Raw genomic sequence first — 56501 nt, 5'->3', positions numbered from 1 at the left:
GCGAGCGCGACGAGGCGGAGGTTCGCGCCCTCCAGTTCCGCAAGCACCGCCTGCGGGTCGAGATACAGCGTCATCAGGGCGAGGGCGACGACGGTGAGGAGCGCGCCCGCGCCGACGCTCACCCGGCGGGTGATCCGGGGGCTGACCGACAGCTGCCACCACAGCCGGAGGATCTGACTCCCCATCCCGAACACGTCCCGCACGAGGTCGACTTTCGTGTCGCCTTTGGGCTCCCACTGGACGGGGAACTCCGCCACCTCGAAGCCGGCGCGCTGGGCGCGGACGAGGAGTTCGGTGTCCCAGAACCAGTGTTCGTCCGCCACGTCCGCGTGCAGGCGCTCGAACGCCTCGCGGCTCAAGGCCTTGAACCCACACTGGTGATCGCGGAGCGGCGAGCGCAGGAACAGGCGGACGAGGCCGTTGTAGACGCGGGAGGGGACGCCGCGCTTGGCCGGGCGGTCCGCGACGTTGCCGGGCAGCCAGCGCGATCCGGTCGCCACGTCGGCCTCGCCGGAGCGCACCCGCTCGACCAGTTCCTCCAGATGCCCCATGTCCGTCGCGAGGTCGGTGTCGAAGTAGACGAGCGTATCGCCGTCGGCGGCGGCGAAGGCGCGTTCGAGCGCGCCGCCGCGACCGAGACGCTCGTCGCTGTGGACGTGGCGGACGCGCTCGTCCGCGGCGGCCATCCGGTCCGCAATCTCGGGCGTCGGGTCGTCGCAGCCGTCCTCCGCGACGAGCACCTCGAAGGAGCCGGGCGGGAGGAAGGACGCGAGCGTCGAGAGCGTCGTTTGCACCGTCCCCTCGATGGTGTCCGCCTCGTTGTACGCGGGGAGGACGACGCTCACTTCCACGCCGGAGTCCATTTGCCGAGGATGGTCGGGCCGCGTTCAAGAACTTTCTGTCTCCGGCCCCGCCGTTTTTTCTCCCTCTCGACACGACGACACCCATGACCGCGTTCGACTCGACGGCCGTGAGCGTCGTCGTGCTGATCGGCCTGCTGGCGGCGAGTGCCTTCTTCTCCAGTACGGAAATCGCCGTCTTCTCGCTCTCTCGGGAGTGGCTCGACGAACGCGTCGCCGCACAGGACCGACGGGCGGCGGTGCTGGCCGAACTCCGCGACGATCCGCATCGCCTGCTCGTGACGCTGCTCGTCGGCAACAACCTCGTCAACGTCGCCATCTCCAGCATCCTCGCGGTCCTCCTCGCGGAGCGGTTCTCGGGCGGGATGGCCGTCGCGCTGACGACCGTCGTCGCGGGGAGTGTCGTCCTCGTCTTCGGCGAGATACTGCCGAAGGCGTACGGACTGGGTCACGCCGAGTCGTGGGGGCTGACTGCGGCACGGCCCGTCCGGATCGTCGAGCGCCTCCTCCTCCCCATCGTGGTCGTCTTCGACTTCGTGACGCGACGGACGGGAACGATGATGGGTGGCGATCCGGACATCGAGGAGCCGTACACCGACACCGATCCGAAGCACGCGGGGGGCGAAGGAGCGAAGTGAGCGGCCCGCCAACGGCCGGCCGTGAAAGAGTTCGAGCGCAAGCAGCTCCTCGAACGCGTCAACCGTGAGGGGGCGACGGTAGGCGCGGACATCCCCGAGCGCATCACGGTGCAGGGCGAGGAGGTGGACCTCCAGCAGTTCGTCTTCGAGATCAAGCGACGCGATACGGTGCCCGCGGGGGAGCGCGAACGGGTCGACCGAGCCAAAAAGAACCTCCGGCGCGAACGCCTCCAGCGCCTCCAGCGCATCGAGGACGGCGAGGTGAATTACGAGGAAGGCGAGCGACTGGTCGAGAGCATCATCGGCATCGACCGCGCGCTCAACGCCCTCGAACAGCTCGGCCCCGCGAACCTCGAGAGTGAGGCGCAAGCACAGGAGGCGGCGGACCGCAAGCGCTGGATGACCTTCCTGAAGAAGGCGCTCGGCCACAAGGACACCAGCCACAACACGCGGGGCCGGCTGTGAGCCGGAACGCCGAGGTCGCCGCCCGGTTCGAGGAGATGGCGGACCTCCTCGAAGCGCAGGGCGTGGAGTTCAAACCCCGGAGCTACCGCCGCGCCGCCGAGAACGTCCGCGATTGTCCCGTGGCCATCGAGGAACTGGTCGACGAGGGGAAGGACGCAGTGATGGAGATCGACGGTGTGGGCGACGCCCTCGCGGACAAGATAATCGAGTACGTCGAGACGGGCGACATCGAGGAACTGGCGACGCTCCGCGAGCAACTGCCGGTCGATATGGTGGCGCTCACGAGCGTCGAAGGGGTGGGACCGAAGACGGTCGGGGCCCTCTACGAGGCGCTCGGGATCACGACGCTCGACGAACTCGAAGCCGCCGCCAGCGACGGCGAGATTCGAGAAGTGTCGGGCTTCGGCGAGAAGACGGAGGCGAACATCCTGGAGAACATCCCCTTCGCCCGACAGGCACAGGAACGGGAACTGCTGGGCGACGCCCGCCCCGTCGCGGAGGGGATCCTCGACTACCTCCGGGGCGCCGAGCCGATCGAGCGCGCCGACGTCGCCGGATCGCTCCGGCGGTGGCGCGAGACCATCGGCGACGTGGACGTCCTCGCCGCGAGCGCGGACGGCGAGGCAGCAGTCGAGGCCTTCCTCGACTGGAACGCCGACGCCGACGTGATCGAGGCCGGGACGACGAAAGCGAGCGTCCGCGCCCGCGGCATGCGGATCGACTTCCGGGTCGTCGTCCCCGCGGAGTTCGGGTCGGCGCTCCAGTATTTCACCGGGAGCAAGGACCACAACGTCCACCTGCGCAACCTCGCCATCGACCGCGACCTGAAGATGAACGAGTATGGCATCTTCGACGTGAGCAGCGAGGCGCCGGAGACGCCTCGGGAAGCCGGCGACGACCAGCGTGCCGGCCGCCGGGTCGGCGGCGAGACCGAGGCGGAGATGTACGACGCGCTCGACCTGCCCGTGATCCCGCCGGAACTGCGGGAGGACCGGGGCGAAATCGAGGCCGCGGCGGCCGGCGAGCTGCCCGACCTGGTGGCGGAAGACGAAGTCCGCGGCGACCTCCACACCCACACCGACTGGTCGGACGGCGGCGAGTCGATAGAGACGATGCTCGGGGCGGCCGAAGAGCGCGGCGACGACTACCTCTGCATCTCCGATCACGCCACCGGCCCGGGGATGGTCGGGGGCGTCGGCCTCGACGACGACGAGTTGCGCGAGCAGAGCGGGTCCGTCGCCGCAGCCGCCGAGGACGCCAGGATCGAGGTCCTCCACGGCGTCGAAGCCAACGTCGACGCCGACGGCGACCTCTCGGTCGGCGACGACGTCCTCGCCGACCTCGACATCGTGATCGCCTCGCCCCACAGCGGCCTCGGCATGGAGCGGGCGGCGGCGACCGACCGCCTCGTCCGGGCGGTCGAGCACCCCGAGACGGACGTGCTCGGCCACCCGACCGGCCGCCTCATCAACGACCGCCCCGGCCTCACGCTCGACGTGGACCGCCTCGCGGCGGCCGCGGCCGACGCCGGGACGGCGCTGGAGGTAAACGCCAATCCCCACCGCCTCGACCTGAACGACGAGGCGGTCCGGGCCGCCGTCGAGGCCGGGGCGACCGTCGTAATCAACACCGACGCCCACGGAATCGGCGAACTCGACTACCGTCGCTACGGCGTGCACACGGCCCGGCGAGGGTGGGCGGAGACGGCCGACGTGCTCAACACCCGGACGGTCGCGGACCTGCGATCGTGGCTGGGGTGACGGTCGGCGGATGACGCGCTTTCTCTGTGACGCGATGCTCGGTAAACTGGCGCGGTACCTGCGGATGTGTGGCTACGATACGGCGTACGCACTCGACCGGGGCGTGGAGACGGACGCCGCGGTCGGCGACCTGGCGCGGCACGAAAGCCGAACGCTCGTCACCCGGGACGCCGACCTCGCGGCGCGGACGGCGGGCGCCATCCTCCTCACGGAGCGGGACATCGAGGCACAGCTACGCGAACTCCGGGCGGCCGGCGTGTCGCTCTCGCTCCCCGAGACGCCGCGGCGCTGTGGACGGTGTAACGGGGCGCTCGAACGAGTCGGAACGGATGCTGAGAGGCCCGCCGGCGCACCGGACCCGGCGGAGACCTCCGTCTGGCGGTGTGAGGAGTGTGGGGGACACTTCTGGAAGGGAAGCCACTGGGACGACGTGCGAAGCCGACTGCCCTAACCTAACGCCCGCTCCAGTCCTCGCAGGCGTCCATGTCGGCCATGACGCCGTCGTGGAAGCCACAGTAGGGCTGGATGCCGCGCTCGGTGCGGACGTACTCGAAGTGTTCGCAGTTGCCGCAGTAGCGGTCGGCGGCGTCGGTGCTGGTACTGGTCGCGGCCGAGGACTGCCACATCTCGCCGCCACCGCCGGACGCCGTGGCCGTGCCGCCGCCGCCGGTCGACCCGCTGCCGCCGGCCGTGGGCGAAGAGGACGAAACCGACGCCACCTCGCGGATGTCGTCGTCGTCGCTCCCGCCGTCGCTCACTTCCGCGCCGACGGTGGCCGTCGGGGTGGAACTGCTGCCGCCGAGGCCGACGCTGCCGTGCGAAGTCCCGCGGTCGACTTCGATCACCTTCGTCTCGCCCTGCCGCGTCACTTCCATGGTGACGGTGCCGCCGGGGTCGTTGCGCGTTTTGAAGTTGGCGATGCCGACGAACAGACACCAGAAGGTGGTGAGCGCGCCGAGGAAGTAGACGCCGACGGTGGGGAGAGTCAGGTCGACCATGCCGGGCGCGCAGTTGGCGCCGGACCACCGGCAGGGGTAGGCGTGCGCGAAGAGCGCGACGCCGAGGACGGCGACGCTGGCGCCGATGCCCGCGGCGGCGCGGGTCGATCGCTCGGCGGGCAGGACGGCCGAGATGCCGAGGAAGACGGCGGGGACGCCGAGGCCGGCGAGGATGCCGCCGTACTCCCGCACGTCGAACAGGGTGGTGCCACCGCCCATCAGTACGTCGGTCGTGGCGACGACGATGCCCGCGACGACGAGGACGATGCCGACGACGAACAGGCTCGCCCCCGCGTAAATCTGCCGGAGGCTCGGCCCGCTGCGGTCGTCCCCGTGGTAGACCTCCCCGAGACTGGTCATACGCTGGCTACAGTCGCCTCCCACAAAACCCTACGTCAGACGGGCGTGTGACGGCGAAGCGGGCGACGAGGCGCCGTGTCGCCGGCACGCCGACGGGGCCACCGTCCGGACGGTCCGAAGGCGTTAACTCGGGGGGCGCAGTATCGGCGGCTATGAGCGACGATACGGACGAGGAGGAGGCGCCGGCGGTCGAACTCGGCGATGGCGAACCGGTCGAGGGCGCGCCACTCGCACGGATCGCCTCGCGGCTCACCTGGCCCCAAGAGGCGAGCAGGGTTCGCGAGAAGGAAGGCGACGCGACGATTCGAACGCCCGACGGACCCCGGAGCCTCGAGTCGATCCTCGACGCCGTCGACGAGACGTACTTCGACACCCGACAGACGTTCCTCTCCGCCGTTCGGTCCGAAATCGGGACCGGCCCGATCCCCACCGCCGAGGAGTGATCTACCCTCGCCAGCGGCGAGGAACTATCCCGCTCCACGACGAAACGTAGGCGATGCGCCTCCCCCGACTCTCCTGGGTGCAGACGTCCCTGCTCGCCGGCCTCGTTCTCGCCGTTCTGTGGTCGCTCTGGAGCGTCCCGCCGACCAGTCTCGACGCCCGTCTCGTCCGCGACGTGACCGTGTTCGTCGGCCTGCCCGGGGCGCTCGCGCTCGCACGGGGGCGTGACCTCGGCTGGCGCGTCGACCGCCGCGCCCTCCGCAACACCCTCCTGCTCGCCGCCTTCGTCACGCCGTTTTACGTCGTCGGCGCGTCGCTGCCGACGATCCGGGCGTACTACCCCATGTGGGAGACGAACACCGCCCTCGCCACGTTCGTCCCCCACGCCCTCGCGCAGTTCGTCGTCGCCGCGGCTGCCGAGACGTACTACCGCGGGCTGCTCTGTGTCGGCGTCCGCGAAATCGGGTTCAAGAGCGTCTTCATCAGCCCCGTGGTCTACGCCATCCACCACGTCCACAAGCCGCCGATCGAACTCCTGCTCTCCGCGCCGACGGACGTGCTCTTCGGCGCCGTCGACTACGAGAGCGAGTCCATCCTCCCCTCCGTGGTCGCTCACGGGTTCGGCCTGGCGCTTCTGGACTGGCTGGTGCTCCACCCGCCGGTCGTCCCGACTGCGACCGTCGTCCGGGTGCTCTCGTGGCTTCCCGTCCCGCTGTAATCCCGGTGTGGGTTTATGCCGACGCCGCCCGTCCCCCCACACATGGCACCGTTCGAACACGTGATCGTCCCGACGGACGGGAGCAAGGCGTCGAAACGCGCGGCCGAACACGCCATCGACCTCGTCTCGAATTCCGGCGGGCGGATCACGGCCCTCTACGTCATCGACATGGGCGACGCGGACTACGTGGCCGTCCCGAGCGACATCGCGGAGACGAAAGAGCGCATCCGGAAGAAGGGACAGAACCTCGTCGACGACGTCCGCGAGATGGCCATCGACGCCGGTATCGAGTGTGAGACGGCGGTCGTCACGGGTATCGCCGACGAGGAAATCGTCGCCTACGCCGAAGCGAACGGTGCCGACCTGATCGCCCTCGGAAAACACGGCAAGCGCGACCCGGACAAACCCCTGATCGGCAACACGGCCCGACGGGTCGTCCAGGAGTCGTCGGTGCCGGTCCACACGGTGTAATTTATACCCTTCCCAAGACTATCCACGGCTATGACGTTCCCGATCGATCCGACCGTCGTCGACCCGGAAGACATCGGCGAGAAGCGCGCGACCCTGGAGATGAGCCACGAGGAGGCGGTCGAACACGTCCGCGAGACGTTCGAGGCCGCCGGCTTCGGCGTGCCCGTGGAGTTCTCCGTCTCGGGGATGCTCAACGAGAAAATCGACGCCGGACGCGACCCGTACTACGTCCTCGGCGCGTGCAATCCCGCGATGGCCGACCGCGTCCTCGACGCCAGCGAGGGACGCGTGGGCGCGCTCATGCCGTGTAACGTCGTCGTCTGGGAGGAGAAGCCGGGCGTCCAGACCGTCTATCACGTCAGCATCATGCGGATCGGCCGACTGCTCGGCATGGCGCCGGACGACGAGGAGATGGCCGACATCGTCGCCGAGACGGGTGAGATGGTCGAGGCGGCGTACGCGGCGCTCTAGAAGTCGGACAGCGTCGTCTGTAGCCCCGCGACCATCGCCGACTTCCGTCTGAGCGCCGCGAGCGTGGTGGGGAGGTAGTCGACGACGCCCCGCACCGCGTCCGCGAGCGTCTCCGCCGTCGCGTGCTCGCCCTCGAAGGCGTGGCGAACGCCCTCACGGACCTGCCAGACGCCCGCCGGTCCCCAGTAGTCGTCGGAGACGTGCCGGAGGACGAGACATTTCGCCTGTCGGTTCCGGTCGTCGAGGTGTTCGAGGGCGGCCAGCCGGGCGGCGTGGTACGCCCCGGCCGTCTCCTCGACGTAGCCGGTGCGGCCCTCGTACCCCTCGCGGTCGGCGGCGATCCACATCCCGGCCTCGGGGTCGGGGTTCCAGACGCTCCCCGGCGCCTTCAGCTCGACGAGTTCGTACTCCCACTGTCCCGGCGCGAGGAGCACCCAGTAGGCGTTGCCGAGGAACTCGTTGCGATGGATCTCCACCTCGCCGATGCTCCGGGCGTCCCGGAGCGACCCCCGCAGGAACTGGCCCACAGTGTCGTCGACGGCGGTGATCGACCACCGCGTGGGGACGAGGCGGCGGTTCTCGCTCCGACCGAGTGCCCCCGCCGAGAGGATGGTGTTCACCTCGTACACGTCGAAGCCGCGGCGGTAGAGGTAGTTGATCGCTCCCTCGGCGCGCCAGTCGTCGTCCTCCAGCGTCTTCTTCACCGGCCGGGGGACGTGCGGGTTCTCACCCAACTGTGCGGAGCGGGCGCGGGCGCTCGGGCCGGTCGGCGTCGAGACGCCGTCGGCGTCGAAGTCGACGGTCGGGTCGCCGTCCAGTCCGATCTCCACGTCGACCGGGCGGTCCGCGATGGCGACTTCGCGGCCGACGCCGACGAAGCCGTCCCAGGCGTCGTGGGCGTCGACGGGCGTCGACCGGCGGGAGTTGAGGAGCCCCGTCCGACGGCGAAACACCTCGTCCAAGTCGACGCCCTCCTCGTACCACGCGCCGCTGGTGACGTAGCTGTCCGCTCGCCCCTCGTCGCCGACGGGCGAGAGGATGCCGGTGGAGACGTTCGGGTAGTTCGACCCCCCGACGAAGATGGAAGGCGAGACGCTGCCGACGATGGCGTCGCCGGAGACGGACTGCTGGACGCGGTCGGCGACGCCTTCGACGTAGTCGAGAATCTCGTAGGACTTCTCCTTCGCGAGGCGCCGTCGCTCGGCGCGTTCGTTCGCCTCGAGGTCGACGAACTCGTCGAGGCGCATAGGGATCGTTGCGCCGGCCGGGATTTGAACCTGTCGCGCTAGCTGTGGATACCCATCGCCTCGATCTGTTCCTGATACCGGTTCCGGATGGTGACTTCGGTCACCTGGGCCACGTCGGCCACCTCCCGCTGGGTCTTCTTCTCGTTACAGAGCAGGGACGCGGCGTAGATGGCGGCGGCGGCGTAGCCGGTGGGCGATTTCCCCGAGAGCAGTCCCTTCTCGGCGGTCTCTTCGATGATCTCGTTGGCCTTCACCTGCACTTCCTCGCTGAGGTCGAGTTCCGAGCAGAAGCGGGGGACGTACTTCTTCGGGTCGACGGGTTTCATCTCCAAGCCGAGTTCCTGGGAGATGTAGCGGTAGGTGCGACCGATCTCCTTGCGCTCGACCCGCGACACCTCCGAAATCTCCTCCAGCGAGCGGGGGATGCCCTCCTTTCGACAGGCGGCGTAGAGCGCGGCGGTGGCGACGCCCTCGATGGAGCGCCCCCGAATCAGATCCTCGTTGAGCGCGCGTCGGTAGATGACGGAGGCCACCTCACGCACGGATCGAGGAACGCCGAGCGCGGAGGCCATCCGGTCGACCTCCGAGAGCGCGAACTGGAGGTTGCGCTCGCCCGCGTCCTTCGTCCGAATCCGCTCTTGCCACTTCCGCAGGCGGTGCATCTGCGAGCGCTTTCGTGAGGAGATAGAGCGTCCGTAGGCGTCCTTGTCTTTCCAGTCGATGGTCGTCGTCAGCCCCTTGTCGTGCATCGTCTGGGTGGTCGGGGCGCCCACCCGCGATTTCTCCTGTCGTTCCTGGTGGTTGAACGCCCGCCACTCCGGGCCGGGATCGATCTGTTCCTCCTCGACGATGAGCCCGGTCTCTTCGTGAATCAGTTCGCCATCGGCCGTCCTGACGAGGTCCTCGGGGTCGAGGTCGTCGACGTCGACGTCCTCGTCGGCTTCGTCCTCCTCCTCCTCGCCCTGCCATCGCGTCCGGTCGTCCCGCTGGCGGGTGGGCCGTGTCATCGCGTTTATATAGTCGTAGCTGGCGTTTACTTAAACCCTTGGACGGTTTCGGCCGGGGAGCCGACGCGGGCGGCGCACGCGAGTCCCGACGGACGGCGGGGGAAGGACTTATTTTACGAACCGTGTTGCTGTACGGTAATGTGTCGAGAGATGAAGCGGGAACCCGCCTGGGTGGCGGCCATCCGGCTGGCGCTGCTGGAAGGGCGGGTCGACGTGCCGAGCGTGGTCGAGGAGGCGAACCTGATCCCCGGCCGCGAACGGACCGTCCGCGACGTGCTCTCGACGATGGCCGACCGGGGGCTCCTCGAACCCGTCGACGACGGCGTGTACGTCCCGGGGTCGGTCCTCCTGGACTCCGACCGGTTCGACCTCGATTTCGACCGGGCCTCCGACGGCGGTGCCCACCGGTGGAAGTCGTCCGTGTGACCGGCGCGGACCGACATAGCGTAAACTATGTATTTACTAGGGTCGTACGCCGGATCGATGGGTAAGCTCACCGATACGAAGATTTCGGAGAAGAACCTGACGACCGTCCCGAAGCCGGTGCGGAACTTCCTGGATATCGGCGCCGGAGACCGGGTGGAGTGGCACGTCGAGGACGGGCGGATCGTCGTCCGGGTCGACGACGGGGAGGGCTGATACTGTCGACTGTAACTGTTTCAAGATATTCGCCACCCCGGGGTGGCGAATATCCCAACTGACGTACAGCCGTCAGTATGAGATCACAGGTCCGACGGCTCGTCCACGTCGCGCCGGACGCCGGGGTCGCCGGTGTCGACGAGGACGCCGTGATCGAGGAGGATCGACCGTCCGCCCACGTCACCGGTCACGTCGGTGAGAGCGTCGAAGAACCGACGGTCGAAACAGACGGGGTTACCCCGGTGGCCGTCGTGGGCGGCCGCCAGCGCGTCCCCGGCGCCCGCGGCGTAGGCGTCGACGAGTCGCCCCACCGTCGCCGGCGCGACGAAGGGCATGTCGCCGAGGGCGACGACGGCGGCGTCGGCCCGATCCGGAACCGCGCGCATCCCCTCGCGGACCGAGGACGCCTGCCCGGTGGCGTAGGCGTCGTTCTGAACGAGTTCGACGTCGAGTCCATTCAGCGCGGCGGCGACGCGGTCGGCCTCGTGGCCGACGACGACGATTACGGGGTCGACCGGCGCCGCGAGGAGCGTCCGCGCGGCGCCCCGAACGAGGGGGTCGCCGTCGTGGGTCTCGAGGAGTTTGTTGCGCTCGCCGTACCGATCGCTGGTGCCGGCGGCGAGGAGGACGCCGGCGACGGACGGGGACTCGTCGGGCGCGTCGAACGGTGGGGAGACGACGGGCAGACTCATCGCTCCACGACGGGGTAGGGGACCACCTCGACCGCCGTGCCGCGGTCGAGCGCCGACTCAGTGAGGACGAACCCGTTCGCCCGCGTCGCGCGCGTACTCGACGAGAGGACGCTGGGATCGAAGGCGTCGTCGTAGATCGGCAGGGGGGAGTCGGCGTGGCCGAGGGGCATCGCCGTCCCGTCGTCGAGGGTGACGGGGATAGCGTAGGCGAAGCCGGGGGCCGCGATATCGACGGCCCGAGCCATCGACGCGTCGACCGTCGGGAGCGACGCGTCGCCGGTGAAGAAGGGGCGGGCGACGAGCGTCGTCACGGCGTGGGCGCCGACGGGTTTGCCGGGGATGGCGACGGCGACGGCGTCGTGATCGGGGAGTTCGGCGACGGCGATGGGCTTGCCGGGGCGGAGGGCCACCCGGTGGAAGCGCAGGTCGCCGAGGGCAGCGAGCGCCCGCACCACGAAGTCCTTGTCGCCGACGCTGGTGCCGCCGGTGGTCATCACCACGTCGTGTTCGCGCGCGAGTTCGTCGATCCGCGACTCGACGCGGTCGTAGTCGTCGGGGACGCTCCCCTCGTGGGTCGCCTCGTGGCCCCACGACCGGACGAGACCCGCGAGCATCGCGGAGTCAAGGTCGCGCTGGCGCCCCTCGTGAATCTCGGTACCGGTGGCCAGCAGGCCGACCGAGAACCGGTCGCGGACGGTCACCGAATCGATCCCGAGGTCCGCGAGGAGGAGGGCGTCCTTCGGACCGAGGCGCTCCCCGGCCGCGAACAGTTGCTCCCCCTCGGCGACGTTGCTTCCGCGCTCGTAGACGTAGGTGCCGGGGGAGAGGTCGGTCCCCGTCAGACGGCCGGCGTCGAAGCTCGCTTCCTCTCGTTTCAACACCGCGTTCGCCCCCTCGGGGAGGGGCGCGCCGGTGGCGATGCGGGCCGCCTCGCCGGGGCCGAGGGACGGCGGGTCGTCCTCCGGAAACACCTCGACATCCACGAGTTCGAGCGGATACGGGTCCGTCGCGTCGAACGCGAAGCCGTCCATGGTCGCGTGGCTGTGCGCAGGCACGTCCGTGGGCGCGCGGATCGGCTCCGCGACGGCACGGCCGGCGAGGCGGTCGAGCGGCACCGTCTCGGTGCCGAGTCGCGGCAGCCACGCCTCACGGAGGGCTCGAACCCGTTCGGCGCCGTCGTCCCACTCGATCAGGTCGTCGTGTGTGTCTCCAGTCATAATATGGACTTAGGATCTGAATATACGTCACCAACTTTTATTGCTGTGATGGCCCATACCACGACCCGTGCTAATAGTATGCACATAGTGGAGGGTTATAAAAGATGACGATGTGGCACGACGGACGGGTCGGAGGGATCGACCGATGAATTTCGAAGGCGAGTTCGAGCTCGACGGGGTACCGCCCGAGAAGGCGTGGATCGTTCTCTCGGACCCCATCGCGGTCCGGGACGCGCTGAAGGGGTGCCGGTATATCGCCCCGATGGACGACGACTTCAACTTCGACGAGTACGAGCCCGAGGAGGGCCTGGAGACGCTGCCCGACGCGGACGCCGACGACGTGGCCGACCGGGCGTTCGTCGCCGGGGAGAAGTACGCGGCGCTGATGCAGGTGGGCGTCGGCAGCGTGAAACCGCAGTTCGAGACGACGGTCACCATCAACGAGCGCGACGGCGACGACTTCGAGATGTTGGCGAGCGGCGGCGGCGACGCCAGCGGCAGTAGCTTCAGCATGAACTCGGGGATGCGCATCCACGAGCTGGAGGACGGCGGGGGGTCGCGCATCGAGTGGTGGACCGAGGCCGACATCTCGGGGCGCATCGCCCAGCTCGGCTCCCGGGTTATCAAGCCCGTCTCCGACAAGATCGTGAACAACTTCTTCAGCAACATCGAGCAGCAGATGACCGACGTCGACGAGGAGACCAGCTCCGGCGTCACCGACCGACTCCGCAACATGCTATGAAAGCTGCACCGTTCGAACACCACGAACCCACGACGGTCGACGAGGCGGTGAGCCTCTTGGAGAGCCTGCACGAGCCGACGATCCTCGCGGGGGGACAGAGCCTCGTGCCCATGCTCCGATTCCGGCTGGCTCGCCCGGACACCGTCGTCGACATCAACGGCATCGACTCGCTCGATTACTTCCACGAGGACGACGGCTACCTGAAGATCGGTGCGCTGGCCCGCCACGCCGACGTGGAGGACAACGAGCTGATCGAGGATCGGTACGGGAGTTTCGCCGACGCCGCGCCGCTGATCGCGGACCCGCAGATCCGCAACCGTGGCACCATCGTCGGATCGATGGCACAGGCCGATCCCAAGGGCGACTGGGGGAGCGTCCTCATCGCCCACGACGGCGAGGTGGTCGCGAAGGGACCCGACGGGGAGCGAACCATCCCCGCGGACGAACTGTTCCTCCTGCCGTACGACACGTCGCTGATGGAGGACGAACTCATCACGGAGGCGCGCGTCCCGACGCCGGCTCCGGGCGAGGGAAGCGCGTACCACAAGCTGAAACGCAAGACGGGCGACTACGCGATGGCGGGGGTCGCGGCCCGACTCGTCCTCGACGACGACGGACGGATCGAGGACGCGGGCATCGGCATGACCGCCGTCGACATCACGAACGCCCGGGCGGCGGACGCCGAAGCGCACCTCGAAGGCGAACGGCCGAGCGCCGACCTGTTCGAGACGGCGGGCGAACTCGCGGCCGAGGCGTCGAACCCCGAATCCGACGAACACGGCGACGCGGCCTACAAGGAGCGGATGGTCGACGTGCTGACCCAGCGGGCGCTGGGTGACGCGGCCGAGCGAGCCGGCGCCGTCAAACGGAGGGTCACACAGTGACTGACGAACGCGAAATCACGCTGACGGTCAACGGCACCGAACACACGATCGAAGTCGAACCGCGAAAGCTGCTCGTCCACGCCATCCGCGAGGATCTGGACCTGACGGGCACCCACATCGGCTGTGACACGGGTAACTGCGGCGCGTGTACCGTCCTCAAGGACGGCGAGCCGATCAAGTCCTGTCTGACCTTCGCGGTCCAGGCCGATGGGAGCGAGATCATGACCGTCGAGGGGATGGAGGACCTGCCCGAGGCCGAGGGGGAACTCCACCCGCTCCAGGAGGGGTTCCGCGAGGAACACGGCCTCCAGTGTGGCTACTGTACGCCCGGGATGATCATGTCGGGGAAGGCGCTGTTGGACGAGAACCCCGACCCAGAGGAGGGGGAGATCCGCGAAGCGATCAGCGGCAACCTCTGTCGGTGTACCGGCTACCAGAACATCGTCAAGTCCATCGAGTACGCCGCCGACGAGCTGAAGGCGGAGCCCGCGACTGCGGACGGCGGGAGCGTCACCGCCGCGGAACGGTTCGACGGCGAGACCGACTTCGACTGCGGCGTCGAGGACTGCTGTGGCGGCCCGTCGGCGGACGGTCCGATCGAGGGCGCCGATCCCCAGTTCGACGACGTTGGAGGTGAGGACACGTGAGTAGTGAATCCGACGACACGGCCGAGCCGAGGGAGTATCAACACGACGACGACGGCGGCCCCCAGCCCGAGAAACACTGCGGCCACGGCCGCGGTGGCATGGGCGAGGAGGTCACGCGCAAGGAGGACAAGCGGTTCATCACCGGCCGCGGCAACTACGTCGACGACATCAAGAAGCCGCGGATGCTCCACTGCGAAATCGTCCGGAGCCCGCACGCCCACGCCCGAATCGAGGACATCGACGGGTCGCGCGCGATGGCCCTCGACGGCGTCGTCGCCGTCCTGACGGCTGACGACTTGCTCGAACACGACCTGGCGACCATGCCGACGCTCATGGACGACACCCAGGACGTGCTCGTCAACGACAAGGTGAAGTTCCAGTCCCAGGAGGTGGCGGCGGTCATCGCCACCGACCGCTACGTCGCGAAGGACGGCGCCGAGAAAGTCGAGGTGGAGTACGAGGTGCTCGACCCGGTCGTCGACGCGGAGGAGGCGCTGGAGGAGGACGCACCGCTCATCCGCGAGGAACTCGACGATCAGGAGGACAACCACATCTTCGACTGGGAGACGGGGGACAAAGAGGAGACCCAGGAAATCTTCGACGCGGCGGACGTGACGGTAGAGGAGGAGATGGAGTACCAGCGGCTCCACCCCGCACCCATCGAGACCTGTGGCTGCGTGGCCGACTGGGACCCCGGCGACGACAAGATGACGGTCCACATGACCTCGCAGGCGCCCCACGCCCACCGCACCCTGTTCTCGCAGGTGTCGGGCATCCCGGAGCACAAGGTTCGGATCGTCAGCCCGGACGTGGGCGGCGGCTTCGGCAACAAGGTGCCCATCTACCCCGGCTACGTCGTCGCCGCGGCGGCGTCGTACGTGCTGGAGCGGCCGGTGAAGTGGATCGAGGAGCGCTCGGAGAACATCCAGACGACCGGCTTCGCCCGCGACTACGACATGACGGGCGAACTCGCGGCCACCGAGGACGGCGAGATTCAGGGCGTCAAAGTCGACGTGCTGGCGAATCACGGCGCGTACAACGCCGCCGCCCAGCCGTCGAAGTTCCCGGCCGGCTTCTTCAACATCTTCACCGGGTCGTACGACATCGAGGCGGCGTACGGCTCGCTGACGGGGGTGTACACCAACACCGCGCCCGGCGGGGTCGCCTACCGGTGTTCGTTCCGCGTTACCGAAGCGGTGTACCTCATCGAGCGGATGGTGAAGGTGCTCGCCGACGAACTCGACGTGGACCCCGCGGAGATCCGACGGAAGAACTTCATTCCCTCCGATGCCTTCCCGTACGAGTCGGCGACGGGGTGGAACTACGACTCCGGCGACTACGAGAAGGCACTCGACAAAGCGCTGGAGATGGCCGACTACGACCACTACCGCGAGGAGCAACAGCGCCGGATCGAGCAGGATGCGGACAAGCTCATCGGCATCGGCATCTCGTCGTTCACCGAAGTCGTGGGCGCCGGCCCCGGCAAGCAGTGTGACATCGCGGGCATCGAGATGTTCGACTCCGCGGACCTGCGCGTGAACCCGACGGGCAACGCGGTGTTGCGCGTCGGCGTCCAGACCCAGGGACAGGGCCACGAGACGACCTTCGCCCAGATCGTCGCCGAGGAACTCGGGATGGACGTCGACGACATCGTCGTCGAACACGGCGACACCGACACCGAGCCGTACGGCCTCGGCACGTACGGGTCGCGCTCGACGCCGGTGGCGGGCGCCGCGACGGCCGTCGCCGCGCGGAAGGTGCGCGACAAGGCCAAATCCATCGCCGCGAACGAACTCGAAGCCGCGGAGGAGGACATCGAGTGGGACCGCGAGTCCGGCGAGTTCCACGTCGCCGGCGCGCCGGATCGCTCGATCACCATCACCGAAATCGCCGCGGGCGCCTACATGAACCACCCCGGGAGCGAGGAGCCCGGGCTGGAGGCGACGAACTACTACGACCCGCCGGAGATGACCTACCCCTTCGGGTCGTACATCGTGATCGTCGAGGTGGACCGCGAGACCGGCGAGGTCGACTTCGAGAAGTTCGTCGCCGTCGACGACTGTGGCAACCGCATCAACCCGATGATCATCGAGGGGCAGATCCACGGCGGGCTGGCCCAGGGCATCGGGACGGCGATGATGGAACACGTCACCTACGACGACAACGGCAACGTCACCGGCGGTGACTTCATGAACTACCTCCTGCCGACGGCGAAGGAGATTCCCAACTTCGAGACCGGACACACGGTCACGCCGTCGCCACACCACCCCATCGGGGCCAAGGGCGTCGGGGAGTCGCCGACGGTCGGGTCGCCGCCGGCCATCGTCAACGCCGTCGTCGACGCGATGAGCCACGCGGGCGTCTCGCACGTCGAGATGCCGATGACCCCCGACGTGGTCTGGGAGTCGCTGGACGAGGCCGGTCTCGCCATCGAACCCAGCGCGAACGTCGCCTTCGAGTTCGACGACGCGGGCGAGGAGCCGGCCGACGACTGATCGGGGCGAGCCGCCGCCCCACCTTCGAGAACACGGGACCACGACAGATGACACGGGACGAGACGCGACCGGAGGAATCGAGCGACGACGGGGCCGCCCTAGAGCGGGCGCTCGCGGAGCGCGGCGAGGCGTACGCGCGGGTGACGGTCGTCCGGCGCGAGCCGCCGGTCTCCGCGAACGTCGGCGACCGGGCGGTCGTGACGCGTTCGGGGGAGATTCACGGCTGGATCGGCGGCATGTCGTGTGCGCAGTCGGTCGTCAGCGAGGAGGCGACGACCGCCATCGATGACGGCGAGCCGCGCCTGCTCGGCATCGCCCCCGACCCCGATACGGTCGACCGACCGGGCGTGTCGGCGTTTCCCATGCAGTGTCACAGCGAGGGCGTCCTCGAACTGTTCGTCGAGCCGGTGACGCCGGCGCCGGAACTGCTCGTCGTCGGCGGGTCGCCCATCGCGCGGTCACTCGCGCGGCTGGCCGCCGAACTCCCCGTCGACGTGACGCTGGTCGACCCGGACGGCGACGCCGACGACTTGCCGCCGGGGACGGCGGCCACGACGGTCACCGATCCGGACGAAATCGCCGCGGCGGTGGGGACGGCGCCGCTGGTCGTCGTCGCCTCGATGGGCGGCTACGACGCCCGCGGGGTGGCCGCCGGCGTCCGCGCGGACGCGGGCTACATCGGTCTCGTCGCCAGCGACGCCCGGTGTGCGGAGGTGATCGAGCGGGCGGCCGACCTGCTGGACCGCGACCCGGACGCGGTGCGGGCGGCGGTGACGAACCCCGCCGGCGTCGACATCGCGGCCCACACCCCGCCCGAAATCGCCGCGAGCATCCTCGCGGAGGTGGTCGACGTGCGGGCCCGTGCCGTCGGCGGCACCGAGGCCGCGGGGACGGACGAGACCGACGCCGACGCGATCGACCCGGTGTGTGGCATGACGGTGACGCCCGGCGAGGCGGCCGCGAGCGTCGATCACGACGGCGAGACGTACCACTTCTGCTGTCGGGGCTGTGCGGACTCGTTCCGCGCCGACCCCGCGGCGTATCTGGAGGAGGACTCGACCGCCCCAGCATGACTCGGAACACGTCGTTCGAGTCGGTGACCGAATCGGACCTCGAAGCGCGCTTCGAGCGGGCGGACTACGTGGCCGACGACCGGACGGTGACGACGGTCAGCCTCGCGCTCCAGTTGGGGCGGCCGTTGCTGGTCGAGGGACCGCCGGGAAGCGGCAAGACGGAGCTCGGCAAGGTGCTCGCGGCGTCGTTCGACACCGATCTGATCCGCCTGCAGTGTTACGAGGGGCTGACCGCGGAGAACGCCCTCTACGAGTGGAACTACACCAAACAGCTGCTCGCGGTGCAGGCCGACGAGGGGAGCGTCGCGGACGACGAGCGGTCGGTGTTCGACGAGGAGTACCTGCTGGAGCGGCCGCTCCTCCGTGCGCTCACCGCGGGCGACGAAACGCCGCCGGTCCTGTTGATCGACGAAATCGACCGCGCGGACGAGGAGTTCGAAGCGTTCCTGCTCGAACTGCTCTCGGACTTTCAGGTGTCGATTCCGGAGCTCGGCACCGTCAGCGCCGAGCGGCCGCCGGTGGTCGTCCTCACGTCGAACCGGACCCGCGGACTCTCGGACGCGCTCAAGCGCCGGTGTCTCTACCTCCACGTCGACCCGCCGGACTTCCAGGACGAGTACGAAATCGTCCGCCGGAAGGTGCCGGAACTCGACGCGGCGGTGGCGGCCGAGGTGTGTGCCGTCGTCGCCCGCCTCCGCGAGGAGGCCTTCCTCAAGCGGCCGGGCGTGGCCGAGACGCTGGACTGGGCGCGCGCAGTCGCGAGACTCCGGACCGACGACGAACCGCTCTCGGCCGACGAAATCGAGCGGACCATCGGCTGTCTGCTGAAGGAAGTCGAGGACGTGGAACGGGTGGACACCGAGTTGCTCGAACGGCTGCAGGCGGCCGCCGCGGCCGCCGAGGACCGACTCGAAGCGTAATGGCCCCGACAGACGACTCGGACGCCGGCCTCGACGCCCCGACGACGAGTGACGACGACGTGCCCGACTTTGGAGCCGCACGGCGTCACGTGCTGATCGAGACGATACGGCTCGCCGGGATGCTCCGACGCGAGGGCGTCCCCGTCCCCACCAGCGGGTCGCTGGCGGCGGCGCGCGCGCTCGCGACCGTCGGGCTGGGCGACCGGGACGCCGCCGAGGCGGCGCTGCGCGCGACGCTCGTCTCCGAGGCGTCGGACCTCGACGCCTTCGACGAGGCATTCCCCGAGTTCTGGCACCGGCTTCGGTCGGGGCTGGACGCCATCGCGACGGATCACGAGGGGCCGACGCCCGACGGGGAGGACGGCGACGACGCCGTGGCCGACGCCGAGTCGACGACCGACGATCCCGGACTGCTCGCGGACGCGGAGGCGCCGGAGATGGACGGCGAGGGCGGCCCGGGCGAGGTGGCGGTGCGCATCCCGACGGAGCGCCGGCACGTGACGGGCGACCGGGCGGTCGAGACGGGAGAGGGGGACGCCCGGCGGTACAGCGCCGTCGGCGAAGGCGGTCGAGTCGACGTCGACGCGGCGGAGTTGACCGCGGCGGAGTCGGCGGCGGTCGATCGGTTCGTGGACGCGCTCGCGACCCTCCCCGGACGGCGCCGGCGGGCGTCACGGACGGGCGAGCGGGTGGACGCACGGCGGGCGCTCCGGGCGAGCCTGGAGACGGGCGGCGCGGCCATCGACCTGCCGCGTCGGGAGCCGACGCCCAGCGAACTCCGGTGTTGCCTGCTCGTCGACGTGAGCGGGTCGGTCCTCGACACCGTGGACCGGAGCGTCCTACTCGCGTTCGCTGAGCGCCTGCACGCGAGCGCTCGGGACGCGCGAATCTTCCTCTTCGACACCGACCTGCGGGAGGTGACGGCGCAGTTCGACCGGGCGGGCGGCGACCCGGCGGGCGCGCTCCGGGACGCCGCGGTGGAGTGGGGCGGGGGCACCGAAATCGGGGGGGCGTTCACGACCCTCCGCCGGGACCACCCCCACGCGGTCGACCGGCGGACGGCCGTCGTCGTCGTCAGCGACGGCCTCGACGTGGGCGACGAAGACGTACTGAAAGACGGCGTGACGTGGCTGGCGGACCGCGCGGGGGCGCTGCTCTGGCTCAATCCGCTCGCCGTGTCGCCGCAGTTCGCACCCCGGTCCCGCGGGATGGCGACGAGCGAGCCGTACGTCGACGCGCTCTTCGGCTTCGCGGAACCGGCGGATCTCGGGGAAGCGGCCCGACAGCTCGAACGCCGGGGACTCGCCGGCCCGGTCGGGTACGAGTACGACCGCCGCCGGCGGGCGGGAGGTGACGGGTCGTGACGGACTCGGTGGTCGCGCGGGTCGCCGACCGCCTCCGGGACCGTGGGACGACGGCGGACGCGAGCGTCGACCGGATCACCGTCGGGGACGCCGCCGTGCTGGTGGAGTTGTCCAGCGGAGTCGGCCTCGCCCACCGGCCGCCGGGCACGGCCCCGGCGACGGACGGCGTCGACCTACCGCGGCTGCTGGGGTGGGCGACGGGGGACGAGGACGGGGCGGGGGCGGGGGGCACCGACCCCATCCGGCGGGCGCTCGGCCTCGCGACGCTGAACGCGCTGTCGGCCCCGCACGTCGCGTGGCGGACGGGCGATCCGATGGCGTTGCTGGACCCCGGGGTGGATCGGGTGACGACCGTCGGCCTCTTTCGCCCCGCCCTGCGGAAGTTCGCGGACGTGACCGTCCGCGTGATCGAACGGAAGCCGGTGGGGGAGGTGTCGGCGCCGGCGGGCGTCCGGGTGGAGACGTTCACGCCGGCGGAGACGGCGGCGGCGATGGACGGGGCCGAGGTGGTCTTTTGCACCGGGTCGGCGTTCGTCTACGGCGGCGCGGCGGCGTATCTCGACGCCGCCCCCCCGTCGGCGACGCTCGTCGTCGTCGGGGCGACGGCCTCCTTCCTGCCGGCGCCGCTGTTCGCGGCGGGCGCGGACGCCGTCGCGGGCGCGGCCGTCGACGACCCCGACCGGGTTCGCGACGCCGTTCGGGCGGGAGCCTGTGGAACCGACCTGCACGACGCCGGCGTGCGCAAGGTGTACGCGGTGGCCGACCGGGCACCCGGCGTGCGATTCGATACGACCGAGAAGAACCATGACAGGACGTAACTGGAGCGTGCCGGAGACGGAAGTCGTACAGCGCATCCGCGACCGACTCGACGCAGCGGGGACGGACGTCCTCGCGACGGTCGTCGACATCGAGGGCAACGCCTACCGGCGGCCGGGGGCGAAGATGCTCCTCGACGCCGACGGCGACGGGGTCGGCAGCATCACTGCTGGCTGTCTGGAGGACGAACTCGTCCGCGTCGCCGACGAGGTCAGGGCGGCGGGCGAGCCACGCCTCGTCACCTACGACCTGATGGAGGGCGAGGACGAGGAGGTGTGGGGCCTCGGCGTCGGCTGCAACGGCGTCATCGAGGTCCTGCTCGAACCGCTGACGGAGACGTACCGGCCAGCGGTCGAGGCCTTCGGGGACGGCCGCGACGTAGCCGTCGTGACGGTGCTCGACGGCGGGTCGGGGTCGCTCGAACGCGGCGACCGCGCCTACTACGATCCGGCCGGTGGAACGCTGTCGGCGCCGGACGGTGACGCCGCCGCGTGGCCGACGGATGCGCTCGCCGCCCCCGCGGCGGAGCTGGCCGAGCGCGGCCGCGCCGACACCGTGACCGTCGACGGGGCGACGCTGTTCGTGGACGGCCTGTCGGCGCCGCCGGAACTCGTCGTCTTCGGCACCGGCCACGACGTGGGGCCGGTGACGGAGCTGGCCGCGAAAAACGACTTCCGCGTGACCGTCGTCGGGTTCCGGGGTGCGGTCGACCTCGCGGAGCGGTTCCCCGCCGCGGATCGGACGCTGACCACCTCGCCCGGATCGCTGACCGAGGTGGTCGACCTCGACGATAACACGTACGCCGTCGTGATGACGCACAACTTCGTCGACGACCGGCTGACCGTCGAGGCGTTGCTCGACGCCGCGGTCCCGTACGTCGGCCTGATGGGGCCGCGGGAGCGATTCGACCAGATGCGCGACGCCTTCGCGGAGGAGGGGCGAACGTTCGCCGACTCGGAGCTATCGACGCTTTACACGCCGGTCGGACTCGACCTGGGCGGCGGCTCGCCGTATCAGATCGCACACAGCATCGTCGCGGAGGTACTGGCCGTCGTCAACGACCGGACGCCGCGGCACCTGAAGACGCGTGAGGGGCCGATCCACGACCGGGTGGACGTGGACGCGGACGCCGGCGTCCCGCCGCGATAACGCGGTCGTCGGGCGTCGGAGTGTCCCGCGCGCTCAGTCGGCGTGCTGGGCGACGACCGGCGCACGGCTCCGGAGGAGCGCAGTCAGGTGGTCCGCGTCCTCGACGGCGGTCAGCCGGGCGTCGGGAAGCCGGTCACGGAGGGCACGGGCGCCGGCTATCGGGACGTTCGCGTCGCGAGTGCCGTGCCGGAGGCGGACCGGACGGTCGACGGACGCGAGCGGCAGGTCCCACGACGCCGCGAGCAGTCGGAGTTCGGTGATCGCGCCACGGCGGGAGGCCGCCACCGCGTCGACGAAGTCGCGAGCGACGAGCGACGCCACCTCGTCGGGGACGCGTTCCGTCTCGGCGTACTGGGAGACGACGACGGCCGGAGCGACGCCGGCGAGCCACGCCTGCACGCGGAGCAGCCCCGATAAGAGACGAGGTGTCGTCGACGCTAGCCGGCCGAGGAGGCGTTGGACGCGCGGCGTCGGCGGGCAGTCTGGCGGCGTCGCACCGGCCACGACGTCGACCGACGTGACGCGGTCGGCGTGCGTGGCGGCGAGCGCGAGTGCGTGCGGGCCGCCGCCGGAGAAGCCGACGACGCCGGCGCGGTCGACGCCGGCGTCGTCGAGGACCGGGGCGACGAACGCGCCGGTGTCGGTCAGGTCGCGGGTCGGCCACGGTGACGACGCGCCGTAGCCGGGGCGGTCGGGGGCGACGATCCGGACGCCCTCGCGCCGTGCGGGGGCGTCGAACAGTTGGCCGAGCCGGCGTGATCCCGGCGTGCCGTGGAGGAACAGGACGGGGCGGCCCGTGGGGTCGCCGTACTCGGCGTAGGCGACGTGGCGGTCGGCGGCGACGGAGACGCGGTCGGCGGGTGGAGGGCTGGCGGCATCCATCGTCGGCGGTTCGCGAGCGGGGCGGAAAAGCCCCCGTGACGTCGCCGGCGGAACGAACGGCCTTTGATACGGATTATTGTAACTGTGTACCGGTGGTCCGTCGAGATGACCGGCGGACCACCGGGAACGACTTATAATAAACTGTATGAGTCGGTCCCGCCAAGCGTCGACGATGCCGACCATCGACTGCGATCCCGAGACCGTTCGCCGACGGCTAGCCGACGCCGGCGTCGACATCGAGCCGGGGAACACGGACCACGAGCGCTGGCGCGCCAAGCGGGGCGACGCGGTCGCGGTCGCCTACGACGACTCGGTGGTCGTCCAGGGCGCGCGACCGACCGACCTGACCGCCCTCCTCTCGGAGTCGGGAGGACGCGCCCACGTCTACTTCGACGGTGCGAGCCGCGGCAACCCCGGGCCGGGTGCGATCGGATGGGTGCTCGTCAGCGGCGACGGCATCGTCGACGAGGGAAGCGAAACCATCGGGAAGACGACGAACAACCGCGCGGAGTACGAGGCGTTGATCCGGGCACTGGAGATGGCCCGGGACCACGGCTTCGACGAGGTGGACGTGCGGGGCGACTCGGAATTGATCGTCAAGCAGGTGAAGGGGGCGTGGAACACGAACGATCCCGACCTGCGCGAGCGGCGGGTGCGGGCGCGCGAACTGCTCGACGGGTTCGACCGCTGGTCGCTCGAACACGTACCGCGGGAGATAAACGACCGTGCCGACCAACTGGCGAACGAGGCGCTCGACGATGACTGAGCTACCACGGGAGGTCGTGGACGCGGCGGAGCGGCTGACCCGACTCGCCCGCCGGGCGGTCGACGACGCCGAGGCGGCGGCCTACGAACGCGACCGGGACGAACGGCTCGCCGAATACGGATTCACCGCGCGGGTCCGCGAGAGCGACGACACGCTCGTCTGCCACCCAGCCGAGTGGCTGGAGGGCGATACGGTCCGGATGGATCGGATCGAGGACACGGACCGGGCGGTCGAAGTGTCGCTCTCGGGGAGCGGCGACCCCGAGTCGTGGGACGCGGTCGAGACCCACAACGCCGAGGTGGTGGAGGCGGTGGCCGAGCGGGCGGGGGCGGTCCACGCCGCGAACGCCCGCGCGTTCGCCGACTTCATGGGCAACCACTACGCCCGGCGGGTGGAGACGGCGACGGCGGCGGAGCTACGCGAGTTCCTGACGGAGTACTACCCGCGGAACGCGTGGCCGAGCGACGAGCAACGGGACGCCGTGGAGCGGTCGCTCGAACACGTCTTCGCGGTGACCGAGACGGACGGTCGTGATCGGTTACGGACTGTCACCGACCACGACGGCCGGAACTGACGGACGAACCGCCGGTGCCCGAGTTCAGGACTGCGCGTCGACGAGATCGCGGACGGACTCGGCCCGGTCGTCGCCGGTGACGAACTTCGAGAGAACCCAGTTCATCCGGTTGAGGACCGCTTCGTGGCCGTCCTCGGTGAGTTCGTACTGATTCGTCCGTTTGTCGAGTTCGCTCTTCTCGACCAGTCCCATCTCGACGAGGTCGTCGAGGTTGGGGTACAGGCGTCCGTGGTTGACCTCGGTGCCGTAGTACTCCTCGAGTTGGCGCTTGATCGCCAGGCCGTACATGGGTTCCTCGGAGAGGATCACGAGGATGTTGTGCTGGAACGCGGTGAGATCGCGAACGATGCCGGGCTCGCTGCTGACTGTTTGTGCCTCTGACATGCTTATGGAAATGTCACGGGGATATTTAACCCTTCTCAACTCGGCTGTCTACGGGCGTTCTCTCGCCCGTATCGGGAAAATGCGATCTCACCGAAGATGGACAGGTCTCTGATCGAACCAGTGTAGACGGATTCGTCGTGACGACAACTGCCCGGTCGTCGCCATCTGGCTCGTCGCGTGCCCGGTGCGGGACGGTCGACCGGTGGTCGGCCGACCGTTCGTGGCAGTCACGCAACATCCGGACCGGCCGTTCATGTACTTTTTCATTCGTGTTTCCGTCCCGTCCCGAAAGGCATATTTGACGCTTCGGTAGTCGTATCAACATGGTGAACCTCTGGACAGACCTCGATGCCGGTCCGAATCCGCCCGAGACCATCCACGCGGTCGTCGAGTGTCTCAAAGGCGAACGCAACAAGTACGAGTACGACAAGGACGTCCCCGGCGTCGTCCTCGACCGCGTCCTCCACAGCAACGTCCACTACCCGAGCGACTACGGGTTCATCCCGCAGTCGTACTACGACGACGAGGACCCCTTCGACGTCCTCGTCCTCGTCGAGGACCAGACCTTCCCGGGCTGCATCGTCGAAGCCCGTCCCATCGCGCTGATGAAGATGGACGACGACGGCGAACAGGACGACAAGGTCATCGCCGTGCCGACCGAGGACCCCCGCTTCGACCACCTGCAGGACCTCGACGACATCCCCCAGCAGACCGTCGACGAGATAGACGAGTTCTTCACGACCTACAAGAACTTGGAGGAGGGCAAGGAAGTCGAGACGCTGGGCTGGGAGGACAAGGCCGCCGCGAAAGACGCCATCGAACACGCACTCGATCTCTACCAGGAGAAGTTCGCGTAGGCGCGCGATACCCCTCGGTAATTCCTCCGGCACCCGCGATGTGTTATGCGCATGGGTAATCTTTTGAGTGAGACCGCCGTAATCGGAGGTATGAGCGACACCGAATCGGCGCGTCTCGGCCTTCGTCACCCGACGGTCGTTCCGTCGAACTACGAGCGACGCGACGACGACGGGGCGGCCGAGGGCGGAGTCGGTCGATAGCGAGGCGTCGACGAACGCACCCCTTTTTGTCGGCGCCACCGTTAGTGGTCGCCAATGGCTCAGTGCGACGAGTGCGGCAGTCACGAGAACCTGCCGTACCAGTGTCGGCGCTGTGGCGGGACGTTCTGTGCCGAACACCGGTTGCCCGAGAACCACGACTGTCCCGGGCTGAACGAGTGGAACGACCCCGACGGCGTCTTCGACAGCGGCTTCGACGACAGCGTCCGCGACGAGGGCGGGAGCCGAGGGCTGGCGGACCGACTCCCAAGCCTCGGCTCGCTGACCGGGACCGGTGGCGTCCTCGGGTACTTCCGTGGCAACGTCGCGTACCTGTTTCTCGCGCTCATGTGGATCACCTTCGCCCTCCAGTTCCTGGTCGGCGGCCTGTTCGGACGCGGCGCGATGGAGACGCTGTTCGTTCTGCAGTCGGACCGCCTCCTCTACGTCTGGACGTGGCTCACCTCCATCTTCGCCCACGGCGGCCTGTATCACATCGCCGGTAACAGCATCGTGCTGTACTTTTTCGGCCCGCTCGTCGAGCGGTACACCGGATCGAAACGCTTCGCCGCGCTCTTTCTCGCCAGCGGCGTCCTCGCGGGTCTCGGGTTCGTCGTCGCCAGCATCGTCCTCGGTGCGGGCGCCGTCTCCGTCGTCGGCGCCAGCGGTGCCATCTTCGCCGTTCTGGGCGTGCTGACCGTCCTCAACCCCAGCCTGCGCATCTACCTCTACTTCATCATCCCCATCCCGCTGTGGCTGTTCACCGCCGCGTTCGCCGTCATCTCGGTGCTCTTTTTCCTCCAGCCACAGTCGGCCGCGTCGGTTGGGCAGGGCAACGTCGCCCACCTCGCCCACCTGATCGGCCTCGTCGTCGGCCTGGCGTACGGGAAGCGGATCAAGCGGCCACGGAAGGTCCCCGACCAGTTGACGTTCGGTGGGGGACGAGGGCCGGGCGGCCCCGGCGGTCCGGGTGGTCCCGGCGGCCCGGGCCGGCGGTGAGCCTCGCGTGACGCCCGCCCACCCCGAGTTCGTCCCCGACCCCGCCCAGTCCCGAGCGGAGATGGAGGCGCTCCAGCGGCGGGTAGCCGGCGCCGCCCGGTTCGAGGACGACTTCGACTTCGACTCGGCGGCCGTCGCCGTCTCCGGTGACGCGTCGCTCACCGGGGACCGACCGCTCGTCGCGGGCGTCGATCAGGCCTTCCTCGACGACGACCGGGCGGTCAGCGCCGTCGTCTGCCTGCGCGGCGGCGAGGTGGTCGAACGCGCCCACGCCGTCACCGATCTCTCCGTCCCCTACGTACCCGGTCTCCTCTCCTTTCGGGAGGGTGGCCCGATCCTCGCGGCGTTCGAGGCGCTCGACTCGACGCCGGACCTCGTCGTCTTCGACGGGAGCGGCCGCATCCACTTCCGACAGGCCGGCCTCGCTACCCACCTCGGCGTCGTCCTCGACGTACCGAGCATCGGCGTCGCCAAGAACCTCCTCTGTGGCCGGGTCGAGGGCGACGTCGACGGCCGCCCCGAGGGGTGGCGGGCGCCCGTCGTCGCGGACGACGGGGTGGACGCCCCCGCGGGGACCGTCATCGGCTACGCCTACCAGTCGCGCCAGTACGAGTCGAACGCCGTCATCAACCCGCTGTACGTCAGTCCCGGCCACCGCGTGAGCGCGGAGACGGCGGTGGATCTGGTGGCCCGACTCGGCGCCGGCTACAAGCTCCCGGAGCCGACGCGGCTGGCGGACCGGTACGCCGACGAGTGCAAAGGGCAGGCGTAGGGGGGCTTCGCACGTTTTAAGCCGCATCTCCGTCACCGTTCGGTAATGACCGACGATCAGGAACTCGGCATCACCGAGTCGAAAGAACACAGCACGGGGGAGTGGTACGCCGAAGTCGTCCGGAAGGCCGGCCTCGCGAACTACGGTCCGGAGGGCATGAGCGGGTTCATCGTCACGCGCCCGCGTGGCTACGCGCTCTGGGAGGCGATACAGGACGAACTCGACGCCCGGTTCAAGGCGACGGGCGTTCAGAACGCCTACTTCCCGATGCTCATTCCGGAGTCGTATCTGGAACGCGAGAAGGACGTGGTCGAGGGGTTCGACCCCGAGGTGGCGTGGGTCACCCAGGGCGGCTACGAGGAGTTGGAGGAGCGCCTCGCGGTCCGCCCGACCAGCGAGAGCATCATCGCACCGTATCTGAGCCAGTGGATTCGGAGCTACCGGGACCTCCCGATGCGCGTCAACCAGTGGTGTAGCGTGATCCGCTGGGAGGCGACGGAGACGAAGCCGTTCTTCCGCACCAAGGAGTTCCTCTGGCAGGAGGGACACACCGCGCACGCGAGCGAAGAAGATGCGTGGTCGGAGACGACGACTCGCCTCGACCAGTACGAGGCGGTGTACGAGGACGTGCTCGCCATCCCCGTCCTCCGGGGGAAGAAGCCCGAACACGACAAGTTCCCCGGCGCGGACACGACGACGACGGTTGAGGCGCTGATGCCCGACGGCAAGTCCGTTCAGGGCGCCACGAGCCACTACCTCGGCCAGAGCTTCGCGGAGGCGTTCGACATCACCTTCACCGACGAGGACGAGGACGAACGCGTCGCCCACACCACGTCGTGGGGTATCTCGTGGCGCGCGCTCGGCGCGCTCATCATGACCCACAGCGACGACCAGGGGCTGGTCCTGCCGCCGACGGTCGCGCCCGAACAGGTCGTGATCGTCCCCATCTGGCAGGACGAGACGAAAGACGACGTACTCGAATACGCCGAGGGCATCGCCGCCGACCTCCGCGAGGCGGGCGTGCGCGTCGAACTCGACGACCGCGACGAGCGCAACCCCGGCTTCAAGTTCAACGAGTGGGAGCTGAAAGGCGTCCCCTTGCGGATCGAAGTCGGTCCCAACGAAGTCGACGAGGAGTCGGTGACGCTCGTCCATCGACCGGACGGCGAGTCGACGAGCGACGGCCGAGACGACATCGTCGACACCGTCGAGGATCACTTCGACACCGTCTACGCCAAACTCTACGCCGCCGCGGAGGAGAACCTGGAGGGAAGCGTCCGCGAGGCGTCGGACCGCGCGGAGCTGTTGGGCACCATCGGCCAACACGGCGGCTACGTGAAGGCGCCGTGGTGTGGCGACGAGGCGTGCGAAGCGGAGATCAAAGAACAGATCGCGGCCGAAATCGTGCTCGTTCCCTTCGAGGGTGGCGAGGAACCACGTTCCTCGAAGAGCGACACCGAACCGATCCACGAGGGCGAGACGTGTGCCCTCTGTGACGACGCCGCCGTCGAGACGGCGTACTTCGCCAAGTCGTACTGATCGAAATCGCCGTCCAGAGAACCTCTCAGACCCGAATCCCCCACCGTTATCAATTAATCGTTATACAAATTCGCTAAGGCCTTCTACAGACTTAGTATGATATATATTGCCTTGTATGTGACTAATGAAGCCTTACGGTAACAGGGACAGGCTGATAAGTGGGAACATAGAAGGGGAGATATGACCAAGCCGCGGAGAGACGCCCACGCCGCTCAGGGGGGACTGGCTGACCCCACCGACGAGCGATCCAACTGTGGTGTCGGCGTCGTCCTCGACCTCGACGGCGGCGACTCGCACGAGACGGTCGCCGACGGCATCGACCTGCTCATCAACCTCGAACACCGTGGAACCACGGGGGCCGAGGAGGCGACCGGCGACGGGGCCGGCATCATGCTCCAGCGCCCGGACGAGTTCTTCGACGCCGTCGTCGACGCCGACCTCCCCGAGACGTACGCGGTCGGGTCGGTGTTCATGCCGCGTGACGGCGCCGCCCGACAGGGTCTCATGACCATCTTCGAGCGGACGCTCGCCGAACACGGGGTAGAAGTGTTCCACTGGCGGGACGTACCGACGGACAACACCGACCTCGGGCAGACCGCCCTCGACTCCGAACCCGACGTGTATCAGCCGTTCGTCCGGCCGACCGAGGGCATGGACGACGACGACTTCGACCGCGCGCTCTACGTCGCCCGCCGCGCCGTCGAGAACGCAATCGACGAGCTCGATTCGGCCGGCGCCGACCGGTTCTACATCTGCTCGCTCGACCGCAAGACCCTGGTCTACAAGGGTCTGCTCAAGGCGACGCAGCTCCCGACCTACTACCCGGACCTCGTCGACGAGCGCGTCAAATCGACGCTCGTTCTCGTCCACGCGCGCTTCTCGACGAACACGCTCGGCGCCTGGCATCTCGCACACCCCTACCGCAACATCATCCACAACGGCGAGTTCAACACCATCCGCGGCAACATCAACTGGATGCGGGCCCGCGAGACGGACCTCGCTCACCCGGAGTTCGGCGACGACATCGACACGCTGAAGCCCATCATCAACGATCCGAACCAGAGCGACACGGCGTCGGTGGACAACGCCCTCGAACTCCTCGTGCAGGGCGGCCGTGACCTCCCGCACGCGCTCCGGATGCTCATCCCCGAGGCGTTCCGCAAGAACGACGAGATGGCGCCGGAACGCAAGGACTTCTACGACTACCACGCGAGCCTCGTCGAACCGTGGGACGGCCCGGCGCTCGTCGTCGGCACCGACGGCGAACAGATCGCCGCGGCACTCGACCGCAACGGGTTGCGGCCCTGCCGGTACGACGTGACCGAGGACAACCGACTCATCATGGCGAGCGAGGCGGGCGCCCTCGACGTCGACCCCGCGGACATCGAGGAACGCCACCGCCTCCAGCCCGGCCAGTTGCTCGTCGCCGACCCCGAACGTGGACGGGTCGTCCCCGACGACGAGGTGTTCGCCGACCTCACCGACGAGCAGTACGGCGAGTGGGTCGAACGGGAGCAACGCCATCTCAGCGACGGCGCCGATACCGATTACGACCCCCGCGAGGACGTGGGCTCCCTGCGCGCCCAGCAGGCCGCCTTTGGCTACACGTACGACCAACTCGACCACCTCGTCGAACCGATGGCGAAAGAGGGCAAGGACCCCGTCGGCTCGATGGGCGACGACACGCCGCTGTCGGTGCTCTCCGATTTCAACCGGCCGCTGTTCACCTACTTCAAACAGCTGTTCGCGCAGGTGTCGAACCCGCCCATCGACTACATCCGCGAGGAACTGGTGACGAGCCTCGAATCCCGGCTCGGTCCCCAGCGCAACCTCCTCGACGAGACGCCGGAACACGCCCGCCAGCTCGTCGTCGATTCGCCGGTCCTGACGGACGCACAGACGGCGGAGATCAAGGACCTCGAGGGCGAGTTCTCCTCGGCCATCGTCGACATGACCTACGAGAAAGACGGCGACCTCGAGGCGGCCGTCGAGGACCTGCGCCGCGACGCCCGCGCGGCCATCGAAGCCGGCGTGGACATCGTCGTCCTCTCCGACCGGAACACGGGACCGGATCGGGTGCCGATTCCGAGCCTGCTCGCCACCGGCGGCGTCCACCACGCGCTCGTCCGCAACGGCCTCCGCAACCACGCCGGCCTCGTCGTCGAGTCCGGCGACCCGCGAGAGGTCCACCACCTCGCGACCCTCGTCGGCTACGGCGCCGACGCGGTCAACCCCTACCTCGCCTACCAGAGCATCTGTGACATCGTCGCCGGCCCCGACGGCGCCGAGGAGGCCGAGGCCATCTCCCACTACAAGAAGGCCCTCGAGGACGGCCTCCTGAAGACGATGGCGAAGATGGGCATCTCGACCGTCGAGAGCTACCAGGGCGCCCAGATCTTCGAGGCCGTCGGCCTCTCCTCCGAGTTCATCCGCGAGTACTTCGAAGGGACGGAGATTCGAACGGAAGGCATCGGCATCCCGCAGCTCGAAGAGGACCTCCTGACGCGCCACGCCGTCGCCTACGGTGCCGATCCGGAGCTCGAACGACAGGGCGAGTACGAACACCGCTCGAACGGCATCCACCACCAGTGGAACCCGAAGACGGTCGGGACGCTCCAGCAGGCGGTCCGCTCGGGGAACTACGAGAAGTACCAGGAGTTCGCGGCGCTGATCAACGACCAGCGCGAGAACCTCCAGACCCTTCGCGGACTGCTGGAGTTCGACAGCGACCGCGATCCGGTCCCGCTCGACGAAGTTCAGCCCGTCCACGAAATCGTCGAGCGATTCTCGACGGCCGCCATGTCGCTCGGGTCGCTCTCGCCGGAGGCCCACGAGACGAACTCCATCGCGATGAACCGCATCGGCGGGAAGTCCAACACCGGCGAAGGTGGCGAACCCCCCGAGCGCTTCGACACCGAAAAGGAGTGTAACATCAAGCAGGTCGCGTCCGGCCGGTTCGGCGTCACGTCGAACTACCTCTCCTCGGCCGAAGAGCTGCAGATCAAGATGGCCCAAGGCTCCAAGCCGGGCGAGGGCGGCCACCTGCCCGGGAAGAAGGTCAACGAGATGATCGCCCACGTCCGCTACTCCACGCCGGGCGTCGGCCTCATCTCGCCGCCCCCACTTCACGACATCTACTCCATCGAGGACCTCAAACAGTTGATCCACGACCTGAAGACGGCCAACCCCGAGGCCGACATCAACGTGAAACTCGTCGCGGAAGCGGGCATCGGCACCATCGCCGCCGGCGTCGCAAAGGCCAACGCCGACGTGGTCCACATCTCGGGCCACTCCGGCGGCACCGGCGCGTCGCCGAAGACGTCGATCAAGAACGCGGGGCTCCCGTGGGAACTCGGCCTCGCCGAGGCCAACCAGATGCTCCGCGCGACGGGGCTGCGCGACCGCATCCGCGTCTCCACCGACGGCGGCATGATGACCGGCCGCGACGTTGCCATCGCCGCGCTGCTCGGCGCCGAGGAGTACGTCTTCGGCACCGCCAGCCTCATCACCTCCGGCTGTGTGATGGCCCGCATCTGCCACACCAACAACTGTCCGACGGGAGTCGCCACGCAGGACGAGGACCTGCGCGACCGCTTCACGGGCCAGCCGGACCACGTCATCAACTACATGGCGTTCCTCGCGGAGGAACTGCGGGAGATCATGGCCGAACTCGGCTTCCGGTCGGTCGAAGAGATGATCGGTCGCCCCGGCCTCCTGAAACAGACCGAAACCGACCACCCGAAGGCCAAACACCTCGACCTGTCGGCCATCATCGCCGAACCCGAGGGCGGCGAACGTCACAAGGTTCGTGAACAGAAGCACGCGGACGTGCAGACCCACCTCGACCGCGACCTGATCGGCGAAGCCTCCGACGCAATAGAGGAGGGTGAGCCGATCCACATCCGACGGGACATCTCGAACGGTGACCGTGCAGTCGGCGCCATGCTCTCGAACCGCATCTCGCGGCGCTACGGCGAGAGCGGCCTCCCCGAGGACACCATCTCCTGTACGTTCGACGGCATCGCCGGCCAGAGCTTCGGCGCCTTCCTCGCCAACGGCGTGACGATGGAACTCGTCGGCGCCGCCAACGACTACGTCGGCAAAGGGCTCTCGGGCGGCAAGGTGATCGTCCGGACGCCCGAAACGGCCGCGTACGACCCCGCGGACAACATCCTCGTCGGCAACGTCTGTCTCTACGGCGCGACGCAGGGCGAACTCTACGTCAACGGCCTCGCTGGCGAGCGCTTCGCCGTCCGCAACAGCGGCGTGAAAGCCGTCGTCGAGGGCGTCGGCGACCACGGCTGCGAGTACATGACCGGCGGCGTCGTCGCCGTCCTCGGCGAGACGGGGCGGAACTTCGCGGCCGGGATGTCCGGCGGAATCGCCTACGTCTACGACCCCGACGGCGACTTCCAGGAGCGCGCCAACGAGGGCATGGTGACCATCCACCACGACCTCGAGGAGTCCGACGAGGCCATGCTCCGCCGGATGGTCGAGAACCACGCGGCCTACACCGACAGCGACCGTGCAGCGACGCTCCTCGACGACTGGGGCACCGAAGTCCTGAACTTCACGAAGGTGATGCCCGACGCGTACGCCGAGGTCATCGCCGAGGAGAGCCGCGAGGACGTGCGCACTGACCTCCCCGAACCGGCGTCGAAGGCCGGTGGCGCCGAAATCGGTGCGGGAACGGTCCAGACTGGCGACGACTGATCGAGGCGGCGGGGGCGAGGCCCCCGTTTCGAACTGTAGAGCGGGCGCTCAGACTGCGGCGACGGAACGGGGCGATCGAAAAACGACCCCAGGGTTACGCGTCCGCGTCTCGTTCGTCGATACCTGGCACTTCGTCTTCGAGCCACTCGCGGAACCACTTCACGCGCTTGAGTCGCTGATGAGCGACGCTCTCTGCCGCGTCGCTCTCGACCCGGTCGGCGGCGTCGTGCCCGCGTTCGAGGACGCGGTCGATCATCTCGCCCGCGTCCATGTGCGTGCGTGACTCGTATCCCATCCGCAGGAGCATCAATACGGCGCCGTTGGCACCGATCTTGTCCAGAATGTCGGCCTCGATGAGACACTGGGTCTCCAGCGACACGTCGTCGAGAGTACCCTGATAGGAGTGCTCGCGGACGGACTGGGTCACCTGGTCGACGAACGACTGTGGATGGTCCCCGCGCGTCGTGAGGTATTCGCGAGCGACGCGCGCACCCTCGTCGGCGTGGCGTTCCTGTTCGGCTTCGAGTTTCGCGATGTCGTGAAACAGCGCCGCCACGCGAACCACGTCGACGTCGGCGCCTTCGCGGCGGGCGATATCGGCCGCCAGGTCGACGACGTTCAGCGTGTGGTTGAATCGGTACTCGGCGCTGTGCCACGGATACCACCGCATCCGCCCGCCGTCGTCCTCGTTCTCGACGCTCGCGGCGAGGTAGTCCGAGACGAACTGCTTCATTTCCTCGAACGCCGCGTCCGAGACGGCGGACTCCTTTATTTCAACCCCCACGGTCCCACCTCCGTTGCGTTCGTGTTACTCTCATTGTCCAAAAAAGGTGTGTTCGACTATTAGGCGTTACGACAGTCAGACAGAACCGACCGACACCAGAACCAGCAGCGCGTAGAGATAAATCAGCCCGAGGATGACGTTTCGCTTCGGTGCGCGTGGCCGCATCCCCGAGAGCCTGAGGAGCCACGAGCCAGTACCGACGAGGGGGCCGAGCCATCGACGGGTCGACTGGTTGCTGATCGCGCGTCGGAACCGGCGGACCGCCCGTAACAGTTCGGCGTCACCCAGAGTCATTGTGAGTCGTCGCTAGTGCTTCCGTCCGATCCGGACGGGCTACTGCCGCTGCTGCTCCCGTCCGAGCCGCCGTCGTCACCGGAGGTGCCCCCTCCATCGGTCGACCCGTCATCACCGGAGGTGTCATCCGATCCGTCATCCGACTCGTTGTCGTCTGCTCCATCGGTCGACCCGTCATCGCCGGAGGTGTCCCCTCCATCGGTCGACCCGTCATCACCGGAGGTATCGTCCGTTCCATCGTCCGACTCGTCGTCACCGGAGGTGTCCTCCGATCCGTCGTCGCCCGAGGTATCGTCCGTTCCATCGTCCGACTCGTCGTCCGTTCCATCGTCCGACTCGTCGTCCGTTCCATCGTCCGACTCGTCGTCACCGGAGGTGTTCTCCGATCCGTCGTCGCCCGAGGTATCGTCCGTTCCATCGTCCGACTCGTCGTCCGTTCCATCGTCCGACTCGTCGTCACCGGAGGTGTTCTCCGATCCGTCGTCGCCCGAGGTATCGTCCGTTCCATCGTCCGACTCGTCGTCCGTTCCATCGTCCGACTCGTCGTCCGTTCCATCGTCCGACTCGTCGTCCGTTCCATCGTCCGACTCGTCGTCCGTTCCATCGTCCGACTCGTCGTCCGTTCCATCGTCCGACTCGTCGTCACCGGAGGTGTTCTCCGATCCGTCGTCGCCCGAGGTATCGTCCGTTCCATCGTCCGACTCGTCGTCCGTTCCATCGTCCGACTCGTCGTCACCGGAGGTGTTCTCCGATCCGTCGTCGCCCGAGGTATCGTCCGTTCCATCGTCCGACTCGTCGTCCGTTCCATCGTCCGACTCGTCGTCACCGGAGGTGTCCTCCGATCCGTCGTCGCCCGAGGTATCGTCCGTTCCATCGTCCGACTCGTCGTCCGTTCCATCGTCCGACTCGTCGTCCGTTCCATCGTCCGACTCGTCGTCCGTTCCATCGTCCGACTCGTCGTCCGTTCCATCGTCCGACTCGTCGTCACCGGAGGTGTTCTCCGATCCGTCGTCGCCCGAGGTATCGTCCGTTCCATCGTCCGACTCGTCGTCCGTTCCATCGTCCGACTCGTCGTCACCGGAGGTGTTCTCCGATCCGTCGTCGCCCGAGGTATCGTCCGTTCCATCGTCCGACTCGTCGTCCGTTCCATCGTCCGACTCGTCGTCACCGGAGGTGTCCTCCGATCCGTCGTCGCCCGAGGTATCGTCCGTTCCATCGTCCGACTCGTCGTCCGTTCCATCGTCCGACTCGTCGTCCGTTCCATCGTCCGACTCGTCGTCACCGGAGGTGTCCTCCGATTCATCATCCGACTCGCCGTCGGTGGACGACTCCTCCGAACCATCGTCCGTCGAATTCTCGTCCGACGACTCGTCCGCACCCTCACCGGAACTCTCGTCCTCCGAGCCGTCCTCGGATGGGTTCGTCGACTCGTCGGACGAGGTGTCGGAACCGTCGTCATCGTCGGCGAAGTCGGACCCGTGGTCATCGTCGTCCGTCGCCGCTCCAGACGCACCGCCGCCGCCACCGCCACCACCACCGGAGTCCTGCTCGTCCGTGGGCGGCGCCGTCGGCTCGGGTGTCGGCGTCGGAGTGGCTGTCGGTGTCGGCGTGGGCGGCGCCGTCGGCTCGGGTGTCGGCGTCGGAGTGGCTGTCGGTGTCGGCGTGGGCGTCACCGTCGGTGCCGCCGTTCCGTTATCCGTCGACGCGTTCGCCGGGACGAGGGGGTCGGCGAACTGCGTGGTCTGCCGTGATTCGTTGGGGACGAACACGGCGAACGGACTGTAGCTCTCCGTGTACGCCGACAGCTCGATCATCCAGCCTTCGGTGTTCCACTTGACCGAGGTGTTGAGGTACTTCCACTCTCCCTCGTGCCGGTGGGCGATGGTCGCGTTCTTTGGCGACGAATCGCCGAATGCAGAGGGTTGGAGCCAGACGGACACCTTGACACAGCCCTCCCGATCCGGGATCTCGAAGTCCCGGAGGCTTCTCATCTCGCTGGCGTCGGAGGACGTCTCGACGACGTTGCCCTCCTCGATCACGTCACAAGAGACATCGTAGACCTGGTACTGCTCGTTCTGGACGACCTGTTCGATGGACAGGGTCCCCGTGGTGTTCTCGATGTCGGAGAGAACGGCGTACGTCCCGCCACCGGCGCCGGAGACGACGACAGCGAACACGACGAAGAGCGTGACGACGGCCGTCCAGTCGAATCCGGGATCGTCGAGTCGCGACATCAGCGCTTACCTCCGAGACGACCGCGAAGCGCGCGGTTCGGCCTCCCGTTGGTGCATTCCCACTCGCCGTCGTCGAACTCGTACTTACAGCCGTCCTCGCCGTCACAGAAGTTCGAACTGCTGCGAGAGGTGTTCGCGTACCCGTTACCCCGTCCGTCCAGTTTCGGGTACGTGGTCCCGTCGTTGACGCCGACCGTGAGCGAGTCCTGACTACCGTACGTGAAGACCTCGATCGTCCGTCCGTACTTGATCGCGACCGTCTCGACCGTATCGGGGATCGTGTACGCGTCGGTGTCGAGCAGGAGCGTCCGACCCTCGTCGGTCAGCTGCGGTGTGAAGTCGGTGTCGAACGCCGAACTGCCACAGAACGCCACCCAGCTTATCTCCGACACGACGTCGTCCCCGTCCGACGGATCACCCGTCGGATCGCCACAGTCCACACAGGACCACGGAAGCTCGATATCGCTCGGATCGGACACGTGTCGGGTTTGTGTCGCGTAGAAGTCGAACGAGAGCGACACGTCGGTATCCTCGACCCATTCACGAAGCTCCCACTCGGCGACGAGCAGCCACTCCGCGTCGGGCTGGAGTGTACCGACGAATTCGCCGGTTCCGAACCGGTCGCGTGCCTCGCGGAGGGTTATGTATCCGTCCGTGATCGGCATGTCTATCTCCCCGTCCCCGCTGGTGTCGATCCCGTATCGAACGTACAGCGCCTCTTCGACGTCCAGACACTGTGTACACTCCGTCCGGAACCAGACGTAGGACGGGTTGTCGACGAGGGTGAGTCGGACCTCCCGGCTCCCGCTCTCACCCGTCGATATCGTCCCGAGCGAGTCGTCGTTCCCCCACGACGGCTCGGCCTCCAGGTCGACCACGCCGGCCGATACCCTCGACTCGCCGAACGTCTCCGAGTCGTGAAACAGCGCGGCCGCTCCGCCCCCGGTCGACGCCGCAGCTCCCACGGTGGTCAGCGCCCACAGGAGCTTTCGGCGCGACAGGGAGCGGGGATCGGTCACGTCCCATCACCGCCCGTCGGTCGCGAGTGATCGCCATCCGCGGGGCTCCCCGCCGAATCGACCGTGTCGTTGGACGCCGGATCGCCCCCATCGACCGCCGTCCCACCGTCGGTTTCGGGGGCAGCACGGTGTAGATAGAGGGCGTCGTCACGGGTCATGTAGTACGTGTCCTGCTCCTCGTCGTAGATGACCCAGTCGTCGCGGTCCAGCGCCATCTGGACCAACGATTCGACCGATTCGAGCGGAATCGTGGTTCGGTCACTGATCCCGGCCGGCAACTCGCCACGCCGGACGACGCCGTCGACGGAGCGGGTCGCCCCCGAATTCGAACCGGAACCGCGGCTGGCCAGATAGAGCACGAGGCAGAACAGGAACCCGATAGCTGTCCCGGTCGCGACGGCGATAGACCACGCTTCCTGGGTCGTATACGCTACGTACGCGCTGTACGGGACGTACAGCCCGAAGAGGAGTAAGACCAGTTGGAGGCTCGACCGCGTGAGCGTGAAGCCGTCGGACTCGTCGTCGGTGGTGGAGCTGGTCTCCGCAGCCGTCGTGGTCACAGCCGGTGGCTCGTCCGCGGCGGGCGAGCCGTCTTCGCCCCCAGTTTCGGGGTCACGGACCGATTTCGCCAGTTCCCAAAGCTCCGAGAGGACGAACAGCACCATCGGCGTGAGCACGAGCACGAGGAAGCCGAGCTGTGTGTTGGCGAACTGGATCACGTGACCGATGAACGGAATCACGAAGATGACCTCGCCCACTACCCGATCGTGTGAGACGGTTCCACGGTCACGCTCCTCGTTGGCGTCGCCTTTCGTGACGTAGGCGACGCCGTTTTCGGTCGACTGCTTCTCGATCACGCGGTGGGTCGTCGGCGTGTCGCTTCCCTGCCGTTGGTACGTGATAATGTCCTGCCGTTCGATCTCGGAGGGCGGCACTTCTCGGACGATGACGGCGTCGCCGGGACTCATCCGCGGTTCCATGCTGCCGGAGAGGACGACGAGTCCGTGGTCCGCCCCGACGACGCCCGGAACGGCGTACACGATGAAAGGCGCGACGACGGCGGCGATCACGAGGATGATCAGACCGTTCACCGCCAGCCGTGGCACGTCGCGGTCACCGACGAGACTCACGCTCCACACCTCCGGCTCCGCGTGGGAACAGCCACCCGACGAGAGTCGGCTATCGTCACAGCCAGTCCCCCGTATGACTCGGCCACTCGTCGATCTCCCCCGTTGCGTCCATCACCACTAACGAGCCTTCTAACGGCCTTAGTTATCCGTCGCTTTGACAGGACAGGGCAGAAGGTAAGGCGATCCTGAAGCCGGGTCTGAACGGCGGGTGCCGCCGTTTCGATATCCGCAGGCGAAAAATCCACAAATCGCCGGCCTGAACCGGTATACGTGGCCGTTAATCGACTGCCTAACGTCCGATTAATGACCCGTTTAGGCATTGGTTACCCCTCCGTGCACGGCCGCGGATCGAAGGCAACCTGGAAGGTGGCCGAATCGCTCTGGATGATGTTCCCGACGGTGTCAGGAATCCGCCACTCGAAGGAGACGTACACTTCGTCGCCCGGCGAGAAACAGTCGGTCCCGTCGATCCTGATCCGATACTCGCCGTCCCCAGTCCCTTTCGGATCCGGATCGGCGACCTCTGCGAGAGTGCCCTCCGCGACGGTGTTGTCCCCGATGACCGGTAGCTCCTCCAGTTCGCCGTTCCCGGTGAAGATTCCCTCGTCGATCCAGACGGAAATCTCCGTGTGATCCTGCAGCTCCCCGCCGTCTTCGCCCGGAGAATCTCCGGCGTCCAACTCGGGTTCGTTCACGCCGTTTTCCGCCGTATCGGAGAGCCGAAGGAGGAGATAGAGCGCGACGGAATCGACGGTCGGCGTGTCGCGCTCGAGCAACTCGGCCCGCATCGTCACCGATCCACTGTCGCCCGGCATCACCGCCTCGTCGACGACCAGTCCCACGTCGCCCGTCTCGCCCTCCGCGTCCGTCGTGAGCCCCGTGTCTTCCTGTCTCTCGCCGTTCACGATTTCGCGCCACGAGAGGGCGATCCGTGGCGGCGCCTGTGTGAACTCGTTCGTGCGCGCGTACGTGCCGTTCACCGCCCGTTGGTTCAGATCGACCGGTTCGTAGCCGAGGGCGGCACCGGCGCGATCCACGCCAAGGTAGAGAGCCCCGACGCTCCCGGCCGCGGCGAGAATCCGTCGTCGAGTGAGCGAATCGAGCGGCATGTAGGCCCACCGACGGAATCGAACCGTCGTAGGGGCGTCCGGCGTAACCCGGAACGTCCGGCACCAGCGTGGGTAGGGTGGGGAGCGAGCCGTCTGCGATCAGGCGTCGACGTTCTCGTTGTTCATGCCGCTGCCGTCGTTGTGGCGGCACTGCTCGGTGTAGAAGCCGAGGTCGAAGCGGACCGAATCGGACTGGACCTCGTTGCCGTGGTTCTCGGGGAGCCACCAGGCGAGGCCGAAGCAGTTGGTACCGGAGGCCAGGAAGCACTCCCGATTCTCGTCGTTTTCGTCCCCGTTCAGTTCGTCGAACTGGGTTCCGCGATCCCCATCGAGCGGAATTCCGCGACCACCGTTGGCGGTGAGGGCGTTTTCGAGTTCGCCGAGGCTTCCTGTAAAGATGACTTCGTCACAGCGCCCAGTTCCTCCGACAATGTCTTGCACTATTCCTTCAGCAACTGTCACGACGTTGTCAATCGTGGCCTCGTCGAAGAAGTCCGGCTGTGCCATAGTTTGGTCACCATCATCTCCAGCGACACGGTCTCTCAGGAGGACGAGATCATCCACGCCGATCCCAGCGACCCGGATTTCTATTCCATCTTGTTGGACGCTTTCAGCTGCATCCGCAGTCTCATCTTGTTCCGTGGTAGAACTGAATCCATCACTGTTGCCAGCGTAGACCTCTGACGTGTAGCTCGGTCCTGCCGGAAGTGGGCTTCCTTCACCTTCCGTAACGGTGTACGGGATGGTGGGAGAGTCGCCACCGACGTAATCCGGATTGTCGTCGGTGGCGAGGACGATAACTTGTTTCGCATCCGGTCGACCCTGATCGTTGAGAACCTTCCGAGCCAGATCCAGCGCGTGGGGCGTGGGCGTGTTACCGCTCCCTCTAGTGGGTAAGAATTCTCTGAGGTCGGGGCTTCCGTCGCTGTCAACATCGAACTGATCGAGTGGGCCTAGGCCAGCGCGGAGAGCGGGCCTATTGAACACCGTCGGATCATCTTCACCAGCATCACTCGGTCCGTTGAATGTCAGTAACCCTGCCCGGACTTCATCAGTAGTCGTTCGTGCTTCAAGCTCGGTGAAGAAGGTATTGGCTGCGTTGGCTAGAATGTCGACATCCTCACCCGGAATACCGTTGTCGAGGTTACCTCCGATGCTCCCGGACGTATCGGCCACGACCATCACGTCGATTTTCTCTTCACACGTGATGAGATTGTCACAGTTGTTATCGTACCAGAGGGCGGTCTGAATCTTCTCGACGAGTTCAACACCCTCTCCCTCGTCCGGGTCGTCCTCTTCGGGTTCAGTGACGCCGTTTTCGCTCGCCTCAAGACCGCCCGGCATGTTCATCCAGAGGTAGCCGGGGTTGTCACAGAGATGGGTACTGAACGTGATCTCCCCGAAGTCGCCCGGTTTTACGTCCTGCAGATTGATCAGCGGCGCCGGGGAGCCGTCGTCAAGTCGCGTGTCGTCGGTATCCGTCCGGCCCAGTTCGTCGCTGTCCGGGTCTAAGCCCTCATCGTCGTTACCCACATCAGCGAGGTAGTCGCACGGTGCCCGCCCGTTCATTTCTTCTATCGGGAATTCCGTGATACCGTCGTTGTCTGCGTCGGGGTATCCCTCGATAGACGTATTGTCCATGAAGTCGTCCACGGACGGTTCAGGAACCCAGATCAAGGGCTCTGACGCTCCCGGCGGGAACTCCCGGTATCCACTGGGGTTGTCCGGGGCTTCCATCCGCACTTCGAATTCGCCTTCACCGTCGCGGATATCGTTCTCGTCCGCCGACCAGTCGGAGTAGTGCTCCTCCCAGTCCATCTTGAGGTCCAGCTCGCCCGCCACGAGCCGGTTGTTCTCGAACGTTTCCTGATCGCTGAAGTACGCGGACGTACCGAGTCCGGCCCCAGCCGATGCCACGCCGATGCTGCCGAGCGCGGCGAGCGCCTTCCGCCGTGAGAGTTCGAAATCGTTTGACATGGTTTGGTATCCTCCGATTGACCACCGTGAGGCGGCCTCGCTCCCCATCCAGGGGATGCCCACCGGCGGAGTCGAACCGCCGTCGGCGTCGGAAACGCCGTCTCCGAGTGGGTCGGTCGCGCCGTTACGTCCCGTTGTTGTCTTCCTCGTCGTCGTCGACCTCGTCTTCGAGGCCCTCGTTGTTCAGGCCGCTACCGTCGTTGTGGCGGCACTGCTCGGTGTAGAGACCCAGGTCGAAGGTCGCGCTGTCGGACTGGATTTCGTTGCCGTGGTCGACCGGCACCCACCACGCGAACGCGATGGAGTGTTCTTCGTCGGCGGAGAAGCAACCCTGTTCGCCGGTCCCGCCGCCCGCTTCGGCGTTCATGTTGCCGGGGAGCGGCGTCCCGTTGGAGCCCTCGATCATGCCCAGCACGTCGCGGAGCGATCCGGTGTAGGAGGAGGGAATCATCTCGTCGCCGTCCTGGTAGTTGTTGCCGTTGTCGATCCAGACAGCCGCCTTGACGACGTCGAGGAGTTCGACGACTCCGGCCATCTCGTCCGGGTCGTCGGCTTCGGGTTCGGTTACGCCGTTCTCGCTCTCACTGACGAGGCCGCCGTTCAGCCAGACGTACCCGGGGTTATCACACAGGATGAAGTTGAACGTAACCTCGCCGAAGTCACCCGGCTTCACGTCGCCCAGCTCGATGACGGGCTTGGGAGCGTCGTCGGCTTGCGAGATCGCTTCGCCGGCCTCACAGACGAGTTCCGTGTCCGCGTTGTACGACTGGGTTTCCGTGTTTTCGAGGAACTGCGCCGGATCGTCGACCTCGATGAGCCAGGCGTCGTTCGCCGGCAGGCCGGTGTAGCCGTCCGTGAGATCGTTCGCGGTACCCGTCGTGTTCGCGGGACCGTCCCACATGTTGACATCGACGCCCTCGCCCTCGTCGTCGCTCCAGTCCGAGTAATGCGCCGAGTACGACACGCCCATATCGAGGGTGCCGGCCGTCAGCTGGTTGTTCTCGAACGTCTCCTGATCGGAGAAGTACGCGCTCGTGCCCAGTCCGGCGCCCGCCGAGGCGACGCCGATGGTGCCGAGAGCAGCCAATGCCTTCCGCCGCGAAATGTCGAATCGTTCGTCCGTCATGGTGTGTTCCCCCCGTGAGGGGATGCCCACCGACGGAGTCGAACCGTCGTCGTGACCAGCGTGGGTGTGCCGACACTGCTATCCAACACATCTACCCCCATAGCTAATCACCAATTCTCTCACATAACGTCGGACTAAGCGGGGGAAAGGACCCATTACCCTAGCGGCCCGGATGACACGGCACGACGAGGCATTCGCGCGCGCGTAGCGCTCGCGCCTTAATTATACATTAACCACAGAGACGGCCTGAAACTCCGAAATATCCGGACCGACCAGACCAGCTAACTGGCTGTTATCCGCGTGTTCAGGCTCGGCCGTCCGCGGAGAAAGCTCCTGATAACTATGCTCTTTTGTCCTGTTGTTGTGGTCGACCCGGTCGCTACACATGAACATCGGACTACTCCAGACGGACGACGTACTTCCCGAAACGGACATCCACGACATTCTCCGAAACGACCGGCGGAGAAACGTCATCAAGTGTCTTCAGGATCGGGGGCGGGAGGTATCGCTTCGCGACCTCGCGGAACACATCGCCGAAATCGAGACGAACGAATCACCCCCGCCGAGCAACATCCGCGATAGCGTCTACGTCTCCCTCCACCAGACGCACCTCCCCAAACTCGACGACGCGGGGATCGTCGACTACGACAGCGACCGAAAGACGATCCTCCTCCGCAAATCCGCGCGGCAGGTCGATCTGTACATGGAGGTCGTCACCCGATACGGTGTCACGTGGGCAACCTACTACCGGGCAATCGGGACGATTTCGTTGCTCAGCATCGTACTCGCGTCTACCGACACGCCGCTAATCTCGACCGTCGACCCACTCCTGTGGGCGAGCTTCTTCCTCGTCGTCATCGCCGTGTCGACGCTCTATCAATTCTGGTCGCGGCGGTGGTTGTATCTGCAGCAATTATTATAACAGTAATGTGATAAATCATAGTTAACGTACATACTATTTGATGAATGCGCTCAAATAATAGCATGAATGAACTAGCTGAAAAGATAAATATTGTGGATTCTGGGCCTGGAAAGCACATATTCTCTTCTTCAAAATCAACCAACACTAATTATCTGAAACGATATTCCCAAAGCAATGCTTATTCCAACTGGGAATCCAACATAGGCTGAACAATGAGTGAAAGCCGTAGTAGCTGGTCAGAGGAGCCATACCTCCCCCCGAACGTAGAACAACCAGCGTCGTATATGGCTGATCAGTTAGGTCAAGGCTTCGTCAACCACGACCGTCGGAATCGTGAGGATGCGATTGAAGCGTTTGCCGCTGTGGACGCACTTCAGTTCTCACATCTGAACGACAAAGAGGCATATCAGGCAGCTAAAGCCCGAGTAGATGCACTGTGGGCGAAGGATGATCTGGAAGACGAATGCCGAGTCGACGGAGAAGTTGATTACGATCGGCTGGGCAGAGTAGACTGGAGTCCGGTGAAAGAGGCCTTCGAACAGCGCGCCTCTGTTACAGGAGTGGATTCCAAATACGCCGAACTAACGGCCGAGGGGTGGCGCCGGCACAAGGTCGGTGGAGATTACTGGACACCGATGATGCACGCTCAGATGCTCGAACTCCGCGTGGCACTACAGGATCCGACCTACCCTGATAAACCACGTGAAGGCCAGTCGGGGTTCGGGGCCGAACCTGCGCGGTGGACACTGGGTGTTGAACTTCACGATACTCGGCAATATCAACAGGCTCACCGAGTTATGACGCCCTACTTCCAGCGCATCCTCGACGCACACGACGAGTGAGGAGTTGGTTCGAGGGGGGGGACCGACTCGTCGATTCGTTTCCTGTTCGATATCACCCGTATAGACGGCCGTCAGGCGTTGTCCCACGACACGATGTCGGATCCCGATGGTTCGATTACTAGATCTGAAAACAGCAACCTAACAGTTATTTCCAAACCACTCCCCCAGTGGTCGTGTCATCCTATCATCAGAACGATTGGCGCTGCTACTGACAGCGCTCGGCATGACGCTTGGCTGATGAGCACGACCAGTCCGCCGGTCACCCCGCCGCCATCGCTTCCGGCGAGAACTGCGCTTCGAACACCCGGGCACCGCAGTCCTCGCAGGTGGCGGCGATGACGTCGATGGATCGGCAACACGACTCGACGGTGTCCTCGCCGAGCGTCACCGGCCCGTCACACTCCGGACACCGCTCCAGCCACAGGCGGAGCGCGCCGAGCACTTCCGTGCGTTCGTCGAAGCCGAGGCGCTCCCACGCTGGATGGCGCTCGCGGAACTCCGCTTCGGCGGCGATATCGGCCAGATACGCCGCTCGGGACTCCCACTGCCCGACCCGCGTATCGTCGATGTACGCGTCGTACGCGTCCCCGTAGGATTCGATACGGACCCGGTCGCGGTCGACGTCGAGTCCGTCGAACAGGACGGCGACGCTGTCCCGGTCGTCGTCCCGGTCGCGAAGCGACTCGATGCGGCCGTACCACGCCTCAGCGAACTCGTCGGTCAGACAGAGGTCCGTCCCGTCGCGGCACTCCTCGACCGCCTCCACGTCGAGCAGGAACGCCTCGATGTCGGCGTCGTCGTCGAGGGCCGGCGGCTCGGGGGGCTCGTACTTGTCGAACAGCTTCAACACCGAATCGGGGAGGTAGCGTTTCGTCAACGTCGGCGTCCCGGGAACCAGATAGCCCCGGAGATAGATGGCGGCGACGGAGACGACGAACACGGCGACCGCCGCCGGCGGGAAGACAGTCGCTACGAGGCCGCTGACGACGACAGCGATGACGAGATTGACGACCGTACACGGCGTACAACGATTCTCCCCGGTGTACTCCGGCTGGCGGAGGCCATGCACGCGGTCACTGAAGGACATGCGTCGATCAAGTACACTCTCTCGCTGCTCATAGATAATTGCTCGTTAAGCACGGTATGGCGGTCGCTTCTCGGGACGGGTCAGGAGTCGAGGGTCACCGCCTCGCCCGCCTGCACCGCCCGCTCGGACACCTCGACGGTCGTGTCGCCCTGCCCGATTCGATAGGTTCCCGGGTTGGCGACCGTCACCTCGAAGGTTCCGTCGGTCACCGTCGCCCGTCGGACGTATTCGAACTCGTCGCCGGGGATCGACACGTCGGCGACGAGTCGAACGCGTGCCGTCTCCGCCGGTGCAGGGCCGCGGATCGTCGCCCCGGGGACGACGCGGAACACCTTCCGCGCGCCGTCGTCGGTGGCGAACACGGCCCGGAAGTGACCGACACCGCCGATGTTGCTGATCGTGGCGCTGCCGAAGCGATCGTGGAGCGTCGACTGCACGGTCGACGCGGAGATCAGGCCGAGATGCGGCAGGTCCCGGGTGACCACGAACCCCACGCGGTCCGCGAACTCCTCGTGCCACGAGTCGGCGTCGTTCGAGAACAGGAAGTCCTCGTAGGTGCGCTCGGCATAGCTGTACGACGCCGCCTCGCCGTTCACGAAGTAGTTGTAGACGCGGTTGCGGCCCCACTTGCTGAGGACGTAGCTCTCGGGATAGGGGATGTCGTGCTCGTCGACGTACTCGGATATCCAGCGCGCCGCCTCGTAGGTGGCGTCGGTGATGACGAGTCGGCGGTCGATGAGTGCGGCGTAGAGCGAGCCGGAGCCGACGGCGACGCCCGCGAGGCCGGCGAGCAAGGCGACCCGGGTCCGGTCGGGAACGACGAGGGCGTCGTCGTCGCCCCCGTCGGCGGCGACGGCTCCATCGGTATCGCGGCCAGCGAGCCGCCGCGGAACGGGTGGCTTCACGAGGTCGAACCACGACGCGAGCAACACGAAGCCGACGCCGCCGAGGATGGCGGCGAAGGGGGCGAGTTCGCCGCCGAAGCGACGCTGGAGCGCCGCCAGCACGCCGAAGTGGATGGCGTACACGCCGACGACGAACCAGCCGGATTCGAGCCGTTGCCAGCCCCACTTGGCCGCGAAGGGGAGCATCGGGGCGGCGAGCACCGACGCGAACCCGAGGATGACGAGGACGCCGACGGCGCCGTAGTTCGCCCCGACGCCGGCGAGTTCCGCCGGCCCACTCCGGAGGAAGAAGTCGAGTCCGGCGTCCAGTTCGGTCGAGACGACCGGAATCCGTCGCACGGCGACGACGGCAGCGATGGCGAGGACGACTTCGGCGGCCGCGAGCCACGTCCACGAGCCGTCGAGGCGGCGGACGACGACGACGAGCGCCAGCAGGCCCACGCTCCCCAGCGCGAGCAAGTCGAGCGCGTAGACGACGGCTTCGAACTGCCAGCCGAGCAGCAGGTGGACGAGGTGGGCGAGCGCCGCGCCGGCGACGAGGCCGGCGACGACCGGCGCGAGCCGTTCGGGGCCGGGGCGACGAATCTCCACCAGCGCGGCGAGCGCGAGTCCCGGCGCGAGCGGGAGCAGGAGGAGCGGAGCGGCCTCCCACGCCAGCGCCTGCGCGGCGACGCCGACGGCGAGGCCGCCGGCCGCGAGCCACGTTCGGCGGTCCCGCTCGCTCCGCGAGAGCAGTTCGATCACGGCCAGCGCCGTCAGCGCGAGCCACACGTAGTCGAAGGCGTGATGATCGGCGACGCCGAGGGCCGTCCGGTATGCGTGGGCCGGCGTGACGGCGAGGAGCCCCGCGGCGGCGAGGCCGACGCGGGCGTCGTCGGTGAGCCGCGTCGCGGCACCGTACACCAGCGCCGCCGTGGCGACGGCCGCGACGACGGGATACCAGGCGACGACGAACCCCGATCCCCAGGTGCCCGCGCCGAAGGGCCAGGCCGCGACTGCAAGCGTCGCGGCGAGTAGGGGTTCGCCCCGGAGCGCTCGCTCCGGGAGCGACGGGAGCGGGCCATCTAGGAGCGCCTGATCGACGAGATACCGATAGAAGTACGGGTCGTTCGAGGCGAGGACGACCCAGTCGTCGCGGAAGACCTCCTGGATCGTCGGCAGGCGGACGAGAACGACGAGCGCAAGCGCGACGAGGAGAGCCGTGCGGACGCGGATGCGGCGGCGGTCGTCCGACGCGTCGCGTCGGTAGTCGTCGACGGCTGCACGGACGGTCTCCCGGTCGGTGAACCGATAGCCATCGGGGACCTTCTCGACGTGCCCACTGTCGACGAGGGTGACTGCCACCGCGTCGTCGACACCGGCATCTACCGGCCGCCACGCGTCTTGCTCGGCGTCGACGTCGAGCAGTCGGTCGAGCTTCGATGCGAAGTCGGGACGCGTTTCCAGAAGCGAAGCCAAGTCGGCATCGTCGGTCATGATTTCATACAGGCCAACTGCAACGTCATCGTGTCGTCGACGCCGTATCGTGGACTAGCGCCTCCAGACCGTCTCGGAGGGTCGTCCGCGGTTCGTAGCCGAGTTGATCACATGCCCGTTCGATGTTCGCCTCGCTCTCGTCGATGTCGCCAGCTCTGGGTTCAGTGTGGACGATGTCGGACGACGAATCCGTCACGTCGACGATCAATTCCGCCAACCGGTTGATCGTTACACTCTTGCCAGTTCCAACGTTGTACGCGTCGCCGGTCTGTTCGGTTACCGCAGCGAGAAGATTTGCCCGAACGACGTCGGAGACGTGAACGAAATCTCGCGTCTGGGTGCCGTCGCCGTGGACGGGGAGTTCCTCGTTCCCTCGAGCACGGGTGAGGAACGCGTCGATGACGCCGCTGTAATCGGTTCCGATGCCGCCGGGACCGTAGACGTTGAAATATCGGAGGGCAACGGTGTCCAAGTCGTATAGGTCGGCGTACAGTCGCATATATCGATCGGCCGAGAGCTTCTCCGCGCCGTACGGTGACGACGGGGTTTTCGGCTGGGATTCCGTGACAGGGACGGAGGAGGGCTCGCCGTAGACGGCGGCACTGGAGGCGAACACGACACGCGCGTTCACGTCCCGTGCCGCCTCGAGCACGTTCAGCGTACCGTCAACGTTCACCCGGTGGCTCTCGATGGGGTCTGCCACGGATCGATCGACGCTGATGTTGGCTGCCTGATGGAAGACGATATCCACGTCCGAACACGCGTGATCGACTGTCTCCGCGTCCCGAATGTCCCCTTCAACGAACTCGGCGTCGTCGGAAGCGGTCGAACGCGACCCACGGGAGCAGTTATCCAAGACGCGAACGTCGTTGTCGGCAACCAACGCATCGACGAGGTGGCTACCGATGAAGCCGGCACCGCCGGTTACGAGGATCGAACGATCGGTGGGGCCGAGAGAAGTCATGGAAGTGTACTGATCAGTTCGTCGAGGGAGATATTGATAGTTCCGTCGGTGGACATGCTATCGAAGGAATCCGAGGGCATCATTGACGACCATCCAGAGCTGGCGCAAGAGGATTCGCAGGTCGAACCAGAACGACTGATTTCGGATATAGGCCACGTCGTATCGGAGTTTCTCTGCAGGTTCCGTGCTGGCCACATCGTTGATCTGTGCGAGGCCAGTGAGACCGGGGCGGACGAACCACCGCTGTTGCCAAGTGCGAACGCTCTGCTGGATATCCTCGTCGAGTTCCGGGCGTTCGGGACGTGGGCCAACGACGCTCATATCGCCGACGAGGATCGACCAGAGCTGTGGGATTTCGTCGAGATGTGTTTCCCGAAGGATGCGCCCCACGCGAGTCACGCGCGGGTCGACGTCGCCGCTGTCCTCGGCGCTGAGGACGGCTCCGGTGTCAGCCTCCGCTTCCGGGACCATACTTCGGAACTTGTAGACTGTGAAGGTGTCACCGAACTCGGCTGTCCGCTCCTGGCTGTAGAGGACCGGACCTGGGCTGTCGAGTTTGATCGCGACGGCGATGACGAACAGCAGGGGAGCGAGGACGAGCATCGCGGTTGCAGCGAAACATATGTCGAACAGTCGCTTGGTCAACCGTTCCTGCAGGTCCCAGGGTTCGAGGTCGATGGCGACGAACTCGTCCCGTTCGACGCCGGTCGTCAACACGGCGTCGGCGTGCTGGTCGTGGACCATGGCCGGGATACCGACGTCGAAGCACGTATCCAACGTCCCGAAGAATTCGCCGCGATCGGGCCGTGAGAAGGCGAGGATGGCGGCGTCGGCGTCGTGGCGAATCAGAATCTCGTCGAGACGGGAAAGACCACCGAGACACGTCGCGTTGGGAACGTTCCCGCCATCAGCCGCCGCCCCCCCATCCGTGACTGCAGTCGAGCGGCCGGCGTCGTCGGTCAGTAGCGACGGCGCCACGTAGCCGACGACGGGGACGTCCGTTCCACAGGTTACCTCGTCGATAGTTTCCGGATCGTCCCCGACGACCACCGTCCGCTCGGGATCGACCCGCGGGCTCCGCCGGATGACGACGAACCACGCCGGCAGCAGGGCGCCCATGGCGAGCGTCGTGAGGACGAGGGTGGTCCGGGGGAGGCGGTACGTGTAGTCGAAGTAGCCGACGGCCGCGAGGGCGACGGCGACGAGGAACACCCGTCGCTCGACCAGCATGATCGTATCCAGCACGCGCCGGGGCCGCGGCTTGAACAGTGGGAGGAGGGCAGCGAGGGCGACGAACAGCGTGGTTGCGATGGCGAGCGAGAGGTCGCCGTTCGAGAGGGTCGTCGCCGGCAACCGACCGAAGACCGGCACCACGTCGGTCAGTCGCTGTGCAGCCGGATGGTTCGCGACGCCGACACTCCCCACCACCAGCGCTGCGGCTCCCACCCCACTGGTGAATCGATACCGCCACCCCGAGAGCATTACCAGTGGAGTGTGCATACAGCTATTTGGTTAGTTAGTTGTTAACCGTGTCTCTTGACGCTGGTGGCCGATTCGGACCGGAAGGTAATCCGGACCTACCGGATAGTAGGCCGCGCATGAACCCGGGTAACCGAGAATTACCGGGGTCAAACGAGCAGGCCGCCGGCGACGGCGAGGGCGCCGAGGCCCACACAGAGGAGCCAGACCGCGACTCGACGGACGACCCGCATCAGCAGGTCGATGGTCGCGTAGCCGACGACGGCGGCGACGACGAGGGCGACGACGCCGGCGGTGGGCGAGACGCCGATGCCACCCCCGCGGACGACGCCGACGGTGCCGCCGATGAGCGCGGCGGGGATGCTGAGCAGGAAGGAGAGCCGGAACGAGGCCGGGCCGTCGTGGCCCCGCAGGAGGAGGGCACTCGTCGTCGTGCCGGAGCGGGAGACGCCGGGGAGGATGGCGAGTCCCTGAAGGCCGCCGACCAGGACGGCGTCGAGGGCGTCGGGCGTCTCCCGCGTCGCCAGCGACCGAGCGTCCGCGAACCGCTGGAGGAGGCCGGTGGCGACGAGGAGGGCGCCGATGAGCGCGACGAACGCGCCACCGGTCAGTTCGGTCACGAGCGCGTCCAGCGCGAGGAGGGCGACGAGACCCACCGCCGACGAGGCGGCAGTCGCGAGGACGACGAAGGAGAGCGTCGCCGTCTCGCCGTCGAACGCCGACTCCGGGCGGAGCGACGACCACGAGGCGAGCGCGGTCCGCACCTCGTCGCGGTAGTACGCGGTGGCCGAGAGCGCCGTCCCGAGGTGGACGAAGAGGGCGTAGGAGACGGCGACGCCCGGCGCGGTGCCGAGCGCCGTCAGGGCGATGGCGATGTTGCCCTCGCTGGAGATCGGGAGCCACTCGAACACCCCTTGCAGGAGCCCCACGACGACGGCGACCAGATGCGGGTCCATACGGGGAGGAACCTGTCAGGGGTTATAGAAGGTTGGGAAGCGGCGGTCGGCGACGGCGCCTACGCGGGGCGACGAACGCGGCCGTGGCCCGTCGGGGCGCGGGCGGACCGGTCGAGTCGACGGCCACACAGCAGGAGCACCGCCAGCGCCGGGGCGGCAGGGTGGACGAGAGCGAGGAGGGGAACGACGAACAGGGCCGTCAGGAGCGGGTCGCTCTCGGCTCGGTCGGCGAGTCGTTCACGTCGGGGGCGGGTGGTGTGGATGGGGAACATCGGTGGGGGAGGATGTCGACGGCGTCGGGAGGGGAGCGTGTGAGGGCCGAAGCGGGGAGGGGGACGCCGCCGGATATGAGCCGGATGTTTTGTTTGTTCGGCTCATCCCGAACAAACGGACCAAACGATTTAATACTTACGGTCCATCGAGTAGGGACGTGAACGCACGGCGAACCGAGTATCACTGCGGGGGGCGACGATGAGCGGGGACGACGCCGAGGCGGTCCGGCGCGACGTGATCGAATCGATGGAGCGGTCGGCCGAGGTGTACGGGTTGAGCCGGAGCGCCGGCCGGGTGTACGGCGTGCTCTACTTCGCCGCGGGGCCGCTGTCCATCCCCGAACTAGTCGAAGAGACGGGCTACGCGAAGTCGACGATCAGCAACGTGACGCGGAAACTCACGCGCATCGGTCTGATTCGCCGGCGCTCGACCGGCGGCGGCGGCCGGCGCGTGCAGTTCGAACCCGAGACCGACCTCTGGTTCGTCGTGCAGGACGTCTTCCAGCAGTACGTCGCGCGGGAGATGGAGACGACCCGTCGGACGCTCGACCGGGCGCTGGACCGACTGGAGGAGGCCGAAATCGACGAGGACGACCCGGCGTACGACCGCGTGGCGGCGCTCGCGGCGACCTACGACGAGTTCGAGACGCTCCTCGAACTCGCGATGGACCATTCGGTCCCCGAGTTGATCGAAGCCATCGAGGCCTACGAAGAGTGAGAGGACGGTCGCCGTCGACGCTCGCCGAGACGAGCGGATCGGGGGACGGTACTCCCCTCAGTCACCAGGAGACGGTGTAGACGCAGGCGTCGTCGCCGTCGCGTCGACACCGCTCGCCACGTTCCTCGACGACGACGAACGATTCGACGGGCGCGTATCGCCGGGCGACGGCCCGGATCAACCCCCGGTCGAACTCGCAGGGGTAGGGGTTCTCGCAGATCATCTCGCCCGTCCGCTCGCCGGTCGTCTCGAAGTCGTAAGAGCCGATGTCGCCGCCGCGGTGGTTGCGCCGGTAGGCGTCGTCGATGGACTGCAGGCCCGCCTCGACCGACGAGACGCCGGTTGGCCACTCGGCCACGTCGGGAATCTGCTCGCCGAGTCGGTCCAGAATGTGCGGTTCGAGCTCCGCGGCGATGGCCTCGAACGTGTTCAGCCACGCCTGCTGGGGGTACCACTCGTCGGCGGAGGGGTCCTCGATGCCGTTGGCCGCGAGGGCGTCGAACGCCGTCTCGCGGTAGGCGTCCGAAAAGCGGGACAGGGCGTCGTCGGCGACGGCGATGATCGTTCGGCCATGGACCTCCACGTCCTCGTCGAACGCCTCGTAGGGAGCCATTCGTACGGACGAGGCGAGCGGACGGACATATAGGTTGGTGAGACGCCTCAGCCGAGCGGCGGGCGAAGCGCGTCGATCCGCCGGCACCGATAGAAGCGCACGCGTCGCACGAGCAGTTTCCACCCGGTGACCGCGACTGTCGCGCCGGCGGCGTTGACGAGGATGTCCCCCACGTCGAAGGTGCGGTAGGCGAGCGTCGACTGGATCAGCTCGATACCGGCGCCGTACGCCGTCGCGAACGCGAACACGACACAGAGAACCTGCCAGTCCGGCCGCGGACTGGTCTGGAGGGCGTACGCGAGCACGAACGCCAGCCCGGCGTAGCCGACGGCGTGGAGCCACGCGGTCAGGGGGAACACGTCCAGCGGACCGAGTGCGCGGCCCGTCGTTCCCGGCGGGCGAACGACGGAGAAGACGAGGAGGGTCGCGAGCACCGCGACCACCAGCGACCAGCGGAGCCACCGTGGGACGAGGGGCAGTCGGAGGCGGAAGCCGGTCATAGGTGTCCTACGTGGCCGGACGGCAAAACCTCGGGTGGTATCGCGAGCGCACGAGGGGGAGACCACTTAAGGGGTATCACTTAATCCCGTTCGCGTCCACGACCCGATGGACATGGCCGGTGTGCCACGATGATCCGCGTCGACTGGCGGGTGAGCTGTCGGCTGGTCGGGACGGTCCTGAAGTGGCTCTGGGTGCCGCTCGCGCTCCCGTTCGGCATCGCGCTCGTCGACGGGAGCGCCCCCCTTCCCTTCGTGGTGCCGATGGCCGGCACCGCCGCCCTCGGCGTCGGCCTCGAACGGCTGACCGAGCGGAGCGACCTGCGGGCCCGCGAGGCCTTTCTCATGGTGTCGCTCACCTGGCTCGGCGTCGCCGTCGTCGGCGCCGTCCCCTTCGTCCTCGCGGGGCAGGGGACGCTGGCCGACCCGGTGAACGCGCTGTTCGAGAGCATGAGTGGCATCACGACGACGGGTGCGACCGTCGTCGTCGACTTCGACCGCCACTCGCGGGCGATACTCCTGTGGCGGGCGCTGCTCCAGTGGTTGGGTGGTCTCGGCATCCTCGTCCTGGCGACGGCCATCTTCTCACAGCTCTCCGTCGGCGGCGCGCAGTTGATGGAGACGGAGAGCCAGACGGGAGACAACAGCCGGCTCACGCCGCGCATCTCCGAAACGGCGACGCTCCTCGGAAAACTGTACCTCGGCCTGACCGGGCTACAGGTGACCGTCCTCTACGGGCTCCATCTGGGGGGGCTCGCCCCCGAAATGACGCTCTACGACGCCGTCGCCCACGCGTTCACCACCATCTCGACGGCCGGGTTCTCGCCACGCGCCGACAGCATCGCCGCCTTTTCGCCCGCCGTTCAGTGGGCGATCATCCCGTTCATGATCCTCGGCGCGACGAGTTTCGTCCTCATCTACTTCGTCCTCCGAGGGAACGTCGGTCGCCTCCGCGAGAGCGACGAGTTCCGGTTCTACGTCGGTATCCTCGCCTTTTTCGCCGTCGTCGTGGCTCTCGTGGAGACGGCCGACGCGACGTACGGGAGCGCCGAGGCCGTCGCCCGCCACTCCCTGTTTCAGGTCGTCTCCATCGTTACGACAACCGGCTACGCGAGTACCGACTTCAACCTCTGGTCGTCGTCGGCCAAACATCTCCTCTTCGTCTGCATGTTCATCGGTGGCATGGCCGGGAGCACGACGTGTTCGATCAAGACGCTCCGCTGGCTGGTCGTGCTCAAGGCGTTCCGCCGCGATCTGTTCGTCGCCGCCCAGCCGAGCGCCGTCCGGCCGGTCCGACTGAGCGGCGACGTCGTCGACGAGGAGACCATCCGGGACATCTACGCGTACACGCTCGTGAGCCTCGTCATCTTCATCGTCGCGACGGTGTTCGTCGTCATCGACGCCTCGCGCGTCGGCCTCGCCATCACCGAGTTCGAGGCGATGGGCGCCGCCGCCTCCACCTTCTTCAACGTCGGCCCCGCGTTCGGCATCGCCGGCCCGTTCGCGAGCTACGCACCCTTCCCGCGGTCGACCAAACTCGCGATGACGTTTCTCATGTGGATCGGTCGCATCGAGATCATCCCCGTGTTCGTGCTGTTGACGCCGTCGTACTGGCGTGCTTGATCGGGCACTACTCCGCTTCGGACTCGACGATCCGAACGTCACCCGTCTCGGAGACGTGGATCCGGACGCCGGCGAAGGGAAAGGAGAGGCGGTATCGCCCGCCCCCGTCCCCCGTGAGTTCGTCGAGTGCGTCGGGGTCGACGGCGTCGTAGAGCGGGGGGAGGTCGAGCGGATCGAGGCCGAGAGCGTCCGAGACGCGGTCGACGACCCGGGTGCTCGTGGGATCCATCGAATCGTCGGAGGGCGTCCTGCCCGTCATCGTTCGTCAGTCGCCCGCACTCTCTACGGCGCTCCGCGCTGGCGCCCCGAGAAGCTGTGGTCTGAGAAGCGCGACCGGAAGCTGGAGTCCGAGGTCGGTCAGCGAGACGGTTCGTTGCTCCGTATCCCACTCTACGAGCCCCGCGTCCGCGAGGCGTGGCAGGTGACCGTGATACAACTGCAGTTCGACTTGCGCCGCTCGCTCGTCGGTCCGAGACTGGTCGGCCGTCCGAAGGAGGTAGTCCGTCACGTCCGCAACGTCCACGCATCCCGTCCGCTGTGTCAGGAACTGCAGCACCGTCCGTCGCGTCTCGCTAGCCAGCGACTCGTAGAGCGGCGTCCAATCGATCGGCTTGTGGGTGGGGGTAGACATTCGAACGAACGTACGTCGCAATCTCGCCTAAGAATACTGCCTGATATCACAGGCTATTTTTAAATAAGCCCTGTGTGTCATCGTC

The 56501-nt window shown here is 67.2% G+C and carries 57 protein-coding genes (2 of these 57 running past the window's edge); 30 read left to right on the top strand and 27 right to left on the bottom strand.

All coding sequences use genetic code 11. From position 1 onward, the window contains the following. Positions 1-863 carry the 5' end (the start) of a flippase-like domain-containing protein gene (locus DU484_RS08535; protein WP_114605703.1) on the bottom strand. It extends 970 nt beyond the left edge of the window, so the window shows 863 of its 1833 coding nt (coding positions 1-863); its start codon is at positions 861-863; its stop codon lies off the left edge, out of view. Between the two features lie 83 nt (positions 864-946). Between DU484_RS08535 and DU484_RS08530 the strand changes: the two genes are divergently transcribed. The 4 genes from DU484_RS08530 to DU484_RS08515 are packed head-to-tail and all read left to right on the top strand — an operon-like array spanning position 947 to position 4174. Then, positions 947-1498 carry a CNNM domain-containing protein gene (locus tag DU484_RS08530; RefSeq protein ID WP_114605702.1) on the top strand — a complete coding sequence of 184 codons (552 nt, stop codon included), beginning with the start codon at positions 947-949 and terminating at the stop codon, positions 1496-1498. A gap of 21 nt (positions 1499-1519) precedes the next feature. Beyond that, the gene (locus DU484_RS08525; RefSeq protein WP_114585606.1) at positions 1520-1963 is read left to right on the top strand and encodes a DUF5788 family protein; all 444 of its coding nucleotides are present in this window, start codon (positions 1520-1522) and stop codon (positions 1961-1963) included. Next, positions 1960-3723 carry a DNA polymerase/3'-5' exonuclease PolX gene (gene polX, locus DU484_RS08520; RefSeq protein WP_114605701.1) on the top strand — a complete coding sequence of 588 codons (1764 nt, stop codon included), beginning with the start codon at positions 1960-1962 and terminating at the stop codon, positions 3721-3723. The genes DU484_RS08525 and polX overlap by 4 nt, the downstream gene beginning before the upstream one ends. Before the next feature lie 10 nt (positions 3724-3733). Beyond that, the gene (locus DU484_RS08515; protein ID WP_114605700.1) at positions 3734-4174 is read left to right on the top strand and encodes a Mut7-C RNAse domain-containing protein; all 441 of its coding nucleotides are present in this window, start codon (positions 3734-3736) and stop codon (positions 4172-4174) included. A 1-nt stretch (position 4175) separates the two neighbouring features. Here DU484_RS08515 and DU484_RS08510 read toward each other — a convergent pair whose 3' ends face one another. After that, entirely contained in the window at positions 4176-5081 is a 906-nt protein-coding gene (locus DU484_RS08510) for a DUF7139 domain-containing protein (protein ID WP_114585603.1), read from the bottom strand. A 152-nt stretch (positions 5082-5233) separates the two neighbouring features. Between DU484_RS08510 and DU484_RS08505 the strand changes: the two genes are divergently transcribed. The 4 genes from DU484_RS08505 to DU484_RS08490 are packed head-to-tail and all read left to right on the top strand — an operon-like array spanning position 5234 to position 7182. After that, the gene (locus tag DU484_RS08505; RefSeq protein ID WP_114605699.1) at positions 5234-5524 is read left to right on the top strand and encodes a DUF5789 family protein; all 291 of its coding nucleotides are present in this window, start codon (positions 5234-5236) and stop codon (positions 5522-5524) included. Between the two features lie 53 nt (positions 5525-5577). Then, complete coding sequence (locus tag DU484_RS08500; RefSeq protein WP_114585601.1) at positions 5578-6240, top strand: CPBP family intramembrane glutamic endopeptidase; 663 nt, start codon at positions 5578-5580, stop codon at positions 6238-6240. A gap of 42 nt (positions 6241-6282) precedes the next feature. Continuing rightward, positions 6283-6711 (top strand): universal stress protein, encoded by a 429-nt coding sequence (locus tag DU484_RS08495; RefSeq protein WP_114605698.1) that lies wholly within the window; start codon positions 6283-6285, stop codon positions 6709-6711. Positions 6712-6741: 30 nt separating this feature from the next. After that, positions 6742-7182 carry a DUF302 domain-containing protein gene (locus tag DU484_RS08490; protein WP_114605697.1) on the top strand — a complete coding sequence of 147 codons (441 nt, stop codon included), beginning with the start codon at positions 6742-6744 and terminating at the stop codon, positions 7180-7182. Here the strand turns inward: DU484_RS08490 and nreA are convergent. Both nreA and DU484_RS08480 read right to left on the bottom strand, forming a co-directional pair. Then, complete coding sequence (gene nreA, locus DU484_RS08485; protein ID WP_114605696.1) at positions 7179-8429, bottom strand: DNA repair protein NreA; 1251 nt, start codon at positions 8427-8429, stop codon at positions 7179-7181. The two genes, DU484_RS08490 and nreA, sit on opposite strands and share 4 nt — an antisense overlap. A gap of 38 nt (positions 8430-8467) precedes the next feature. Continuing rightward, complete coding sequence (locus DU484_RS08480) at positions 8468-9436, bottom strand: transcription initiation factor IIB (protein WP_114585597.1); 969 nt, start codon at positions 9434-9436, stop codon at positions 8468-8470. A gap of 138 nt (positions 9437-9574) precedes the next feature. Between DU484_RS08480 and DU484_RS08475 the strand changes: the two genes are divergently transcribed. Next, entirely contained in the window at positions 9575-9862 is a 288-nt protein-coding gene (locus tag DU484_RS08475) for a hypothetical protein (RefSeq protein ID WP_114605695.1), read from the top strand. Positions 9863-9919: 57 nt separating this feature from the next. Next, positions 9920-10075 (top strand): AbrB/MazE/SpoVT family DNA-binding domain-containing protein, encoded by a 156-nt coding sequence (locus tag DU484_RS08470; RefSeq protein WP_114605694.1) that lies wholly within the window; start codon positions 9920-9922, stop codon positions 10073-10075. An 83-nt stretch (positions 10076-10158) separates the two neighbouring features. Here the strand turns inward: DU484_RS08470 and DU484_RS08465 are convergent, their stop codons facing one another. Both DU484_RS08465 and DU484_RS08460 read right to left on the bottom strand, forming a co-directional pair. Further along, positions 10159-10767: a nucleotidyltransferase family protein gene (locus tag DU484_RS08465; protein ID WP_114605693.1), complete on the bottom strand. Its 609-nt coding sequence runs from the start codon at positions 10765-10767 to the stop codon at positions 10159-10161. Beyond that, positions 10764-11984, bottom strand: coding sequence for a molybdopterin molybdotransferase MoeA (locus DU484_RS08460; RefSeq protein WP_114605692.1), 1221 nt, complete (start codon positions 11982-11984; stop codon positions 10764-10766). The genes DU484_RS08465 and DU484_RS08460 overlap by 4 nt, the downstream gene beginning before the upstream one ends. 145 nt (positions 11985-12129) lie before the next feature. Between DU484_RS08460 and DU484_RS08455 the strand changes: the two genes are divergently transcribed. Genes DU484_RS08455 through DU484_RS08415 form a run of 9 tightly spaced genes read left to right on the top strand, consistent with a single transcriptional unit; the run spans position 12130 to position 22074 of the window. Further along, positions 12130-12726, top strand: coding sequence for a CoxG family protein (locus tag DU484_RS08455; protein ID WP_114605691.1), 597 nt, complete (start codon positions 12130-12132; stop codon positions 12724-12726). Beyond that, complete coding sequence (locus tag DU484_RS08450) at positions 12723-13610, top strand: FAD binding domain-containing protein (protein WP_114605690.1); 888 nt, start codon at positions 12723-12725, stop codon at positions 13608-13610. The genes DU484_RS08455 and DU484_RS08450 overlap by 4 nt, the downstream gene beginning before the upstream one ends. Further along, positions 13607-14257 (top strand): (2Fe-2S)-binding protein, encoded by a 651-nt coding sequence (locus DU484_RS08445; protein WP_114605689.1) that lies wholly within the window; start codon positions 13607-13609, stop codon positions 14255-14257. Before DU484_RS08450 ends, DU484_RS08445 begins: the two co-directional genes overlap by 4 nt. Continuing rightward, positions 14254-16752, top strand: coding sequence for an aerobic carbon-monoxide dehydrogenase large subunit (locus DU484_RS08440; RefSeq protein ID WP_222844892.1), 2499 nt, complete (start codon positions 14254-14256; stop codon positions 16750-16752). Before DU484_RS08445 ends, DU484_RS08440 begins: the two co-directional genes overlap by 4 nt. A 47-nt stretch (positions 16753-16799) precedes the next feature. Then, positions 16800-17825, top strand: a complete 1026-nt coding sequence (locus tag DU484_RS08435; RefSeq protein ID WP_114605688.1) for an XdhC family protein — start codon at positions 16800-16802, stop codon at positions 17823-17825. Beyond that, complete coding sequence (locus DU484_RS08430) at positions 17822-18745, top strand: AAA family ATPase (RefSeq protein WP_114585588.1); 924 nt, start codon at positions 17822-17824, stop codon at positions 18743-18745. Before DU484_RS08435 ends, DU484_RS08430 begins: the two co-directional genes overlap by 4 nt. Then, a complete protein-coding gene (locus DU484_RS08425; protein ID WP_114605687.1) occupies positions 18745-20109 on the top strand; it encodes a VWA domain-containing protein in 1365 nt (454 codons plus the stop codon). Before DU484_RS08430 ends, DU484_RS08425 begins: the two co-directional genes overlap by 1 nt. Then, positions 20106-20927 carry a Rossmann-like domain-containing protein gene (locus tag DU484_RS08420; protein ID WP_114585586.1) on the top strand — a complete coding sequence of 274 codons (822 nt, stop codon included), beginning with the start codon at positions 20106-20108 and terminating at the stop codon, positions 20925-20927. The genes DU484_RS08425 and DU484_RS08420 overlap by 4 nt, the downstream gene beginning before the upstream one ends. Then, positions 20914-22074 (top strand): XdhC family protein, encoded by a 1161-nt coding sequence (locus DU484_RS08415; protein ID WP_114605686.1) that lies wholly within the window; start codon positions 20914-20916, stop codon positions 22072-22074. The genes DU484_RS08420 and DU484_RS08415 overlap by 14 nt, the downstream gene beginning before the upstream one ends. 33 nt (positions 22075-22107) lie before the next feature. Here the strand turns inward: DU484_RS08415 and DU484_RS08410 are convergent, their stop codons facing one another. Next, positions 22108-22956, bottom strand: coding sequence for an alpha/beta fold hydrolase (locus tag DU484_RS08410; protein ID WP_114605685.1), 849 nt, complete (start codon positions 22954-22956; stop codon positions 22108-22110). A gap of 172 nt (positions 22957-23128) precedes the next feature. Between DU484_RS08410 and rnhA the strand changes: the two genes are divergently transcribed. Continuing rightward, complete coding sequence (rnhA, locus tag DU484_RS08405) at positions 23129-23722, top strand: ribonuclease HI (RefSeq protein WP_114605684.1); 594 nt, start codon at positions 23129-23131, stop codon at positions 23720-23722. Continuing rightward, positions 23715-24296: a DUF7108 family protein gene (locus DU484_RS08400; protein WP_114605683.1), complete on the top strand. Its 582-nt coding sequence runs from the start codon at positions 23715-23717 to the stop codon at positions 24294-24296. The genes rnhA and DU484_RS08400 overlap by 8 nt, the downstream gene beginning before the upstream one ends. A 24-nt stretch (positions 24297-24320) precedes the next feature. Here DU484_RS08400 and DU484_RS08395 read toward each other — a convergent pair whose 3' ends face one another. Further along, positions 24321-24680 (bottom strand): PadR family transcriptional regulator, encoded by a 360-nt coding sequence (locus tag DU484_RS08395; RefSeq protein WP_114585581.1) that lies wholly within the window; start codon positions 24678-24680, stop codon positions 24321-24323. Between the two features lie 323 nt (positions 24681-25003). Between DU484_RS08395 and DU484_RS08390 the strand changes: the two genes are divergently transcribed. The 5 genes from DU484_RS08390 (at position 25004) to gltB (ending at position 33758) form a co-directional block, all read left to right on the top strand. Continuing rightward, the gene (locus DU484_RS08390) at positions 25004-25537 is read left to right on the top strand and encodes an inorganic diphosphatase (RefSeq protein ID WP_114585580.1); all 534 of its coding nucleotides are present in this window, start codon (positions 25004-25006) and stop codon (positions 25535-25537) included. A 255-nt stretch (positions 25538-25792) separates the two neighbouring features. Next, the gene (locus tag DU484_RS08385) at positions 25793-26734 is read left to right on the top strand and encodes a rhomboid family intramembrane serine protease (RefSeq protein WP_114585579.1); all 942 of its coding nucleotides are present in this window, start codon (positions 25793-25795) and stop codon (positions 26732-26734) included. Positions 26735-26741: 7 nt separating this feature from the next. Beyond that, positions 26742-27506, top strand: a complete 765-nt coding sequence (locus tag DU484_RS08380; protein WP_114587204.1) for an endonuclease V — start codon at positions 26742-26744, stop codon at positions 27504-27506. 45 nt (positions 27507-27551) lie between these two features. Next, the gene (gene proS, locus DU484_RS08375; protein WP_114585578.1) at positions 27552-29045 is read left to right on the top strand and encodes a proline--tRNA ligase; all 1494 of its coding nucleotides are present in this window, start codon (positions 27552-27554) and stop codon (positions 29043-29045) included. Between the two features lie 180 nt (positions 29046-29225). Next, entirely contained in the window at positions 29226-33758 is a 4533-nt protein-coding gene (gltB, locus tag DU484_RS08370; RefSeq protein WP_114605682.1) for a glutamate synthase large subunit, read from the top strand. Positions 33759-33852: 94 nt separating this feature from the next. Here gltB and DU484_RS08365 read toward each other — a convergent pair whose 3' ends face one another. The 8 genes from DU484_RS08365 to DU484_RS08335 form a co-directional block, all read right to left on the bottom strand. Further along, a complete protein-coding gene (locus tag DU484_RS08365; RefSeq protein ID WP_114585576.1) occupies positions 33853-34542 on the bottom strand; it encodes an HD domain-containing protein in 690 nt (229 codons plus the stop codon). Positions 34543-34617: 75 nt separating this feature from the next. Then, positions 34618-34836 (bottom strand): hypothetical protein, encoded by a 219-nt coding sequence (locus tag DU484_RS19520; protein ID WP_157969294.1) that lies wholly within the window; start codon positions 34834-34836, stop codon positions 34618-34620. After that, a complete protein-coding gene (locus tag DU484_RS08360) occupies positions 34833-37070 on the bottom strand; it encodes a hypothetical protein (protein WP_114605681.1) in 2238 nt (745 codons plus the stop codon). Before DU484_RS08360 ends, DU484_RS19520 begins: the two co-directional genes overlap by 4 nt. Then, complete coding sequence (locus DU484_RS08355) at positions 37070-38089, bottom strand: hypothetical protein (RefSeq protein ID WP_114605680.1); 1020 nt, start codon at positions 38087-38089, stop codon at positions 37070-37072. The genes DU484_RS08360 and DU484_RS08355 overlap by 1 nt, the downstream gene beginning before the upstream one ends. Further along, positions 38086-39219 carry a signal peptidase I gene (locus DU484_RS08350; RefSeq protein ID WP_222844891.1) on the bottom strand — a complete coding sequence of 378 codons (1134 nt, stop codon included), beginning with the start codon at positions 39217-39219 and terminating at the stop codon, positions 38086-38088. The genes DU484_RS08355 and DU484_RS08350 overlap by 4 nt, the downstream gene beginning before the upstream one ends. A 323-nt stretch (positions 39220-39542) precedes the next feature. Beyond that, positions 39543-40328 (bottom strand): hypothetical protein, encoded by a 786-nt coding sequence (locus DU484_RS08345; protein ID WP_114605679.1) that lies wholly within the window; start codon positions 40326-40328, stop codon positions 39543-39545. A gap of 99 nt (positions 40329-40427) precedes the next feature. Continuing rightward, on the bottom strand, positions 40428-42305 hold the full coding sequence (locus DU484_RS20750) for a vWA domain-containing protein (protein WP_157969542.1): 1878 nt from the start codon (positions 42303-42305) through the stop codon (positions 40428-40430). 124 nt (positions 42306-42429) lie between these two features. Next, the gene (locus DU484_RS08335; RefSeq protein WP_157969541.1) at positions 42430-43431 is read right to left on the bottom strand and encodes a SipW-dependent-type signal peptide-containing protein; all 1002 of its coding nucleotides are present in this window, start codon (positions 43429-43431) and stop codon (positions 42430-42432) included. A gap of 385 nt (positions 43432-43816) precedes the next feature. Between DU484_RS08335 and DU484_RS08330 the strand changes: the two genes are divergently transcribed. Beyond that, positions 43817-44353: a DUF7344 domain-containing protein gene (locus DU484_RS08330; protein WP_114585572.1), complete on the top strand. Its 537-nt coding sequence runs from the start codon at positions 43817-43819 to the stop codon at positions 44351-44353. 284 nt (positions 44354-44637) lie between these two features. Next, positions 44638-45195, top strand: coding sequence for a hypothetical protein (locus DU484_RS08325; protein ID WP_114605677.1), 558 nt, complete (start codon positions 44638-44640; stop codon positions 45193-45195). A gap of 259 nt (positions 45196-45454) precedes the next feature. Here DU484_RS08325 and DU484_RS08320 read toward each other — a convergent pair whose 3' ends face one another. The 6 genes from DU484_RS08320 to DU484_RS08295 all read right to left on the bottom strand — a co-directional run bounded on the left by DU484_RS08320 (position 45455) and on the right by DU484_RS08295 (position 52334). Beyond that, positions 45455-46282 (bottom strand): hypothetical protein, encoded by an 828-nt coding sequence (locus tag DU484_RS08320; RefSeq protein ID WP_114605676.1) that lies wholly within the window; start codon positions 46280-46282, stop codon positions 45455-45457. An 80-nt stretch (positions 46283-46362) separates the two neighbouring features. Then, a complete protein-coding gene (locus tag DU484_RS08315; protein WP_114605675.1) occupies positions 46363-48663 on the bottom strand; it encodes an STT3 domain-containing protein in 2301 nt (766 codons plus the stop codon). 25 nt (positions 48664-48688) lie between these two features. Then, positions 48689-49627, bottom strand: coding sequence for an NAD-dependent epimerase/dehydratase family protein (locus DU484_RS08310; protein ID WP_114605674.1), 939 nt, complete (start codon positions 49625-49627; stop codon positions 48689-48691). Between the two features lie 57 nt (positions 49628-49684). After that, the gene (locus tag DU484_RS08305; protein WP_262342905.1) at positions 49685-51127 is read right to left on the bottom strand and encodes a sugar transferase; all 1443 of its coding nucleotides are present in this window, start codon (positions 51125-51127) and stop codon (positions 49685-49687) included. A 128-nt stretch (positions 51128-51255) separates the two neighbouring features. Beyond that, positions 51256-52062 carry an undecaprenyl-diphosphate phosphatase gene (locus DU484_RS08300; RefSeq protein ID WP_114585567.1) on the bottom strand — a complete coding sequence of 269 codons (807 nt, stop codon included), beginning with the start codon at positions 52060-52062 and terminating at the stop codon, positions 51256-51258. Between the two features lie 59 nt (positions 52063-52121). Further along, positions 52122-52334: a hypothetical protein gene (locus DU484_RS08295; RefSeq protein WP_114585566.1), complete on the bottom strand. Its 213-nt coding sequence runs from the start codon at positions 52332-52334 to the stop codon at positions 52122-52124. A 199-nt stretch (positions 52335-52533) separates the two neighbouring features. Here DU484_RS08295 and DU484_RS08290 point away from each other — a divergent pair, with 199 nt between their 5' ends. Beyond that, positions 52534-53052 carry a GbsR/MarR family transcriptional regulator gene (locus tag DU484_RS08290; RefSeq protein WP_114585565.1) on the top strand — a complete coding sequence of 173 codons (519 nt, stop codon included), beginning with the start codon at positions 52534-52536 and terminating at the stop codon, positions 53050-53052. Positions 53053-53113: 61 nt separating this feature from the next. Here the strand turns inward: DU484_RS08290 and DU484_RS08285 are convergent, their stop codons facing one another. Next, entirely contained in the window at positions 53114-53665 is a 552-nt protein-coding gene (locus DU484_RS08285; RefSeq protein ID WP_114605673.1) for a hypothetical protein, read from the bottom strand. A 47-nt stretch (positions 53666-53712) separates the two neighbouring features. Continuing rightward, on the bottom strand, positions 53713-54165 hold the full coding sequence (locus DU484_RS08280; RefSeq protein ID WP_114605672.1) for a VanZ family protein: 453 nt from the start codon (positions 54163-54165) through the stop codon (positions 53713-53715). Between the two features lie 129 nt (positions 54166-54294). On the opposite strand from DU484_RS08280, the gene DU484_RS08275 reads away from it, so the two are divergent. Continuing rightward, positions 54295-55785, top strand: a complete 1491-nt coding sequence (locus DU484_RS08275; RefSeq protein ID WP_114605671.1) for a TrkH family potassium uptake protein — start codon at positions 54295-54297, stop codon at positions 55783-55785. 7 nt (positions 55786-55792) lie between these two features. Here DU484_RS08275 and DU484_RS08270 read toward each other — a convergent pair whose 3' ends face one another. The 3 genes from DU484_RS08270 to DU484_RS08260 all read right to left on the bottom strand — a co-directional run. Then, positions 55793-56014, bottom strand: coding sequence for a HalOD1 output domain-containing protein (locus DU484_RS08270; protein ID WP_114585561.1), 222 nt, complete (start codon positions 56012-56014; stop codon positions 55793-55795). A 36-nt stretch (positions 56015-56050) separates the two neighbouring features. Continuing rightward, positions 56051-56416, bottom strand: coding sequence for a DUF7344 domain-containing protein (locus DU484_RS08265; RefSeq protein ID WP_114605670.1), 366 nt, complete (start codon positions 56414-56416; stop codon positions 56051-56053). Between the two features lie 77 nt (positions 56417-56493). Beyond that, positions 56494-56501, bottom strand: the final stretch of a protein-coding gene (locus DU484_RS08260) for a helix-turn-helix domain-containing protein (RefSeq protein ID WP_262342904.1). The gene runs 664 nt beyond the window's last position; only the last 8 of its 672 coding nucleotides appear in the window; its start codon lies beyond the right edge, outside the window; its stop codon occupies positions 56494-56496.

The organism is Haloplanus rubicundus (assembly GCF_003342675.1).
GTDB lineage: Archaea > Halobacteriota > Halobacteria > Halobacteriales > Haloferacaceae > Haloplanus > Haloplanus rubicundus.
The sequence above is the reverse complement of the archived record's forward strand: the minus strand, read 5'-3'. Positions and strand labels throughout refer to the sequence as shown.

Bases quoted from the DNA above. Each gene is read 5' to 3' on its own strand.
- DU484_RS08530 (WP_114605702.1), top strand. From the start codon at position 947: ATGACCGCGTTCGACTCGACGGCCGTGAGCGTCGTCGTGCTGATCGGC.
- DU484_RS08515 (WP_114605700.1), top strand. From the start codon at position 3,734: ATGACGCGCTTTCTCTGTGACGCGATGCTCGGTAAACTGGCGCGGTAC.
- DU484_RS08510 (WP_114585603.1), bottom strand. From the start codon at position 5,081: ATGACCAGTCTCGGGGAGGTCTACCACGGGGACGACCGCAGCGGGCCG.
- DU484_RS08505 (WP_114605699.1), top strand. From the start codon at position 5,234: ATGAGCGACGATACGGACGAGGAGGAGGCGCCGGCGGTCGAACTCGGC.
- DU484_RS08500 (WP_114585601.1), top strand. From the start codon at position 5,578: ATGCGCCTCCCCCGACTCTCCTGGGTGCAGACGTCCCTGCTCGCCGGC.
- DU484_RS08495 (WP_114605698.1), top strand. From the start codon at position 6,283: ATGGCACCGTTCGAACACGTGATCGTCCCGACGGACGGGAGCAAGGCG.
- DU484_RS08490 (WP_114605697.1), top strand. From the start codon at position 6,742: ATGACGTTCCCGATCGATCCGACCGTCGTCGACCCGGAAGACATCGGC.
- nreA (WP_114605696.1), bottom strand. From the start codon at position 8,429: ATGCGCCTCGACGAGTTCGTCGACCTCGAGGCGAACGAACGCGCCGAG.
- DU484_RS08480 (WP_114585597.1), bottom strand. From the start codon at position 9,436: ATGACACGGCCCACCCGCCAGCGGGACGACCGGACGCGATGGCAGGGC.
- DU484_RS08475 (WP_114605695.1), top strand. From the start codon at position 9,575: ATGTGTCGAGAGATGAAGCGGGAACCCGCCTGGGTGGCGGCCATCCGG.
- DU484_RS08470 (WP_114605694.1), top strand. From the start codon at position 9,920: ATGGGTAAGCTCACCGATACGAAGATTTCGGAGAAGAACCTGACGACC.
- DU484_RS08465 (WP_114605693.1), bottom strand. From the start codon at position 10,767: ATGAGTCTGCCCGTCGTCTCCCCACCGTTCGACGCGCCCGACGAGTCC.
- DU484_RS08460 (WP_114605692.1), bottom strand. From the start codon at position 11,984: ATGACTGGAGACACACACGACGACCTGATCGAGTGGGACGACGGCGCC.
- DU484_RS08455 (WP_114605691.1), top strand. From the start codon at position 12,130: ATGAATTTCGAAGGCGAGTTCGAGCTCGACGGGGTACCGCCCGAGAAG.
- DU484_RS08450 (WP_114605690.1), top strand. From the start codon at position 12,723: ATGAAAGCTGCACCGTTCGAACACCACGAACCCACGACGGTCGACGAG.
- DU484_RS08435 (WP_114605688.1), top strand. From the start codon at position 16,800: ATGACACGGGACGAGACGCGACCGGAGGAATCGAGCGACGACGGGGCC.
- DU484_RS08430 (WP_114585588.1), top strand. From the start codon at position 17,822: ATGACTCGGAACACGTCGTTCGAGTCGGTGACCGAATCGGACCTCGAA.
- DU484_RS08425 (WP_114605687.1), top strand. From the start codon at position 18,745: ATGGCCCCGACAGACGACTCGGACGCCGGCCTCGACGCCCCGACGACG.
- DU484_RS08415 (WP_114605686.1), top strand. From the start codon at position 20,914: ATGACAGGACGTAACTGGAGCGTGCCGGAGACGGAAGTCGTACAGCGC.
- DU484_RS08410 (WP_114605685.1), bottom strand. From the start codon at position 22,956: ATGGATGCCGCCAGCCCTCCACCCGCCGACCGCGTCTCCGTCGCCGCC.
- rnhA (WP_114605684.1), top strand. From the start codon at position 23,129: ATGCCGACCATCGACTGCGATCCCGAGACCGTTCGCCGACGGCTAGCC.
- DU484_RS08400 (WP_114605683.1), top strand. From the start codon at position 23,715: ATGACTGAGCTACCACGGGAGGTCGTGGACGCGGCGGAGCGGCTGACC.
- DU484_RS08395 (WP_114585581.1), bottom strand. From the start codon at position 24,680: ATGTCAGAGGCACAAACAGTCAGCAGCGAGCCCGGCATCGTTCGCGAT.
- DU484_RS08390 (WP_114585580.1), top strand. From the start codon at position 25,004: ATGGTGAACCTCTGGACAGACCTCGATGCCGGTCCGAATCCGCCCGAG.
- DU484_RS08385 (WP_114585579.1), top strand. From the start codon at position 25,793: ATGGCTCAGTGCGACGAGTGCGGCAGTCACGAGAACCTGCCGTACCAG.
- proS (WP_114585578.1), top strand. From the start codon at position 27,552: ATGACCGACGATCAGGAACTCGGCATCACCGAGTCGAAAGAACACAGC.
- gltB (WP_114605682.1), top strand. From the start codon at position 29,226: ATGACCAAGCCGCGGAGAGACGCCCACGCCGCTCAGGGGGGACTGGCT.
- DU484_RS19520 (WP_157969294.1), bottom strand. From the start codon at position 34,836: ATGACTCTGGGTGACGCCGAACTGTTACGGGCGGTCCGCCGGTTCCGA.
- DU484_RS08360 (WP_114605681.1), bottom strand. From the start codon at position 37,070: ATGTCGCGACTCGACGATCCCGGATTCGACTGGACGGCCGTCGTCACG.
- DU484_RS08345 (WP_114605679.1), bottom strand. From the start codon at position 40,328: ATGCCGCTCGATTCGCTCACTCGACGACGGATTCTCGCCGCGGCCGGG.
- DU484_RS20750 (WP_157969542.1), bottom strand. From the start codon at position 42,305: ATGTCAAACGATTTCGAACTCTCACGGCGGAAGGCGCTCGCCGCGCTC.
- DU484_RS08335 (WP_157969541.1), bottom strand. From the start codon at position 43,431: ATGACGGACGAACGATTCGACATTTCGCGGCGGAAGGCATTGGCTGCT.
- DU484_RS08330 (WP_114585572.1), top strand. From the start codon at position 43,817: ATGAACATCGGACTACTCCAGACGGACGACGTACTTCCCGAAACGGAC.
- DU484_RS08325 (WP_114605677.1), top strand. From the start codon at position 44,638: ATGGCTGATCAGTTAGGTCAAGGCTTCGTCAACCACGACCGTCGGAAT.
- DU484_RS08320 (WP_114605676.1), bottom strand. From the start codon at position 46,282: ATGTCCTTCAGTGACCGCGTGCATGGCCTCCGCCAGCCGGAGTACACC.
- DU484_RS08315 (WP_114605675.1), bottom strand. From the start codon at position 48,663: ATGACCGACGATGCCGACTTGGCTTCGCTTCTGGAAACGCGTCCCGAC.
- DU484_RS08310 (WP_114605674.1), bottom strand. From the start codon at position 49,627: ATGACTTCTCTCGGCCCCACCGATCGTTCGATCCTCGTAACCGGCGGT.
- DU484_RS08305 (WP_262342905.1), bottom strand. From the start codon at position 51,127: ATGCACACTCCACTGGTAATGCTCTCGGGGTGGCGGTATCGATTCACC.
- DU484_RS08300 (WP_114585567.1), bottom strand. From the start codon at position 52,062: ATGGACCCGCATCTGGTCGCCGTCGTCGTGGGGCTCCTGCAAGGGGTG.
- DU484_RS08295 (WP_114585566.1), bottom strand. From the start codon at position 52,334: ATGTTCCCCATCCACACCACCCGCCCCCGACGTGAACGACTCGCCGAC.
- DU484_RS08290 (WP_114585565.1), top strand. From the start codon at position 52,534: ATGAGCGGGGACGACGCCGAGGCGGTCCGGCGCGACGTGATCGAATCG.
- DU484_RS08285 (WP_114605673.1), bottom strand. From the start codon at position 53,665: ATGGCTCCCTACGAGGCGTTCGACGAGGACGTGGAGGTCCATGGCCGA.
- DU484_RS08280 (WP_114605672.1), bottom strand. From the start codon at position 54,165: ATGACCGGCTTCCGCCTCCGACTGCCCCTCGTCCCACGGTGGCTCCGC.
- DU484_RS08275 (WP_114605671.1), top strand. From the start codon at position 54,295: ATGATCCGCGTCGACTGGCGGGTGAGCTGTCGGCTGGTCGGGACGGTC.
- DU484_RS08270 (WP_114585561.1), bottom strand. From the start codon at position 56,014: ATGGATCCCACGAGCACCCGGGTCGTCGACCGCGTCTCGGACGCTCTC.
- DU484_RS08265 (WP_114605670.1), bottom strand. From the start codon at position 56,416: ATGTCTACCCCCACCCACAAGCCGATCGATTGGACGCCGCTCTACGAG.